Origin of the sequence: Pseudoxanthobacter soli DSM 19599, assembly GCF_900148505.1 — a bacterium.
In the GTDB taxonomy this organism is placed as follows: Bacteria; Pseudomonadota; Alphaproteobacteria; order Rhizobiales; family Segnochrobactraceae; genus Pseudoxanthobacter; species Pseudoxanthobacter soli.
This window is the reverse complement of the sequence record NZ_FRXO01000001.1, coordinates 745,784-803,454: the sequence shown is the minus strand read 5'-3', so window position 1 is coordinate 803,454 and position 57,671 is coordinate 745,784. Positions and strand designations below refer to the sequence as shown.

General features: G+C 65.1%; 39 protein-coding genes and 2 pseudogenes (2 of these 41 running past the window's edge). 29 read left to right on the top strand and 12 right to left on the bottom strand.

Going from position 1 to position 57,671, the window contains the following annotated elements; translation table 11 throughout:
* From trbG to BUF17_RS03275, 12 genes and pseudogenes are all read left to right on the top strand, one after another.
* Window positions 1–38, top strand: the final stretch of a protein-coding gene (gene trbG / locus BUF17_RS03330) for a P-type conjugative transfer protein TrbG (RefSeq protein WP_073625725.1). 922 nt of this gene lie to the left of the window's left edge; the window shows 38 of its 960 coding nt (coding positions 923–960); the start codon falls outside the window, past its left edge; the stop codon is at window positions 36–38.
* Window positions 35–1,258 carry a TraB/TrbI/VirB10 family type IV secretion system protein gene (locus tag BUF17_RS03325; protein WP_073625724.1) on the top strand — a complete coding sequence of 408 codons (1,224 nt, stop codon included), beginning with the start codon at window positions 35–37 and terminating at the stop codon, window positions 1,256–1,258. Before trbG ends, BUF17_RS03325 begins: the two co-directional genes overlap by 4 nt.
* A 1-nt stretch (window position 1,259) precedes the next feature.
* The gene (locus BUF17_RS03320; RefSeq protein WP_073625723.1) at window positions 1,260–1,508 is read left to right on the top strand and encodes a DUF2274 domain-containing protein; all 249 of its coding nucleotides are present in this window, start codon (window positions 1,260–1,262) and stop codon (window positions 1,506–1,508) included.
* A gap of 235 nt (window positions 1,509–1,743) precedes the next feature.
* On the top strand, window positions 1,744–1,956 hold the full coding sequence (locus BUF17_RS23480) for a ribbon-helix-helix domain-containing protein (protein ID WP_073625722.1): 213 nt from the start codon (window positions 1,744–1,746) through the stop codon (window positions 1,954–1,956).
* A complete protein-coding gene (locus tag BUF17_RS03310) occupies window positions 1,953–5,162 on the top strand; it encodes a helicase-related protein (RefSeq protein ID WP_073625721.1) in 3,210 nt (1,069 codons plus the stop codon). The genes BUF17_RS23480 and BUF17_RS03310 overlap by 4 nt, the downstream gene beginning before the upstream one ends.
* Window positions 5,159–5,944 carry a DUF4391 domain-containing protein gene (locus BUF17_RS03305; protein ID WP_073625720.1) on the top strand — a complete coding sequence of 262 codons (786 nt, stop codon included), beginning with the start codon at window positions 5,159–5,161 and terminating at the stop codon, window positions 5,942–5,944. Before BUF17_RS03310 ends, BUF17_RS03305 begins: the two co-directional genes overlap by 4 nt.
* On the top strand, window positions 5,941–7,890 hold the full coding sequence (locus BUF17_RS03300) for a GmrSD restriction endonuclease domain-containing protein (protein ID WP_073625719.1): 1,950 nt from the start codon (window positions 5,941–5,943) through the stop codon (window positions 7,888–7,890). The genes BUF17_RS03305 and BUF17_RS03300 overlap by 4 nt, the downstream gene beginning before the upstream one ends.
* A gap of 41 nt (window positions 7,891–7,931) precedes the next feature.
* Entirely contained in the window at window positions 7,932–9,803 is a 1,872-nt protein-coding gene (locus BUF17_RS03295; protein ID WP_073626032.1) for a site-specific DNA-methyltransferase, read from the top strand.
* On the top strand, window positions 9,803–10,318 hold the full coding sequence (locus BUF17_RS03290; protein WP_073625718.1) for a gamma-glutamylcyclotransferase family protein: 516 nt from the start codon (window positions 9,803–9,805) through the stop codon (window positions 10,316–10,318). The genes BUF17_RS03295 and BUF17_RS03290 overlap by 1 nt, the downstream gene beginning before the upstream one ends.
* Window positions 10,315–13,302, top strand: a complete 2,988-nt coding sequence (locus tag BUF17_RS03285; protein ID WP_073625717.1) for a type III restriction-modification system endonuclease — start codon at window positions 10,315–10,317, stop codon at window positions 13,300–13,302. Before BUF17_RS03290 ends, BUF17_RS03285 begins: the two co-directional genes overlap by 4 nt.
* 281 nt (window positions 13,303–13,583) lie before the next feature.
* Window positions 13,584–14,147, top strand: coding sequence for a type IV toxin-antitoxin system AbiEi family antitoxin domain-containing protein (locus tag BUF17_RS03280; RefSeq protein WP_139282386.1), 564 nt, complete (start codon window positions 13,584–13,586; stop codon window positions 14,145–14,147).
* A pseudogene (locus BUF17_RS03275) lies at window positions 14,137–15,047 on the top strand (nucleotidyl transferase AbiEii/AbiGii toxin family protein). Before BUF17_RS03280 ends, BUF17_RS03275 begins: the two are co-directional and overlap by 11 nt.
* A gap of 492 nt (window positions 15,048–15,539) precedes the next feature.
* Here BUF17_RS03275 and BUF17_RS22010 read toward each other — a convergent pair.
* Window positions 15,540–16,300, bottom strand: a pseudogene (locus tag BUF17_RS22010) (IS5 family transposase).
* A 330-nt stretch (window positions 16,301–16,630) separates the two neighbouring features.
* Here BUF17_RS22010 and BUF17_RS03260 point away from each other — a divergent pair.
* From BUF17_RS03260 to BUF17_RS03240, 5 genes are all read left to right on the top strand, one after another.
* Window positions 16,631–17,161, top strand: coding sequence for a YqhA family protein (locus BUF17_RS03260; RefSeq protein ID WP_073625715.1), 531 nt, complete (start codon window positions 16,631–16,633; stop codon window positions 17,159–17,161).
* A 413-nt stretch (window positions 17,162–17,574) separates the two neighbouring features.
* Entirely contained in the window at window positions 17,575–18,648 is a 1,074-nt protein-coding gene (locus BUF17_RS03255; protein WP_073625714.1) for an efflux RND transporter periplasmic adaptor subunit, read from the top strand.
* The gene (locus BUF17_RS03250) at window positions 18,645–21,749 is read left to right on the top strand and encodes an efflux RND transporter permease subunit (RefSeq protein WP_073625713.1); all 3,105 of its coding nucleotides are present in this window, start codon (window positions 18,645–18,647) and stop codon (window positions 21,747–21,749) included. Before BUF17_RS03255 ends, BUF17_RS03250 begins: the two co-directional genes overlap by 4 nt.
* Window positions 21,750–21,834: 85 nt before the next feature.
* Window positions 21,835–22,872 (top strand): patatin-like phospholipase family protein, encoded by a 1,038-nt coding sequence (locus BUF17_RS03245; RefSeq protein WP_073625712.1) that lies wholly within the window; start codon window positions 21,835–21,837, stop codon window positions 22,870–22,872.
* A 3-nt stretch (window positions 22,873–22,875) separates the two neighbouring features.
* Window positions 22,876–24,333 (top strand): GntP family permease, encoded by a 1,458-nt coding sequence (locus BUF17_RS03240; RefSeq protein ID WP_073625711.1) that lies wholly within the window; start codon window positions 22,876–22,878, stop codon window positions 24,331–24,333.
* Between the two features lie 273 nt (window positions 24,334–24,606).
* Here BUF17_RS03240 and BUF17_RS03235 read toward each other — a convergent pair whose 3' ends face one another.
* From BUF17_RS03235 to BUF17_RS03215, 5 genes are all read right to left on the bottom strand, one after another.
* Window positions 24,607–25,326: a hypothetical protein gene (locus BUF17_RS03235; protein ID WP_073625710.1), complete on the bottom strand. Its 720-nt coding sequence runs from the start codon at window positions 25,324–25,326 to the stop codon at window positions 24,607–24,609.
* A gap of 31 nt (window positions 25,327–25,357) precedes the next feature.
* Entirely contained in the window at window positions 25,358–26,188 is an 831-nt protein-coding gene (locus tag BUF17_RS03230; protein ID WP_073625709.1) for an alpha/beta fold hydrolase, read from the bottom strand.
* Between the two features lie 119 nt (window positions 26,189–26,307).
* Window positions 26,308–27,036 (bottom strand): cysteine hydrolase family protein, encoded by a 729-nt coding sequence (locus tag BUF17_RS03225; RefSeq protein WP_073625708.1) that lies wholly within the window; start codon window positions 27,034–27,036, stop codon window positions 26,308–26,310.
* A 78-nt stretch (window positions 27,037–27,114) separates the two neighbouring features.
* Window positions 27,115–27,957: an alpha/beta fold hydrolase gene (locus BUF17_RS03220; protein ID WP_139282414.1), complete on the bottom strand. Its 843-nt coding sequence runs from the start codon at window positions 27,955–27,957 to the stop codon at window positions 27,115–27,117.
* 533 nt (window positions 27,958–28,490) lie between these two features.
* Entirely contained in the window at window positions 28,491–29,405 is a 915-nt protein-coding gene (locus tag BUF17_RS03215; RefSeq protein ID WP_073625707.1) for an AraC family transcriptional regulator, read from the bottom strand.
* A gap of 92 nt (window positions 29,406–29,497) precedes the next feature.
* Between BUF17_RS03215 and BUF17_RS03210 the strand changes: the two genes are divergently transcribed.
* Window positions 29,498–30,325 (top strand): oxidoreductase, encoded by an 828-nt coding sequence (locus BUF17_RS03210; protein ID WP_073625706.1) that lies wholly within the window; start codon window positions 29,498–29,500, stop codon window positions 30,323–30,325.
* Window positions 30,326–30,470: 145 nt separating this feature from the next.
* Here the strand turns inward: BUF17_RS03210 and bioB are convergent, their stop codons facing one another.
* Both bioB and BUF17_RS03200 read right to left on the bottom strand, forming a co-directional pair.
* Complete coding sequence (gene bioB, locus BUF17_RS03205) at window positions 30,471–31,475, bottom strand: biotin synthase BioB (protein ID WP_073625705.1); 1,005 nt, start codon at window positions 31,473–31,475, stop codon at window positions 30,471–30,473.
* Entirely contained in the window at window positions 31,472–32,122 is a 651-nt protein-coding gene (locus BUF17_RS03200; protein ID WP_084563854.1) for a biotin transporter BioY, read from the bottom strand. Before BUF17_RS03200 ends, bioB begins: the two co-directional genes overlap by 4 nt.
* A gap of 114 nt (window positions 32,123–32,236) precedes the next feature.
* On the opposite strand from BUF17_RS03200, the gene BUF17_RS03195 reads away from it, so the two are divergent.
* Entirely contained in the window at window positions 32,237–32,899 is a 663-nt protein-coding gene (locus BUF17_RS03195) for a GntR family transcriptional regulator (RefSeq protein ID WP_073625704.1), read from the top strand.
* Here the strand turns inward: BUF17_RS03195 and BUF17_RS03190 are convergent.
* The 4 genes from BUF17_RS03190 to BUF17_RS03175 all read right to left on the bottom strand — a co-directional run bounded on the left by BUF17_RS03190 (window position 32,889) and on the right by BUF17_RS03175 (window position 42,513).
* A complete protein-coding gene (locus BUF17_RS03190; RefSeq protein ID WP_073625703.1) occupies window positions 32,889–34,961 on the bottom strand; it encodes a UvrD-helicase domain-containing protein in 2,073 nt (690 codons plus the stop codon). The genes BUF17_RS03195 and BUF17_RS03190 overlap by 11 nt on opposite strands.
* A gap of 136 nt (window positions 34,962–35,097) precedes the next feature.
* Window positions 35,098–38,052, bottom strand: coding sequence for a site-specific DNA-methyltransferase (locus BUF17_RS03185; RefSeq protein ID WP_073625702.1), 2,955 nt, complete (start codon window positions 38,050–38,052; stop codon window positions 35,098–35,100).
* Window positions 38,052–41,057 carry a BPTD_3080 family restriction endonuclease gene (locus BUF17_RS03180; protein WP_073625701.1) on the bottom strand — a complete coding sequence of 1,002 codons (3,006 nt, stop codon included), beginning with the start codon at window positions 41,055–41,057 and terminating at the stop codon, window positions 38,052–38,054. The genes BUF17_RS03185 and BUF17_RS03180 overlap by 1 nt, the downstream gene beginning before the upstream one ends.
* Window positions 41,058–41,433: 376 nt before the next feature.
* Window positions 41,434–42,513, bottom strand: coding sequence for a GlxA family transcriptional regulator (locus BUF17_RS03175; protein ID WP_073625700.1), 1,080 nt, complete (start codon window positions 42,511–42,513; stop codon window positions 41,434–41,436).
* 269 nt (window positions 42,514–42,782) lie between these two features.
* On the opposite strand from BUF17_RS03175, the gene BUF17_RS03170 reads away from it, so the two are divergent.
* The 10 genes from BUF17_RS03170 to BUF17_RS03125 all read left to right on the top strand — a co-directional run.
* Window positions 42,783–43,745, top strand: a complete 963-nt coding sequence (locus tag BUF17_RS03170; protein WP_073626029.1) for a dihydrodipicolinate synthase family protein — start codon at window positions 42,783–42,785, stop codon at window positions 43,743–43,745.
* Window positions 43,746–43,758: 13 nt separating this feature from the next.
* Window positions 43,759–44,088 carry a UxaA family hydrolase gene (locus BUF17_RS03165; RefSeq protein ID WP_073625699.1) on the top strand — a complete coding sequence of 110 codons (330 nt, stop codon included), beginning with the start codon at window positions 43,759–43,761 and terminating at the stop codon, window positions 44,086–44,088.
* Window positions 44,081–45,304: a UxaA family hydrolase gene (locus BUF17_RS03160; RefSeq protein ID WP_244530739.1), complete on the top strand. Its 1,224-nt coding sequence runs from the start codon at window positions 44,081–44,083 to the stop codon at window positions 45,302–45,304. The genes BUF17_RS03165 and BUF17_RS03160 overlap by 8 nt, the downstream gene beginning before the upstream one ends.
* Before the next feature lie 40 nt (window positions 45,305–45,344).
* On the top strand, window positions 45,345–46,382 hold the full coding sequence (locus BUF17_RS03155) for an ABC transporter substrate-binding protein (RefSeq protein WP_073625698.1): 1,038 nt from the start codon (window positions 45,345–45,347) through the stop codon (window positions 46,380–46,382).
* A 216-nt stretch (window positions 46,383–46,598) separates the two neighbouring features.
* Window positions 46,599–47,366: an ABC transporter ATP-binding protein gene (locus tag BUF17_RS03150; RefSeq protein ID WP_073625697.1), complete on the top strand. Its 768-nt coding sequence runs from the start codon at window positions 46,599–46,601 to the stop codon at window positions 47,364–47,366.
* Window positions 47,353–48,195, top strand: a complete 843-nt coding sequence (locus tag BUF17_RS03145; RefSeq protein WP_084563852.1) for an ABC transporter permease — start codon at window positions 47,353–47,355, stop codon at window positions 48,193–48,195. The genes BUF17_RS03150 and BUF17_RS03145 overlap by 14 nt, the downstream gene beginning before the upstream one ends.
* Before the next feature lie 24 nt (window positions 48,196–48,219).
* Entirely contained in the window at window positions 48,220–49,272 is a 1,053-nt protein-coding gene (locus BUF17_RS03140; protein WP_073625696.1) for an Ldh family oxidoreductase, read from the top strand.
* A gap of 26 nt (window positions 49,273–49,298) precedes the next feature.
* Complete coding sequence (locus BUF17_RS03135) at window positions 49,299–50,798, top strand: aldehyde dehydrogenase (RefSeq protein WP_073625695.1); 1,500 nt, start codon at window positions 49,299–49,301, stop codon at window positions 50,796–50,798.
* 846 nt (window positions 50,799–51,644) lie between these two features.
* A complete protein-coding gene (locus BUF17_RS03130) occupies window positions 51,645–56,708 on the top strand; it encodes a DUF4347 domain-containing protein (protein WP_073625694.1) in 5,064 nt (1,687 codons plus the stop codon).
* A gap of 229 nt (window positions 56,709–56,937) precedes the next feature.
* Window positions 56,938–57,671: the 5' portion of an oxidoreductase gene (locus BUF17_RS03125; protein ID WP_073626026.1), read on the top strand. Its footprint extends 187 nt past the window's final position; 734 of the gene's 921 nt are visible here — the first part of the coding sequence; its start codon is at window positions 56,938–56,940; its stop codon lies off the right edge, out of view.

Genomic DNA, 57,671 nt, shown 5'->3' with positions numbered 1-57,671 from the left:
TTCGCATCTCCCGAACCGATGGGAGGCCGGCGTCGTGAGCGAGATTGCCCCCGATCGTCAGAAGCCGGACGCGGACGACGATGCCCGGCCGCTGACCGGAGAGCCGGTCGCGCCGATGCGGCTGCGCCCCGAACCACCGCGCGTGACGCGCCTGTCGAGAAAGGTGCTGATCGCCCTTGGCCTGCTCGCCGGCACCGGCATCGGCGGTACCCTGATCTACGCACTCCAAACCCGGCACGGCGGCAAAGCGAACGAGGAGCTCTATTCGACCGACAATAGGGCGACGCCGGATGGGCTCGCCGGCCTGCCGAAGGACTATGCCGGTATTCCGAAGCTCGGCCCGCCGCTACCCGGCGACCTCGGTCGCCCGATCCTCAGCGCCCAGAATGCCGGACAGCCGGTGCCGACGCCGGGGATTGCGACGCCCAATCCGGGGATCAGTCAGGAAGAGCAGCGCCGTATCCAGGAGTTGGAGGCCGCTCGAACGGCGCGCCTCTTTGCTTCGACCGAGACGCGGCCAGCCAACGCCGCTGTCCCACAGCCGCAAGCGACGGTCTCGCCGCAGACGGACCTCGCCAGCCTCGGGCTCGCACCACAGCCGGCGACGCCTTCCGCGCAGGATCGCCAGCTCGCGTTCCTCAATCAGGCACCCGACAAGCGCACCGTCTCTCCCGATCGCGTCACCGCGCCTGCGTCGGCCAATGTGCTTCAGGCGGGGGCGGTCATCGCGGCGGCACTCATCACCGGCATCCGCTCCGATCTTCCGGGCCAGATCACTGCTCAGGTCACGGATAACGTCTATGATGGCCCCACCGGGCGCATCCTGCTCGTGCCGCAGGGCACGCGGATCATCGGTCAGTACGACAACGGCGTTGGCTTCGGTCAGCGCCGCGTGCTGCTCGTGTGGAACCGGTTGATCTTCCCCAATGGCCGCTCGATCGTGTTGGAGCGCCAGCCAGGTGCAGACGCCGAGGGCTATGCCGGGCTCGAAGATGGCGTCGATTACCACTGGGGCGAGCTGTTCAAGGCCGCGGCGCTGTCGACGCTGCTCAGCGTTGGCGCTCAATCTGGATCATCGAACAATGACAGCGACATTATCCGCGCCCTGCGCAACGGCGCGTCCGATAGCATCAACCAGACCGGCCAGCAGATCGTGCAACGCCAGCTCAACATCGCGCCGACGCTCACCATCCGGCCGGGTTTCCCGGTCCGCGTGATCGTCACCCGCGATCTCGTGCTTGAGCCCTACGGAGGCTGACATGGCAAAGCTGAAACTCGGTCCGATCGCCGACGACAAGCCGGTGAAGGTCACGCTTGAGCTGCCCGCCAGCCTGCATCGAGACCTGATCTCCTATGCCGAAATCCTCGGACGGGAAGGAGGACAAGTCGCCGCCGATCCCGTTCGCCTGATCGTGCCCATGCTGGAACGGTTTATCGCCACAGACCGGGGATTTGCAAAGGCGCGGCGGGGAAACCATATCTCCGTTAACAAAAAAGTGGATCCCTGAGCCATCGCAGCTATTGGTTTCGGAAAAGAACCTAACATAAGGCCCTTTGCCACAAGCGCGCGCCCGGCCGCTATATTCCTGACGACGACGATACGCACACTTTCATCCTTAGTGTTTCTTCACGACACCTTGGTCAGCCCGTGCCGAATGGTCCCGGGTGCGTACTGGTGAAAAGTGCATCACTTCGTTGAAGTCTGATGCGCAAGCCGGTAAGCTGGTCCGAGAAACCGTGGGGATGGAAATGAACGAGCGTCCACGCAAGGCAACGCGACTGACAGTTAGTCTGGAAGAGCAGGATTATCAGACGCTGTGTCAGATTGCGTTATTGAGGGACGCTTCGGTCTCGTGGGTCATCCGTCAGGCGATTCGCCAATTCATCGAGAGCTCGTCCGAAGCCCGTCATCCCTCCGCTATGTCTCGACCGCCTCGAAAGGGTGGTGAGGCATGAGGCTTGTCAGAAACAGTGGGACGGATCGAGGCGTCGACAGGCTGCGCGAATGGCTCGATCAGGGCGCTCTCATAGACATCGTTTCCCCGTCCTTTTCGCTGCTTGCATTCGCAGAGCTTCGAGGCGTTCTCGATCGGATCGAGCGATGCCGATTGCTGCTCGGAGATGCGAGTTCCGTTCTGCCCGGCCTTCTTGGCGGCGAGGCCGACATCGTCTTTCGTGGACAACTCCAGGGGCGCTGGCTGGCCCGTCTCGTTGCTGATTGGGCGCGGAAGCGGGTCGAAATTCGGCACGCACGCCGGTCGCCGCCTCAGTCGCTGATACTCGTCAATGGCAAGCCTGACTTCCGTCGAGCCATGGTCGGCACATGCTCATTCACGTCCGATGGGCTCGGAGTCACTCCAAGCGGTCGCTTGGGATTGGTTCAGGCAACCGAGTCCGATGCCGAGACTGCTGATTTTTCCGAATGGTTCCGCTCGAACTGGGAGGACATTGAGGCGAGCCCATCGGCAAAGGCCCACTTTCTGAATGCGTTGGAGGAAATTGCCTCGCAGCGCGCGCCATCGCTCGTCTATTTCCAGATCCTCTATCAGGTCTTCAAGGACTTGGGTGATGAGCTTGACGAAGAGCGGATCATCAAGTCGGCGACCGGCATTCGAAACACCGTCGTGTGGAAGAAGCTGTTTCGCTTCCAGCGCGATGGAGTCGTGGGGGCGATCGACAAATTGGAGAGGATCGGCGGCTGCATTATTGCTGACAGTGTTGGCCTCGGAAAGACATTCGAAGCGCTTGCAGTCATAAAGTACTATGAGCTTCGCAATGATCGCGTTCTCGTGCTTTGCCCAAAGCGCCTCCGTGATAACTGGACCCTCTATAAGGCAAATGATCGCCGCAACATTCTGGCCTCAGACCGGTTCAATTATGACGTTTTGAACCACACGGATCTGTCGCGCGACGGTGGTGTATCCGGCGACATCGATCTTACGCACGTCAACTGGGGCAACTACGACCTCGTGGTCATCGACGAGTCGCACAACTTCAGGAACAAGCCAACTCACAAGGACCGCGACAGCCGCTACGACCACCTCATGAAGCGGATCATTCTGTCGGGGGTGAAGACCAAGGTGCTGATGTTGTCCGCAACGCCGGTCAACAACCGTCTTGCAGACCTCAAGAACCAGATCGCCTTTGTAACGGAAGGGAATGACGCGGCTCTTACGGCCAATGGCATTCCAAGCATCGAGGCGACAATTCGTAAGGCGCAAGGCCAGTTCAATCGTTGGCTCGACCTGCCAGAAAGTGAGCGTCGGCCCGCAAAGCTCATGGACATGCTCGGCTTTGACTACTTCAAGCTGCTCGACATGTTGACGATCGCCAGATCGCGCAAGCATGTGCAACGCTATTATGGGGTCGAGGAAACGGGGCAGTTTCCTGACAGGCTGCCGCCGGTAAACATCAAGGCGGACGTTGACCTTACGGGTGAGTTTCGGCCTATTCGCGAGGTCAACAACGAGATCCGGCGCCTTACTCTCGGCGCCTACGCGCCACTGCGATACGTGCTGCCACACAAACAGGCGGCGTATGACGAGAAGTACAGTACGAAGATTAGAGGAGGCGATCAGTTTTTCCGGCAGCTTGATCGCGAGGAAAGCCTCATCCATCTCCTACGCGTGAATATCCTGAAGCGCATGGAGAGTTCAGTCGCGTCGTTCTCCCTGACCATCGAACGCCAACTCGCGGACGTTGATGCTCTGCTCGCCAAAATCGACTCCCATGACGACTCGATCGAGGAAATCCCGATTGACGACGTGGATGTGGACGATCCCGCATTCGAGCCGCTGCTGGTCGGCCGAAAGGTCAAGGTGCTTCTCCAGGACGTTGACCGCATTCGCTGGCGACAGGATCTCGTCGAGGACCATGAACGCTTGGCGGCGCTTCTATCGGCCGCGCGTCTTGTTATCCCCAAGCGCGATGCCAAGTTGGCTGCGCTCAAGCGGTTGATCGTTGAAAAAGTCCGCAATCCGATAAACTCGGATAACCGGAAGATTTTGCTGTTCACGGCATTCGCCGATACGGCGGACTATCTCTACCGCGAGTTGGCCGATTGGGCGCGCTCGGCGCTCGATCTACATAGCGCGGTCGTTACCGGCGCTGGGGCGAATAAGACCACATTGCCGGGCGTTCGCGGGGACATGAGCAGCATTCTGAGCGCCTTCTCTCCGAGGTCCAAAGAACGGCCAGCAGAGCTTGTCGCTGAGGGAGAAATCGATCTTCTGATTGCCACGGACTGTATTTCGGAAGGTCAGAATCTTCAGGACTGCGACTACCTCGTCAACTATGATATCCATTGGAATCCCGTGCGGATCATCCAACGATTTGGCCGCATCGACCGGATTGGTTCCCGAAACTCCAGAATTCAGTTGGTCAATTTCTGGCCGAATATGGAGCTGGACGAGTATCTTGACCTCGAATCCCGCGTCAGCGGGCGCATGATTCTTCTGGATGTGTCGGCTACCGGCGAGGAGAACGTCATCGAGTTCCAAGCGGGCAACGAGATGAACGATCTGGAATACCGTCGCGCGCAGCTTCAAAAGCTGCAGGACGCTGTGATCGATCTCGAAGACTTGTCCAGTGGCGTTTCCATTGCGGATCTCACGCTCAACGATTTTCGGATCGATCTAGCGGGCTATCTGGGGGCCAATCGGGATCGACTCGACGCATTGCCGCTCGGCACCTACGCGGTCACCGAGGCTCCCGACGAGGGAGAGAGCCCGGTACCGCCGGGTGTCATCTTCTGCCTGCGCGCCGTCGGCGACGCGGCTTCCGTCGCCGAGCCGGGTTATCCGCTGGCGCCGCATTACGTCGTTCACGTCGGAGAGGACGGAGAAGTCCTGCTTCCCTACACGCAGGCCAAGCAGGTGCTCGATCGTCTGAAGAAGCTCAGTCTTGGCCGCGACCAGCCGGACCAAGCGGCTTATGGTCGGTTCGACAAGGCGACGCGCGCTGGTCGCGACATGGAACCCTATCGCAAGCTGCTCGCCCGCGCAGTCGGCACCATTGTCGGCAAGCGCGAAGAGCGGGCGGTCGCCAGCCTGTTTCAAATGGGCGGCACGCACGCGGTGAAGGGGGAGTTCGCCGGGATCAACGACTTCGAGGTCGTTGCGTTCCTGGTTGCCCTGGCTCCGACGGCGGACGTAACGCCATGACGGAAGTGGCGGCGACCGACCCGATCATTTCGGCTTTGGACTTGCCGCCGGGAGCGCGCCTTGACATGCGCGTGCCGAAAAAGGCGCTGCTTGAGCAAGGTGCGCCAACGACGACCGACAAGCGCGCCATCCAAGACGGTATCGAAGAGATGCAGTGGATCGCAGCGCTCAAGCCCAATACCGTCGCCATACCCGCCTTCGTGGACGAAGGCCGAAACTATTCGGAGATTGCGGTCCTATCCGCGACGCTTCGCCCCGAGGCCCGTTCGGCCCGTCTCACCGAGCTCATTCATCGCGCCATTCCGTATCCGGTCCTGCTGATCACACTGTCCGGCGCGCGTGCGGCCGTGTCGGTCGCGCCCAAGCGTGCGGCGCAGAACGAAGGAAACAAGGTGGTGGTGGAGCGCGTCGTGATAGCGGGCGAGATTGATCCGGACGCACCTACCGCGATGGAACAGTCATTCCTGGAAAGCATGGCACTTGCCCAGCAACCCGCACGCGATCTATCGACGGTTTACGACGGGTGGCTGGTTCGGATCGAGGCGCTGAACGCGGCGCGCGTCTCGGGCCAATTCATCCTCGCCAATGAAGCCGATCGGATCGATCGTCGTCGCGCGGCGCTGGAAGAGCACGCTCGGCTTTTGCGCGAGATCGCACAGTTGCGCGCGCAGGCGGGGCGCGCCAAACAGATTAGTCAACGGGTTGATTTGAATCAGAAAATCAAGGCGGTCGAAGCCGCCATCGATCGTGCCAAGCGGTCGATGTTGGGGGATGGCGAATGAAGATTTCCACGATCCTGGACCATATTGACAGCGGGCACATGGCGCTGCCTGAATTCCAGCGTGGCTATGTCTGGAACCGCGATCAGGTTCGCGGCCTGTTCGACTCGCTGTACCGTCGGCATCCGGTCGGTGGCCTGCTTGTGTGGGCAACGGAGGCTAAAACGGCCGCGCATCGCGGCGACGGCCCGATCGCGGCAGGCATCGTCAAGCTCTTGCTGGACGGCCAGCAGCGTATGACCTCGCTCTATGGCGTCGTGCGTGGACAGCCTCCAAAGTTTTTCGACGGCAACGCCCAGGCCTTCAGTGGCCTGCGTTTCCATCTGCAGACCGAGACCTTCGCCTTCTACCAGCCGGTCAAGATGCAGGACGATCCGCTTTGGATTGATGTCACCGCCTTGATGAAGGCGGGGAACGCCGGACTTGGGGCGTTGATCGCTCAGCTTTCCGCCGATCCTGCCCATGTGGCGAATGTCGGCGCTTATGTCGGCCGACTTGGCGCTCTGCTTGGCGTCACCGAGATCGACCTGCATGTCGAGGAGGTCACCGGCCAGGACAAGACCCTGGATGTCGTCGTCGATATTTTCAATCGGGTGAACAGCGGCGGCACCAAGCTGTCGAAGGGTGATTTGGCGCTCGCGAAGATCTGTGCCGAATGGCCGGAAGCGCGCGACTCCATGAAGGCCAAGCTGAAGGAATGGACGGCCGCCGGCTACCAGTTCAACCTCGATTGGCTGCTACGCTCCGTCAACACGGTTCTGACCGGAGAGGCCAAGTTCAGCTATCTCCACGACAAGGGCGCGCTCGACATTCAGGATGGCTTGAAGCGCGCCAGCAAACACATCGACGCGAGCTTGAATTTCATCGCCGGGCGCCTCGGGCTCGATCATGACCAGGTGTTCTTCGGGCGCTTCGGCGTGCCCGTCATGGTGCGCTACATGGACAAGACGAAGGGAGCGCTGGACGCCAAGGAGCGTGACAAACTCCTGTTCTGGTTCGCGCAAGCCGGCATGTGGGGGCGCTTCTCGGGATCGACGGAGACCTTCATCGATCAGGATCTGGCCGCCCTCGAAGGGCCGAACGGCGGCCTGGACACGCTGCTGGAACAGCTTCGGCTCTGGCATGGGGGGCTTCGGGTTGAAGCCGGCCACTTCACCGGCTGGAGCCTCGGCGCGCGCTTCTATCCGGTGCTCTACATGCTGACCCGTATGGGCGAGGCGCGGGATTGGGGGACGGGCTTGCCTCTGCGCGCCAGCCTGCTCGGGAAAATGAGCCGCCTGGAGGTTCATCACATCTTCCCCAAGGCGCAGCTCTACAAGCTGAAACACCGCCGGGCCGACGTGAACGCGCTTGGCAATTTCTGCTTCCTGACCAAGGACACGAATCTCAATATCAGCGATCGCTTGCCGCAGGAGTATTTCCCGGAGGTCGAGGCGCGGCATCCCGGCGCGCTGGCGTCGCAGTGGATACCGACCGATCCCGCGCTGTGGAAGATCGAGCGCTACCTCGATTTTCTCGAAGCCCGCAAGGCGTTGCTGGCTGAAGAGGCGAACCGGCGCTTCGAGGATTTGCTCCATGGCGATGCGCGCTGGCTTGGCACGGCGGCGCCGGTGGCGGAAGCCGAGGCGCAGGCGGTGGGCGGCATCACGAGCGAGGTCGAGGAAGCCGAACTCGAAGCACTCAATGATTGGGTCGACGGCCAAGGCTTGCCGCGTGGCCTGCTCGGCTTCGACTACGCCGATCCGGTCACGGGCGCGCAGAAGGCGTTGTTCGATCTGGCGTGGCCGGACGGTCTGCAGCCTGGTTTAAGCGCTCCGATCGCCGTGTTGCTCAATGAAGGCCCGGAAATTCTCGCCCTGGCGAGCAAGGCGGGTTTCCGCTGCTTCACGTCCTCGGCTGATTTCCGCACCTATGTCGAAACCGAAATTCTGCACCTGGAAGCGGCCTGACCGCTGCCGTGCCCCGTTTGCACCTGATTGAGTTGGATAAAATGAAGAAACTTGATGCCGAGAGCCCCGAGACCAAGAGCGCCGATATCATCTCCGGCAACGTCGAGGTGCTGAAGTCCCTATTCCCCGACGCATTCACGGAAGGGAAGATCGACTTCGAGGTGCTGAAGCAACTGCTCGGCGGCTCTGTGGACGAGCGCGAGGAGAAGTACGGGCTCAACTGGCATGGCAAGCGCCGTGCCCGGCAGATCGCGTTGACCCCGTCGGCTGGCACGCTGCTGCCCTGCCCGGAAGAGAGCGTCGACTGGGATACGACACAGAACCTGATGATCGAGGGCGATAACCTCGAAGTGCTCAAGCTCTTGCAGAAGAGCTATGCCGGCAGGGTAAAGATGATCTACATCGATCCGCCCTACAACACGGGTAAAGATTTTGTATATCCCGATGATTTTCGCGATAGCATCAAAAACTATATGGAAATGACTGGTCAAATTGAGGGTGGAAAGAAGATAAGCTCAAATATGGAGGTGTCTGGTCGGTTCCATACCGACTGGCTAAACATGGTTTATCCGCGCTTGAAACTGGCGCGATCGCTCATGCGTGAAGATGGTTTGATTTTTATCAGTATCGATGATGGGGAGTTTGAGCGACTGCGGCAAATCTGTAGCGAAATATTCGGTGAAGAAAACTACATCGCGACGTTCGTCTGGAAACGGAAAGCTGGAGGCGGTGACGATAGCGGCCATGTGGCTGCTGAGCATGAGTATATTGTTTGTTTCAGTCGAGATGCCGGTAAGGCGGGAGTTGCTAGTGTGCTTCATGAAAGCCCCGCCATGACCGCAAAGTACAACCGGTCAGAGAACGGACGGAGGTACTACTTGGAGCGATTGGACAAGACGAGCCTGACCTATAATTCGTCAATGGACTTTCCTATCGAATGCCCCGATGGGACTTTCGTTAAACCTCCACAGCCCGATCCGAAAAACCCTACGACCAGCTGGCGATGGGGTGAAACAACTGTCAAAGAGCGACGCGCTGAACTGGAATTTTTCAGAGAGAAGGGTAGCGGCGAGTGGCGCGTGTATTCACGCACTTGGGAGTCATTGGACGGCGTCACGCCGCGGAGCCTGATGGTCGAAAAGGAGCACGGCCGAAATCGGGATGGAACGCAAGAGATCGACAATCTGATCGGGCCGAAAATATTCAATAATCCTAAGCCGACAAAGATGTTGCTACATCTGATGAGGATCGGCGCGAAGGACAAAGATGCGCTGGTGCTCGACTTTTTCGCGGGATCTGGATCGACCGCGCATGCAGTGATGAAACTGAACTCTGAAGACGGCGGCAATAGGCGATACATTATGGTTCAGCTGCCTGAAGTGACGGATCGCGCCGATTTTTCAACAATAGCGGCTATCACACGGCGGCGGTTGCGCGCGGCGGCTGATGCACTAAGGACAGGACCGATTGGCCAAAGCGATCTTGGTTTTCGAACCTTCAAGTTAACGTCGTCCAACATCCGCGCGTGGGAGCCTAACGCCTCTGATCTCGAAGACAGTCTTTTGAAGAATGCCGAACACCTCGTTCAAGGCCGCAAGGAGCAAGACGTGCTCTATGAGCTATTGCTCAAACTCGGGCTTGATCTCTGTGTGTCGATCGAGACGAAGACGATTGCTGGCAAGACGGTTCATTCCATTGGCGGTGGCACGCTGATCGTCTGTCTCGCTGACGGCCTGACCAAGGACGTGGTGGAGGAACTCGCGAACGGCATCGTCGAATGGCGGAAGGCACAGGCGCCGGCCGTCGATACGCGTGTCGTGTTCAAGGATACCGGCTTCGCCGATGACATCGCCAAGACCAACATGGCCGCGATCCTGAATCAGGCTGGCATCGCCGATGTGCGGAGTCTGTGATGAGCGCCGATACGATTCTAAGCTTCGCCTATGGCTCTAACATGCTTAGCGCGCGTTTGCAGGAACGCTGCCCTTCCGCGAAACCGAAAGGTATCGCCGAACTGCACGGCTACGAGCTTCGCTGGCACAAGAAGAGCCGCGATAGATCTGGTAAGTGCGACATCGTGAAAACAGATAAGCACGGCGCGTCGGTGTTCGGTATTCTATTCGAGATAGCGCGCAGCGAGAAGGCGGCCCTTGACAAGGCTGAAGGCTTTGGGGCGGGCTATGACGAAACGCAAGTGCAGGTCCATCTTGAAGCCGACCGATGCACTGCGATCGCCTACGTAGCCACCATCACCGATCCGAAGCTCAATCCTTACACTTGGTACCGCGCTCTCGTTGTTGCAGGCGCTAAGGAGCACGGTCTGCCAGCGGACTATATTGCCCGGCTGGAAGCCGCTCCCGCTGAAAGAGACGTTGACGAAGCGCGCCACGACAAGAACATGGCTCTGATCGGTGAGGTGTGCGCATGAAGCTGCATTTCGAACCCGATCTCGATTACCAGAAACGCGCGATCGAGGCCGTCGCGGATCTGTTCCGTGGCCAGGAGATCAACCGCACCGAGTTCACCGTCACCCGGCAGGAGGCGGGGGGGCTTCAGGGTGAACTCGGGCTGGTCGAAAGCGAGCTTGGCATCGGTAACCGGCTCACGCTGCTGGATGACGAGATCATCGCCAACCTGAAAGATATCCAGCTCCGCAACGGCTTGGCCCCATCCTCCGCGCTGACCTCTGGAGATTTCACGGTGGAAATGGAGACGGGCACGGGCAAGACCTATGTCTATCTTCGCACCATTTTCGAGCTGAACAAGCTCTACGGTTTCACCAAGTTTGTCATCGTCGTGCCGTCGGTGGCGATCAAGGAGGGCGTCTACAAGACGCTTCAGATCACCGAGGAGCATTTCAAGGGGCTCTATTCTGGGCAACCCTTCGACTATTTCCTCTATGATTCCGCCAAGCTCGGGCAGGTGCGCAATTTCGCGACCAGCCCCAACATCCAGATCATGGTGGTGACGGTCGGCGCCATCAACAAGAAGGATGTGAACAACCTCTACAAAGACAGCGAGAAGACGGGCGGCGAACGGCCGATCGACCTCATCCGCGCGACCCGGCCAATCCTGATCGTGGATGAGCCGCAGAGCGTCGACGGTGGCCTTTCCGGCGCTGGCAAGAATGCCCTCGGCGAGATGAATCCGCTTTGCACGCTGCGCTATTCGGCGACCCACGTCGACAAGCATCACATGGTGTTCCGCCTCGACGCGGTAGACGCCTACGAGCGCAAGCTGGTCAAGCAGATCGAGGTCGCTTCGCTCGAAGTGGAGGGCGGCCACAACAAGGCCTACGTCCGCTTCGTCTCCGCCAGCAACGCCAAGGGAACCATCACAGCGCGCGTTGAAATCGACGTGCTCGACGGCAAGCAAGTGCGTCGCCAGGAGGTGACAGTTCAGGATGGCGACGATCTGGAGGAGCTGACAAAGCGCGCCATCTATGCCGATTGCCGCATCGGGGAAATCCGCGCCGGACGCGACAATCAGCTCCTGGAGGTGAGGCTGCCGGGCAGCGAGGAGTTTCTCCAGCCCGGCCAAGCCGTCGGCGATGTCGATGCCGACGCGCTGAAGCGCCTGATGATCCGACGTACCATCCACGAGCATCTGGAGAAGGAAAAGCGCTTGGCGCCGCTCGGCATCAAGGTGCTGAGCCTGTTCTTCATCGATGCGGTGGAGCACTATCGGTCTTACGATACCGACGGAAATCCCGTGAAGGGCAAATATGCCCGCATCTTTGAAGAGGAGTATCGCCGCGCGGCGAAGCTTCCCGACTTCGTCAGCCTGTTCAAGGAAGTCGACGTTACGTCGGAAGCCGAAGAGGTGCATGACGGCTATTTCTCGATCGACAAGTCACGGCGCTGGACCGACACGGCCGACAACAATCAGGCGGGTCGCGACAATGCCGAGCGCGCCTATAACCTGATCATGAAGGATAAGGAGAAGCTGCTCAGCTTCGATACGAAGCTGAAGTTCATCTTCTCGCACTCCGCCCTTAAGGAGGGCTGGGACAATCCCAACGTCTTCCAGATCTGCGCGCTCCGCGAGATCGGCACCGAGCGCGAGCGGCGGCAGACCATCGGCCGTGGTCTTAGGCTGTGCGTGAACCAGAACGGTGAACGCCTGCGCGGCTTCGACATCAACACGCTGACGGTCATCGCCACCGAGAGCTATGAGGACTTCGCCGAGAACCTTCAGAAGGAAATCGAGAAGGACTCCGGCATCAAGTTCGGCATCGTCGAGAAGCACCAGTTCGCGACCATCCCCGTGGTCAACCCGGACGGCTCGACCGGAATGCTGGGTTTTGAGGAATCGGCCGCCATCTTCGATCACTTGAAGGCCGAGGGCTTCGTCGACACCAAGGGCAAGGTGCAGGACACGCTACGCACCGCCCTGAAGGACGGAACCTTTGCGCTACCGGCGGCTATGGCCGGCCATCTCGGCGCGGTTCGAGACGTGCTGAAGAAGGTCGCCGGGAAGCTCGACATCAAGAACGCCGACGAGCGTGTCACCGTCAAGACACGGCAGGCCATTCTGGAAAGCGCCGAATTCCAGGCGCTCTGGGATCGCATCAAGCACAAGACGACGTATCGCGTTCACTTCGACAACGAGAAGCTGATCACCGATTGCGCCAAGGCGATCGCCAATGGTCCACCTGTCTCCAAGGCCCGCGTGCGGGTCAGGAAGGCCGATCTTTCCATCGGACAGGGCGGCGTTGAGGCCAGGGAGCACGACAAGAACAGCGGAACCATCATCACGATCGAGGAAGGCGATATCGTCCTGCCCGACGTGCTGACCGATCTTCAGGACCGGACCCAACTCACCCGCAAGAGCCTCGTCCGCATTCTGACCGAGTGCGGCCGCTTGATCGACTTCAAGCGCAATCCGCAGGCGTTCATCGAGATCGCTGGTGAAGTGATCAACCGGACGAAGCGTTTGGCGATCGTGGACGGCATTAAATATCAGCGGATCGGCGACGAGCACTATTACGCGCAGGAGCTTTTTGCGCAGGAGGAGCTGACCGGCTATTTGCGCAACATGCTCAAGGACGCGCAGAAGTCGGTCTTCGAGCACGTCGTCTATGATTCCGGAGGTGTCGAGCGGACATTCGCCGAGCAGCTCGAAAAGAACGAAGCTGTGAAGATCTACGCCAAGCTGCCCGGGTGGTTCAAAGTGCCGACTCCGCTCGGTACCTACAACCCCGACTGGGCGGTTCTGGTCGAAGTCAGCGGCGAGGAGCGCCTGTATTTCGTCGTGGAGACCAAAGGCAGTCTCTTCGTCGATGACTTGCGCGACATCGAAGCCGGCAAGATCGCGTGCGGGGAGGCGCACTTCAGCGCGCTCGCCTCCGGGCCGAACCCGGCTCGCTACATAAAGGCGAGAACCGTCGACGACCTGATGGATCACACATAAGGCGGCATCGTTCGTGATGTCGGCTGTCCGTCAATTGCCTTGCACCAATGGGGGTGAATATGCGCCGTCATCGAGGTAAGGGGCGCCACTAGGGCTTGAAGCCAGTGCTTTGGTGTCGCCGATGCGGTGGCCCCTTGAAAGGGCGATCGCATCGGATTTGCCCTTTCCTGTAAATGTGATAAAACCTCTGCTATATTTTGAATCTGCCTAGGAAACATCACATCGCTAAGGCCATGGACTCTCAACGTGCCCAAGCGCTCAAGCTGCTGAAGACGTGCCCCATGATGCGGCTGAAGGACTTCGCCGCTCATGGTATCGCGCCCGAAACCCTGGCGCGTCTTGTCCGGGACGGCGAGGTCATTCGTCCCGCGCGTGGTCTCTATCAGCTCGCGGATAGCTCGGGCGATGCGGCGCGCGTCCTGGCCGAAGCATCGCTGCTCGTTCCCAAAGGCGTCATCTGTCTGACCTCGGCGCTGCAGTTCCACGAGCTGACCCTGCAAATGCCGTCGGCCGTTTGGATGGCCATCGATCGCACCGCCTGGCGTCCCAAGATCGACTATCCACCCATTCGCTTCGTGCGCTTCACCGGTCCCTCGCTGACAGAAGGTGTGGAGCGGCGCTCCATCGAAGGCGTCAAGGTGGCGATCACCAATCCGGCGCGGACGATCGTCGATTGCTTTCGCTATCGGGCGAAGATCGGAATAGATATCGCCCTGGAAGGCCTGCGTGAGGGACTTCGACAGCGGAAAGTCACAAGCGACCAGCTCTGGACCTATGGGACCAAAGGCAAGGTCTGGTCGACCATGAAGCTCTATGTGGAGGCGATGGTGGCCGATGGCGCGTGAACCGAGAAAAAATGTCGGCGCTTCGGTCCGGGCTCGCCTGCTCGACCGGTCTCGCGCCGAACGCACGGACTTTCAGATTCTGCTGACGCGCTATGCGCTGGAGCGACTTCTCTATCGGCTGAGCCAATCACCCATCGCGACCGCTTCGTTCTGAAAGGGGCGATGCTGTTCGTAACTTGGGTTGAAAACCCGTTCCGGCCGACACGCGATCTCGATTTCCTCGGCTATGGCGAAAACAGCCCGGACTCGATCGGCGGGGCCTTTCGCGAGATCTGTGGGCAGCCGGTCGATGATGATGGCGTGGAGTTCGATATCGGAGCGATCATGGCTGTTCCGATCCGGGAAGACGTAGAATACGGCGGCATTCGTGTGCGCACCTCCGCGACGATCGCCGGTGCCCGCGTTCCGATTCAGGTCGACATCGGTTTTGGTGACGCCGTCACGCCGGGTCCCGTCGAGATCGTCTATCCGCCACTGCTCGACGCGCCGGCGCCCCGCCTGCGCGCCTATCCGGTGACGACCGTGGTTGCCGAGAAATTCCAGGCGCTCGTTCTGCTCGGCATCGCGAACAGCCGGCTGAAGGATTTCTACGACCTCTGGCTGATCGCGCAGACGTTCGAATTTGACCGGGCATCGCTTGCAGAGGCCGTCCGTCAGACCTTTGTACGGCGCGAGACCATGCTTCCAACCGAGAAGCCGATCGGTCTGAGCGAGGCTTACGTGGAGGCTTGGGGGCGACAGTGGAGGGCCTTTCTGGGGCGAGAGCGAATGGCCTCGGCGCCGGCGGAGCTGGCTGTCGTCGTCTCCGACCTCGCCGGATTTCTGCTTCCCCTGACCGAGCCTGCTGAAAAGGATGAGCGTTGGAAGCCGGGCGAAGGCTGGAGGGCATCGAATGCGTAGCCTGCAGAGCAACGCCGAACGCGCGCACGGTTTCGCCGTCTATCACAGTCAATCGCGAACTTTCGCGATTGGATCTAGCTATTTCTCCCGCGCTTCGTATATAATGCAAACGTACAGATCGACGCCGCGCACCGCGCCACATTTATTGTGGAAAAACAATTGCGTATGAATCTGACGGTATATCTGACGGTAATCGTCGACTTCTCATTTTTACATTCACAGAAAATTCAAATACTTACCGCTCCGGTTAATCATCGAGTGGGAATGATCTGACGAGGTTCCCGGCGTTTCGCGAATGATCGCGGCGGCGTCGTAGCGAATTGAATTTGAAGAGAAGAGAGACCGGTCGCATTCGGAGCCCGGCGCCTTGAAGCGAGGGGCTTTGACGACGCGCGACGGTGGGCGTTTTTCGCCGTCTGCCGGATTTTTACCCTCTCGTCATGCCGAGGATGGAAGCGGCCTGTGGGAAATCAAGTTAGGAGGTGTGGAAACCTACCTAAGGCAGATGACGGTGGCGGCGAGGGTAATGATGGCGAGATAGTGTTTCGTGGTTTTCTCGAAGCGCGTTGCGACGCGCCTGAACTGTTTCAGCCCTGAAAAGCAGCCTTCGATCAGGTGGCGTTGAGCATAGAGGTGCTTGTCGACCGGGTATTTGAGAGCGCGCGAGGGGTTGTTCGGGATCACCGCCTGCGCCCGCTTGCGCGTGATGACCTGACGCAGTTTCTCACTGTCGTAGGCGGTGTCGGCCATGACGATATCGGCCGGCAGGCTTCGATCAGGACCTCGGCCTGTGGTGCATCGCCCTTCTGGCCGGCCGTGAGGATGAAGCGGACCGGGTAGCCCAGGCCGCGCACGGCCATGTGGATCTTGGTGTTCATGCCTCCGCGTGAACGGTCAAGGGCTTGATCTTCAGACCCCCTTTTTTGCCCCGGCAGCGTGCTGATGGGCGCGGATAATAGTGGAATCGACAATCAGGTATTCAAAGTCGGGGTCGTTCGACATGGCTTCGAAAATGCGCCACCAGACACCTTTGTGGCTCCAGCGGCTGAACCGGCGGAAGACGCTGTTCCGCTCGCCGAACATTTCGGTCAGGTGCGCCAGGGCGAGCCAGTGCGCACGATCCACAACACGGCCTCGATAAACATGCGGTTGTCGCGGCCCGAAGAGCCGCGCGGGCGCTCGTCGCCAATGATGTGGACCGACATCCGTTCCCACTGATCGTCCCGAAAAATCAGGCGGTCCAGGACACCCATCGCTGCCTCCAAAAGACAGCCTTGAATCACCCCCGATCACTCTTGGGAATACCAAGAGTCCACACCTCCTAGACGCGTCCAGCCCCGCAGCCTCCATTGCGAAATGCGTTGCGGATCGCGAGATGCGGCCGCCGAACTTTTCCTTCAACACATGTTGTTGCCGCGCCGTCGCGGCGCGGTTGCGGTATCGTCGACGAAGGTCTTTGTTGCGCCCGCCCGCGATTGAGGCATGAATCGGGCGTGGTTCAGACGAGCCCGGATGAAGAAGGATTTCCCATGGGCCGTTTCCCCTGCCTCTCCTGCATCCTGCCGACCGGAAGGGGTTGATCCATGGCCGCACCGCACCGGACGGGTGTCACCCGGCTGATCGTGGGTCTCGTTCTCGCCAGCCGCTGGGCCATGATGCCGCTCTTTCTGGGCCTGATCGTCGGCCTGGGGCTTCTCGTCGTCGCCTTCTTCATCCAGCTCTGGCAGTTTGCCGCGGGCCTCTTCGGCATGAACGGCACGGAGGTGATCATGGGCATCCTCACTCTCATGGACCTCGCCCTGGTCGGCGGCCTTCTGGTGATCGTGATCCAGTCCGGCTACGAGAACTTCGTCGAGAAGATCGACCGCACGGGGGCGCCGGATTCACCGGCCTGGATGACGCGCATCAGCTTCTCCGGACTGAAGCTGAAATTGTTCGCCTCGCTCATGGCCATCACGGCGATCACCCTGCTGAAGGCGCTGATGCGGCTGGAAATCGCGGTCAGCGAGACGCAGGTGAAGTGGCTGGTGGTGGCGAGCGTGATCTTCATCATCGCCTATGCCGTGCTCGCCGTTACGGACCGGCTTGCGAGGAATCCCGGCGAAGACGAGTGACGAGCGCGCCCGGTCGGATCGCGACGCGGCGCGCACCCCGTGAAGAGGTCCTAGACGATAGTCGCGTCGCGCCGCGCCGAAAGGCGCTATAGAGCATATCCCGGCCGGATGGGGCGATCTGGGCGGGCGTTGGTAAGCGATGGAAACCGCTTCGATTTCTCGCCGGCCGGATGATTCCATCCGACCGTGCCGCGCTCCGGGTACTCTGCCGTATTGCGGTGCCTGCGAGGTCGGTACAATCATGCGTTGCCACTCCTCGTCGCCTCTGCAGGCCGTTGCCGCAAGGCGGTCGGACGAAGGAGGGCCAGACCGCCGTTGACCGGGACACGTCTCGGCCTTGCTCGAAAGGAACGTCCGTGTCGGCTTTTTGGGGTGGGATTTGGATGGCGGCGGCGCGACGGTGCGATCGCCGCATGGGCGTCGCGACGGTCCTGGCGTTTGCGGCGTCCGTCGCCCTCGCGGGGTGCAGCCGCGAGGAGCAATCCGCCGCCCCGCAGGTCCGCCCCGTGCGCACCATCGTCGCCGAAAGTCGCGCGGGCGGGCAGGGCGTCTCGCTGACCGGACATATCGAGGCGAAGAACGAGGCGAGCTATGCCTTCCGCATCGGCGGGCGCATCGTCGACCGGCCCGTCAATGTCGGCGACAGCGTGGCCCCGGGCCAGGTGCTCGCGCGGCTCGATCCGCAGAACGAGCAGAACGCGCTGCGTTCGGCACAGGCTGCCGTCAATGCCGCCCAGTCCCAGGTGAGCCTCACCCGCAACGCCTACGACCGCCAGCGCCAGCTTCTGGAACGCGGCTTCACGCCCCGGTCTCAGTACGAGCAGGCCGAGCAGGCCTACAAGGCCGCGCAGTCCGCCCTCGACGACGCCTCCGCCCAGCTCAAGATCGCCCAGGACCGGCTCGACTTCACCGAACTCAAGGCGGATGCGGCCGGCACCGTCACCGCCCGCCGCGCCGAGCCCGGTGAGGTGGTGCAGGCCGGCCAGCCGATCGTGCAGGTCGCCCGGCAGGACGGCCGCGATGCTGTGTTCGACGTGCCGGCGCAACTGCTGCGCACGCTGCCCGCCGATCCCGAGGTGACGGTGACGCTGACAGACGCGCCGGCCGTCCGGGCGGTGGGCCATGTGCGCGAGGTCGCCCCGCAGGCGGATCCGGTGACGCGGACCTTCGCCGTGCGGGTCGGCATCGTCGACCCGTCGCCGGCGATGCGGCTCGGCTCAACGGTGACCGGCACGGTGGCCACCGACAGCGGCCCGGTCATCGAGATCCCGGCGACCGCGCTCACCCGTGTCAACAATGCTCCGGCCGTCTGGCTGGTCGATCCGGCCTCCGAAACGGTCGCATTGCACACTATCGAGGTGCTGAGGTTCACGCCGTCCTCCGTCGTCGTCTACGAGGGGTTGAAACCCGGCGACATCGTGGTGACGGCCGGCGTGCAGGCCCTCCATCCCGGTCAGAAGGTCCGCCTGCTCGGGGGCGGCCAGTGAGCGGCTTCAATCTCTCGCAGTGGGCGCTGCGCAACCGGCAGCTCGTCGTCTATTTCATGATCGTGGCGGTCGGCGCCGGCCTGTTCGCGTACCAGAAGCTCGGCCGCGCGGAAGACCCGAGCTTCGTCATCAAGACGATGGTGGTGCAGGCTCGCTGGCCGGGAGCCACCGTCGAGCAGACGCTCAACCAGGTGACCGAGCGGCTCGAACGCACGCTTCAGGAAACCCCGAAGCTCGATTTCCTGCGATCCTACACCAGTGCGGGACAGGCCACCGTCTTCGTCAACCTGCTCGGTTCGGCGACCGCCGACGAGGTGCCGGACATCTGGTACCACGTGCGCAAGAGCGTCGGCGACATCAGCCACACTCTGCCGCAGGGCGTGATCGGGCCGGGCTTCAACGACGAATTCGGCGACACGTTCGGCATCATCTACGGCTTCACGGCCGACGGTTTCACCCACCGCGAGCTCCGGGACTATGTGGAGGACATCCGCTCGAAGCTCCTGAACCTGCCGGACGTCAGCAAGATCGAGATGCTCGGCGCCCAGGACGAGCGCATCTATATCGAGTTCTCGATGCGGGAACTGGCGAGCCTCGGCATCAGCCGGCAGGCGATCGTCGCGGCGCTGCAGGCGCAGAACCTCGTCAGCCCCGCCGGCACCATCGAGACCGGGCAGGAGGTGCTGTCGCTGCGCGTCTCCGGCGCATTCAACTCCGAGCAGGACATCGCCAACGTCAACCTCGTCTTCAACGAGCGGATGCTGCGGCTGGCCGACATCGCGAGCGTCCATCGCGGCTATGCCGATCCGCCGCAGCCGATGTTCCAGGTGAACGGCGTGCCGGCGATCGGCCTCGCCATCGCCATGCGCGACGGCGGCGACATCCTGGCGCTCGGCAGGAACCTCAAGAATGAGGTCGCCCGCATCACCGCAGACCTGCCGGTCGGGATCGAGCCGCACCTCGTCGCCGATCAGGCGGTGACCGTTCATGACGCGATCGACGAGTTCATGACGTCGCTGGTGCAGGCGGTGCTCATCATTCTCGTCGTCAGCTTCATCAGCCTCGGTGTCCGGGCCGGCGCGGTGGTCGCGCTGTCGATCCCGCTGACGCTCGCGGTGGTGTTCGCGGTCATGCAGGTCGTCCACATCGACATGCAACGGATCTCGCTCGGAGCGCTGATCATTGCACTGGCGCTGATGGTCGACGACGCCATGACGACGACCGACGCCATGCTGACGCGGCTCGCCGCCGGCGACAGCAAGACGGCGGCGGCGGGCTTCGCCTTCCGCACCTACGCCTTCGCGATGCTGGCCGGCACGCTCGTCACCATCGCCGGCTTCGTGCCCGTCGGGTTCGCGGCGAGCTCGGCCGGCGAATATACCTTCTCCCTGTTCGCGGTCGTCGCCATCGCGCTCCTCGTCTCCTGGCTGGTGGCGGTGCTGTTCGCTCCGCTCCTGGGCGTCACCGTGCTGAAATCGCCGGATCGGAAGGCCGCAGGAAAAACGCCCACCCGGCAAGCGCCTGCCGGCGGCGTGATCGGGCTCTACCGCCGGTTCCTGGTGGCGTGCCTCAAGGCCCGCTACCTCACCATCGGCCTGGCCGTCGCGGCGTTCGTCGCCTCGGTGCTGGCGCTGCCGCTGATCCCGCGGCAGTTCTTTCCCTCGTCCGACCGGCCGGAACTGCTGGTCGATCTGCAATTGCCGCAGAACGCCTCGACCTATGCCAGCGAGGCCGTGGTCGACCGGTTCGAGGGCTTCCTCAAGGACGACCCGGACATCGCCCGCTACTCGACCTATATCGGCCGCGGCGCGATCCGGTTCTATCTGCCGCTCGACGTCAAGCTGCCCAATCCGTTCTTCAGTCAGCTCGTGATCGTGGCCAAGGACGTGGAGGGCCGGGAACGCCTCCGCGCCAAACTCGAGAAGGTGCTCGCCGAGGACTTCCCAAGCCTCGTCGCCCGCATCTCGCCGCTCGAACTCGGTCCTCCGGTCGGCTGGCCGATCCAGTACCGCGTCAGCGGACCCGACATCGAGAAGGTGCGCGAGATCGCCCTCAAGCTCGGGTCTGTCATCGCCTCCGATCCGAAGGCCGAGAAGATCAATTATGACTGGTTCGAGCCGACGCGCGAGGTGCGCATCAAGGTCGACCAGGATCAGGCGCGGTTGCTCGGCCTGTCGACCTCGGCGCTCGCCGGCGTCCTCAACACCGTCATGACGGGTGCGCCTGTCACCCAGGTCCGCGACGGCATCTATCTGGTCGACGTCGTCGCGCGGGCGACCGACGAGGAACGCGTCTCGCTCGCCACCCTCGCCACCCTACAGGTGCCGCTGCCGTCAGGCCGCACCGTGCCGCTCAGCCAGCTCGCGACGTTCGAATACGAGCAGGACTATCCGGTGGTCTGGCGGCGCGACCGCGTCCCGACGCTGACGGTCCAGGCGGACGTCGTGCGCGGCGAACTGCCGGAGACGGTGGTGACGGCGCTCGCGCCTGAAGTGGAGAAGCTGAACGCGACGCTGCCCGCGCCCTATCGCATCGTCGTGGGCGGCACCGTCGAGGAAAGCGCCAAATCGCAGGCGTCCGTTATCGCCGTCGTGCCGGCGATGCTTCTCATCATGTTCACGGTGCTGATGTTCCAGCTGCGCACCTTCAACCGCCTCGTGCTGGTGCTGTCGGTCGCCCCGCTCGGCCTCATCGGGGTGGTGGGGGCGCTACTTCTCTCCGGGCGGCCGCTCGGCTTCGTGGCGATCCTCGGCGTGCTCGCGCTGATCGGCATGATCACCAAGAACGCCGTCATCCTGATTGGCCAGATCGAGGCCGAGCGTGCCGGCGGCGCCAAGGTCTGGGACGCCGTCGTCTCGGCATCGAGCTCGCGGTTCCGTCCGATCATGCTCACCGCGGTTTCCACCGTGCTCGGCATGATCCCGATCGCGCCGACGGTGTTCTGGGGGCCGATGGCATTCGCCATCATGGGCGGCCTGCTGGTCGGAACGGTGTTGACCCTGATCTTCCTGCCGGCGGTCTACGTCGCCTGGTTCGGGCCGGATGCGGGACCGGAAGCGGTTCCGGATCGCGAGCCGGCCGGCGCCGGCGCGACCACCTGACGGGCCTGCGGCCGGGACCGTCGTTCCGGCCGTTCCTTCCTGAGGCCCGCCCGCGGGTGCAAGCGGGCCAAGCCGGAGACGACACATGCCCAACACGACCGCATCCGACCGCCAGACCGTGCTCGTCGACCTCGCCCTGCAGGGCGGGGGCAGCCACGGCGCCTTCACCTGGGGGGTGCTCGACCGGCTGCTGGAGGAGCGCTGGCTCTGGTTCGACGGCATCTCCGGGACTTCGGCCGGGGCGATGAACGCGGCGGTGATGCTGCACGGGCTTGCCGATGGTGGCCGGGAGGGCGCGAAGGCCGCGCTCGAGGATTTCTGGCGGGCGGTTTCACGGGCCGCCGCATTCAGCCCGTTCCAGCGGGGGCCGCTCGACGTGCTGACCGGCCGCTGGACGCTGGACAATTCCCCGGCCTTCCTCGCCATGGACATGATGGCGCGGATGTTCTCGCCCTACGATCTCAATCCGGGCGGCCTCAATCCGCTGAGGAAGATCCTCGACCGCTATGTCGACGTCGAGCACCTCAAGCAAAGTGACGTGAAGCTGTTCGTGACGGCCACCAACGTCGCGACCGGCCAGCCGCGCATTTTCCGCAACCACGAGATCACGCCCGAAGCGCTGCTCGCCTCCGCCTGCCTGCCGACCATGTATCAGGCGATCGAGATCGACGGCGAGGCTTATTGGGACGGCGGCTATTCCGGCAATCCGACCATCACGCCGCTGGTGCAGCACTGCCAGTCGCAGGACACCATCCTCGTGCAGATCAATCCCGTGCGGCGGCCGGAACCGCCGCGGCGCGCGCGCGACATCCTGACCCGCCTCAACGAGATCTCGTTCAACGCGGTGCTGCTGGAAGAACTGCACATGATCGCGGTGCTTCAGCAGGTGGCTGACCCCGGCAACACCGAGGGGGCGATGTGGGCGAACATGCGCATTCATCGGATCGCCAGCGAGAAGGCCATCAAGCTCGGCTATTCCTCCAAGCTCAACGCCGAGTGGACCTTCCTGAAGATGCTGCGCGACGAGGGCCGCCGCACCGCGGAGCAGTTCCTGGCCGATCACAGCGGCGACATCGGGGTGCGCTCCACCATGGACGTCCAGGCCTTCTTGAAGGGGAATTGAGCCATGGGCCTTCTCGGCATTCTCGTCGCCCTCGGCCTGCTGCTCTATTTCGCCTACCGGGGCTGGACCATCCTTCTGCTCGCGCCGCTCGCCGCCATGGTCGCGGCGGCATTCGCGGGGGAGCCGCTGCTCGCCCACTGGACGCAGACGTTCATGTCGAATGCGGCCGGCTTCATCGCGCAGTTCTTTCCGCTGTTCCTGCTCGGGGCGCTGTTCGGCAAGCTGATGGACGACAGCGGCTCGGTGACGGTGATCGCCGACCGGCTGACCCACCGGCTCGGCAAGGAGCGGGCGATCCTCGCCGTGGTGCTCGCCGGTGCCATCGTCACCTATGGCGGCGTCAGCCTGTTCGTGGCGTTCTTCGTGCTCGCGCCGATGGCGACCGCTCTGTTCCGCTCCGCCGCCATCCCGCGCCGGCTGATGCCCGCGGCCATCGCGCTGGGCACCTCGACCTTCACGATGTCGGCGATGCCCGGCACGCCCTCGATCCAGAACGCGATCCCGATGCCGTTCTTCGGCACCACGCCGTTCGCCGCGCCGGGGCTCGGCATCCTCGCCTCGGCGATCATGTTCGGCTTCGGCATGTGGTGGCTGAGGCGCGCCGAACGCGCCGCGCGCGCGAAGGGCGAAGGCTTCGGCACCGACGACAGCGTGGTCGATCTCGAGGTCGTCGCCGATGACGACTTCGTGCGCTCGCGCGCCACCGGCTCGCAGTCGTTCGACACGGCCGAGATTCCGCGCGGCGACCATACCCGCGATCTGCCGCCGGTGTGGGCCGCCGTGCTGCCGCTGGCGGTGGTGATCGCGGTCAATCTCGTGATGTCGATGGTCGTGCTGCCGCGGATGGACGTCAGCTTCCTGGCGGAGGAGCGCTTCGGGCAGGTCACGCTGTCGGCGGTCGGCGGCGTCTGGTCGGTCGCGGTCGCGCTGCTCGCGGCAATCCTGACCGCGCTCGTGGTCAATTTCCGGCGCCTGAAGAGCCTGCGCGCCTCGATCGATGCCGGTGCCAATGCGTCGGTGCTGCCGGTGTTCGCCGTCGCCAGCCTCGTCGGCTTCGGCGCGGTGGTCGCCGCCTTGCCGGCCTTCGGCCTGGTGCGCGAGTGGGTGCTCGGCATCGAGGGCGGACCGCTGGTGTCGCTTGCCGTCGCCACCAACATCCTCGCCGCGCTGACCGGCTCGGCATCGGGCGGCCTGACGATCGCGCTCGATGCCCTCGGCGCATCCTACATGGAGGTCGCGCGGCAGACGGGCCTCGACCCGGCCTTGCTTCACCGCGTCGCCGTGATCGGATCGGGAACGCTCGACAGCCTGCCCCACAACGGTGCCGTGGTCACGCTTCTCGCCGTGTGCGGCTCGACCCACGCCAAGAGCTATTTCGACATCGTCATGGTATCGGTCGTCAGCGCCCTCCTCGCGCTCGCGGCGGTCATCGGCGTCGGCACACTGTTCGGGTCCTTCTGAGGACGCGGCGCGCTGCGTCGGTCCGCTCCGGCCTCCACTGCATCGTTGCCGCTCTGGCCGCCGGAGCATTTCCCGAGGCGGCGACAGCGGCCAGACCGCGCGGTCAGACGACGAGCTGGCCTCCAGCGTGACCTCTCGGCGATGAGGACGTGCACACCGCTTCAATCCAGCGGTCGCCGTCCGGCCGATCGGGGCAATGGCGCTGCTGGCCAGGGCGCGCCGATTGCGTTCGACCGGCGCCGTGCGGCTGGCGCCGCCGGCCGGGGTCCCCACTCAGTCGAGCCGGATGCCGGACAGGTCGATCGACACCACCAGTGGCTCGGGCAGGGAGGCGCCGTCGGGCTGGCGCGGATAGATGCGTCGCTCGGTCGGGAACAGGAGCCCCTGCACCTCGACATAGCCGTCGATATAGTGCGCACCGGGCGTGTTGCCGGCGATCTCGACATCATAGTCGTGGCGCTTGAGCAGCCCGGCCTCGTCGACATAGAGCGTCTGCACGGTGCTGTGCGTGGCGATTTCCGGCGGGAACGTCACTTCCAGCCGCTGCCAGGTCTCGCCCTTCTCCCGCCATTCCCCGGCAGCGCGGCTGACGACGCCGGGCGAGGCGAGCAGGAATGGCATGTTGAGATAGGTCCACATCGCGATCCCGGCGAAATAGGCCAGTTGCGGTTCGCTCCATGGCGTCGTCAGATCATGACCGGCGAAGGAGGCGCGGGGATCGGCAAGTTCCTCGATCACCGCTCCGGCGGCATTCTTAAGCTGAACCCGTCCCGGCTCGAACAGCGTCACCTTGCGGTCCGGTCCGAACGGCGCGTGCGAGGCCCATTCCCGTCCGAGCCCGACGGTGACGTGGGTGTCGTCGAGCTTGCCCTCCTGTCCCTTGAGCGACCATAGCGCTCCGCCCTGGTGCAGATGCGCGGTCAGGGTCGAGAACGTCTTCCAGGTGTTCAGCCCGCCATGGGCGTCGATGATCTTTTGCGCAAGCGCATCCATGATGTCATCCTCGAAGATAGTGTCTTGTTCGTCAGGCGTCGAGAAATGTCCTCACGTGAGCAACGAACGTTTCCGCATACTGGAAAAGTGCGCCATGTCCGGAGTCCGGATACATGATAAGCGTTGCGTTATTCATGCTCTTGAACATCTCGTAGGCGTTGATCGACGGAAACATGGTGTCGTCGCTGCCATGAACGATGAGCGCCGGCTGGCGGATCGCGTCGAGCGCGGCGCGATCGATCTCCTTCGGCGCGCACCAGCGAATGATGGCCTGTGCCTGCGGGGTGGAGACCGCCTCGCCGCGATCCGGGTCCCGGTCGATCTGTCTGACGGCGGCGCGGTCGACGAAGGCCGCGCCTGCGGCCTGGCTGGCGGCCGAAGACGTGAAGAACAGCGGCAGCCGCACATCGCGCGCGCCGCGTCCGAAGGCCTCCTCGACGACCTGCAGGAGATGCTCCTCGCCCCCGCGCGGTGCGGTGCCGGCGAGGACTAGCCGGCGCACGTCGACCGTGTCCCGCGCCGCCATCACCTGCGCCAGGAAGCCGCCGAGCGAAAAGCCGAGGAGATCGATCTGCTTCAGGCCGAGCGCCGCGATGAAGGCTTCGGCGTCGGCCGCCTGCCGCTCGACACTGTCCGGCGTCTCGCCGGAGGAGGCACCGACGCCGGCATTGTCGAACGCGATCACCGGCCGATCTGCCGCCAGCGCGTTGACCATCGCCGGGTCCCAGGCATCCATCGTACCGGTGAAGTGCTGGAGGAGGACGAGCGGAATGCCGCTGTCCGGTCCGAGGCGGCGATAGGCGAAGCGCACGCCGCTCGCCTCGACGAAGAGCGTCGGGGCCTGTTCGAGTGTAGCGGGCATCTGCCGCCCTTCCTGTTGAATAGGCGCGCGTTGACGGGGCGCGCTTTCCCGGGCCGGCCGCGTTTCGGCGGCCGCGCAGGATGTTGGAAAAAGGGAATTACCGTGGCGGCGATCCGCGTTCAGACGGCGCCCGCAAGCCGCAGCACGGTCTCGTCGGTGCTCCACACGCCGTTCGCCATGAAGCGGTAATTGATCAGCGCGGCGAGGTAACCGTCACCGTCGGGCAGCTTCGGCGCGGCCACGGCGTCACGCACCACGGCGACCTCGTAGCCAGCCTCCAGCAGGTCGCGCATGTGCGACTCCACGCACATATTGGCCAGCATGCCGGCGAGGATCACCTGGTTGACGCCTCGCTTGCCGAGCTGGAATTTCAGATCGTTGGCCTGCGGGCCGTAGAGCTTGTGCGGCGAACAGATGATCGTCTCGCCGTCTTCGATATAGGGCTTGAACTCTTCCATGAAGTCCGCACCCGAGGCGCGGAAACCGTCCAGCGTGTAGGGTCCCTTGCGATCGAAGACTCCGCCGTCGTGCTGGAATTTCTCCAGCGGCGCCTGCCAGCGCCAGTGATGGTCCCAGCAATAATAATAGTGGGGAGATACCGCCACGACGATGCCGGCCTTCTTGGCGGCGGCGAAGAGTTCGACGAGGTTCGGCACCAGATTGTTCTCGGTGACGCTTTCGCCGACCGCCGGCCACGCCTTTCCCTGCGGGCTCATGACATCGACCTGCGGGTCGATCACCACCAGCGCCGCGCGCTTGAGATCGAGAACCATGTCTGTCTTCGGCAGCACCGGTTGCTCGGTGTCGGCATAGAGCGCGGCTGAACGGTCGCTGTATTGCGGCTTCATCGGGGGGTCTCCACTCTCGCGCGTATCTTGTCGCGCAGGCCAAAGGCGCCCCGGCAGCCCCGCCGGCGCGCCGCTCGATCAGCCCCTGACGAAGGCGAGCAGATCCGGGTTGAGAACATCTGCATGGGTGGTGAGCATGCCGTGCGGATAGCCTTTGTAGAGCTTCAGCGTCCCATGCTTCAGCAGCGTGACCGACTTCTCGGCCGCATCCTGATAGGGCACCACCTGATCGTCGTCGCCGTGCATCACCAGCGTCGGTACCGTGATGGCCCTCAGGTCTTCGGTCTGGTCGGTCTCGGAAAAGGCTTTGATCCCATCATAATGCGCCTTGGCCGAACCGATCATCCCTTGCCGCCACCAGTTCTGGATGGTCCCGGCAATCGGCGTCACGCCCGGGCGGTTGAAGCCGTAGAACGGCCCGGAGGGTACATCGAGGAAGAACTGTGCGCGATTGGCGGCCAGCGCGGCGCGGAACCCGTCGAACACCTCGATCGGCGTACCCTCGGGATTCGCCTCGGACTTGACCATGATCGGGGGGATCGCCGATACCAGAACCGCCTTCGCGACGCGCCCCTGCGGCTGGCCATATCTCGCCACATAGCGGGCGACCTCGCCACCGCCGGTGGAATGGCCGATATGGACGGCATTCTTCAGATCGAGATGTTCGACCACCGCCCAGGCGTCGGCGGCATAATGGTCCATGTCGTGCCCGTCGCTCACCTGCGAGGAACGCCCATGGCCGCGCCGGTCATGCGCGACGACGCGATAGCCGTGCTGGAGGAAGAACAGCATCTGCGCGTCCCAGTCGTCCGACGACAGCGGCCATCCGTGATGGAACACGATCGGTTGTGCTGTCTTCGGGCCCCAATCCTTGAAGAAGATGTCGACACCGTCTTGTGTCGTGACGTACGCGGAGGTCATATCGCGAGGTCCTTTCGGAATATCGTTTTGCGATGACTGCGCAGCGCGCGTTTCGTTCGCAAGAATAGTGGCGGCCGAATCGCCGATCTCTCCCGCGAGAACGGTGCGTCGGCTCTGTCCGCCGCCTGAAATGTCATGGGAATGCGCATCAGTGTTCTTTCTGGGGGCAGATATAGCGGGATTCCGGCATCGCTGACGGACATAGACACGCAAGATCAGGACATTCTGGCGGCCCGCTTCTCGAACCCGGGAGCCGGCAGCGCCGATGTCGGCAGTAGACCTGAACAAACGGCTCACGCCGCCCGGCGTGGCGTCGCAGCTCCGCTCACTCGATGTCGGCGGGCAGCACCGGCCTCAGCGCCGGTCGATGACGGGCCATGTCGGCGAAGCAGGATCGCCTCGTCGGCAAGGTCGTGTCCCGCTGCAGTCTATCCCGCTCAGATCAACGATCTGAAAGACAATGATATTCGCAAGCTTTTGAATCTGGCGCGATTTCTTGTCGATCTGAAAATTCCATCGGATCGCAAAGCGCTCTAGACGAACTCACCCAGGTGGTGGCGCATCCATTGGGCTTCCTGTGATGCCGTTCGCTTGAAATGGCGTTTGAAGTCACGGCTGAACTGGGCCGGGCTCGCATAACCGACACGGGCGGCGATCTCGGCGATCGAGCAATCCTGGCGCGCGATCATGAGTCTCGCCTCGTGGAGCCGCATCGACTTCACATATTGGATGGGGCTGCTTCCCGTCAGTGCCTTGAAGTGCACATGGTAGGATGGAACGCTCATGCCCGCCTCCCTCGCGAGCGCGGCAACGGTGGTGCTGGAGCCATAAGTCTCGCGCAGCCGGACAAGGCTTTGAACGATTCTGCCGGATGGGCCCTGCTGCCGCAAAGCCGCAATCATCGCCGCGCCTTGCGGGCCGACGAGCACGCGGTAATGCAACTCGCGCATCAGGCCTGCCCCGAGAACATCGGCTTCGAGCGGATCGCCGAGCGCGCGCAGGAGGCGCCGCACGACGTCCGCGATTTCGGGCGTCATTCTGCTGGATGTCAGGCTTCGCGCCGGCACCATATCGGCCTCGCATTGCCGCCCCGCCACGGTCGCGGCGAGTTCGGCCGCCAACGCCATGTCGAAATCGACATAGACCGCGATCAGGGGATGCTCGGGGCTGGCGTCGGACTCCATGCGGAACGGTACCGGTACCGACACGGCCAGATAGTGCTGTGCATCATACCGGTAGATCTCTCCATCCAGCAGCCCCTGCTTGCGGCCCTGCAAGACGAACACCACACCCGGCTTGTAGAGCACCGGCACGTCGCGAAGCACCGTCTCGCTTCTCAGGATCCTGATGTTCGGCACCCGGGTCGGATTGTATCCGTGGGTCGGCGCGAGGGGCTCGGCAATGGCCGCCAGGCTGCGACTGTCGATCCCGGCTTTGATGGAAGACATAGGAATGAGCAAGAACCCGAGAGAATTGCGGATGGTGTGATGAGTTTGAGATATTATTGGTCATGGACGCGAGGCGAACAAGAGAGGCGTCCATGCCGCGGAAGACAATTTTCATCACCGGCGCCAATTCCGGCTTCGGTCTGGCGATCGCGACGGCGGCGCGCCGTCAGGGTCACCGCATCGTCGGCGCCGTCCGATCGGATGATGCCAGGGCCGTCCTGGCCGAGCGCCTGCCGGAGGCGCGGTCCGTGCTGCTCGACGTCACGGACTTCGACCGGATCGAAGACGTCGTCGGCGAGGTCGAAGACGAGCACGGGCCCGTCGATGTTCTGATCAACAATGCGGGATACGGCCATGAAGGCGTTCTTGAAGAATCGCCGCTGACCGAAATGCGGCGGCAGTTCGACGTCAACGTCTTCGGCGCCGTCGCTGTCGCCAAGGCCTTTCTGCCGCGGTTTCGCGAAAGGCGCCGCGGCTTCATCGTCAACGTCACCTCCATGGGCGGCATGATCACCATGCCGGGTATCGCCTATTATTGCGGAAGCAAGTTCGCCCTTCAGGGCATTTCGCAGGTGATGCGCGCGGAGATGGCGCCGTTCGGCGTGCATGTGACGGCGCTTTGTCCTGGCTCTTTCCGAACCGACTGGGCCGGCCGTTCGATGGTGCGAACGGAGCGCTCGATTGCCGAATATGACGCTCTGTTCGACCCGATCCGGGCGGCGCGGCAGGCGAAGAGCGGCCATCAGCCGGGCGATCCCGAGAAGCTGGCGGCCGCGGTGCTGACGTTGATCGAGTCCGAGAACCCGCCGCCGCAGCTGTTGCTCGGCAGCGATGCCGTCGACCTCGTGTCGCAAAGGATCGAAGCGTTGAAGGCGGAAATCGAAGCCTGGAAAGCGGTCAGCCTTTCAACAGACGGCTGAACGTCCCGGCTCCGGCCCGGCGATCGAGCGCGGCCTCTCGCCGTGCTCGATCGGTTCTCGGGATGTGCCGCGCCTCAGGTCCGGGCGGGAAGTGCCCGCGCATCGGCGCGCTTCCTCCCGTCCGAGCCCGCCCGCGTGTTCGGCTTCAGGCTGCGGCGGGAACGACCGAGGCGACGAGTTCCAGCCCCATCCTGCGCAGCATCGCGAAGTCGCGGTCCTGGTCGGGGTTTTCGGTGGTGAGCAGAACGCTGCCGATGAAGATCGAGTTGGCGCCGGCGGTGAAGCACAGCGCCTGAAGTTCCTCGCTCATCGCGCTGCGGCCTGCCGAAATGCGGACGACGCTGCGCGGCATCACGATGCGCGCGACCGCGACGAGACGGACGAACGCCAGCGGATAGAGGGGTTCGGCCGTCTCCGCGACGGGCACGCCGCGCACCGCGTTCCAGTGGTTGATCGGCACGCTTTCGGGGTGCGGATCGAGGTTCGCCAGCAGATGCAGCAGGCCCAGCCGGTCCGCCGGCCGCTCGCCCATGCCGACGATGCCGCCGCAGCACAGGGCGATGCCGGCGGCGCGAACGTGGCCGATCGTCTCCAGCCTGTCCTCGATCGTGCGGGTGGTGATGATCCGGCCATAATGCTCCGGCGAGGTATCGACATTGTGGCTGTAATAGTCGAGCCCGGCCTCGCGCAGGCTCACGGCCTGATCGGGCGTGAGCATGCCGAGGGTGGCGCAGGTCTGCATGCCCAGCGCGCGCACGCCCGCGATCATCGTGCAGAGCCGGCCCATGTCGCGGTCCTTCGGGCTCCGCCAGGCCGCGCCCATGCAGAACCGCGAGGCGCCGGCGTCGCGGGCCACGCGCGCCGCCTCGACCACGGCCTCCACCTCCATCAGCCGGGAAGCCTTGATGCCGGTGTCGTAGTGCGCGCTCTGCGAGCAGTAGCCGCAATCTTCGGCGCAGCCGCCCGTCTTGATGCTCAGGAGGCTCGCCGCCTCGATCTCGGCGGGATTGAAGAACCGCCGATGAACCGTCTGTGAGCGGTGGAGGAGGTCCGGCAGGGGCAGATCGTGGATGTCGCGGATCTCCTGCCGGCTCCAGTCGCTGCGGATCGCCCCGTCCGCTGCCGCGGGCGGTTGCCGGTCGCCGGTCATCGCACCCTCCGGGCGATGTCGCGGACGGCGAGGCACGCGGCGGCGGCAAGCGCGACCTTGACGAGGTCGCCCGGAAGGAACGGCAGAATGCCGACCGTTGCGACCTTCGAGAGGCCGACGAACGGCGCGAGCCAGAGCCCCCCGAGCAGATAGACGAGGACGAGCCCCGCCAGCATCGGCACGAGCATCCGCCAGGAGCCGCCCAATCCCCGCCGCTCGATCCAGGTGCCGGCGACGAACGCCGCGACGGCGAAGCCGACGAGATATCCGCCGGTCGGGCCGGCGAGATAGGCAAGGCCGGCGCCGGCGGTCGGGCTGTAGGAAAACACGGGCAGGCCGGCCGCACCCTCCGCGAGATAGGCGAGCACCATCAGTCCGGCGGTTCGCCCGCCGAACAGGCCGGCGAGCAGCATCGTGCCGAACACATGCAGGGTCATCGGCACCGGCCAGAACGGAACATTCGCCCGGGCGCAGAGCACCATGACGAGGCTGCCGACGAGGACGAGGACCGGCAGGCGAAGCGCTGGGTGGAGGGCTTGCAGCCGGGCGGCCGGAAGGGAACGCGTGGACGAAAGGGAGGTAGCTGGAGAAGGCGAGGTGGCGGACGAGACGGCTTCGGCCGGTGTGCGGTCTGGCGCACGGAGCATGGTGCTCTCCTGCAAATGAGGGGGTGACGAGAGAAATTATCTATGATTTTGTCGACAAGGATGAGGTTAGCAGGCGAATCTTCGTCTCGCATTGCCGAATGTGATAGATAATCTATGATCAGATCTGATCCGCCACGCTCGCCCGCCGTCGCCGAGCGCATCGCCGAAGCCCTGATCGAACGGATCGTGGCGGGCGAACTCGCCCCCGGCGCGCCGCTGCGGCAGGACCATGTCGCCGCCGAATTCGGGGCGAGCCATGTGCCGGCGCGCGAGGCGCTCCACTTCGTCCGCGCGCAGGGCCTCGCGGTCAGCGAACCTCGCCGCGGCATCCGCGTCGCGCCCATGGATGCGATCCACCAGCAGGAGGTGATCGAAATGCGCGCGGCGCTGGAGCTGCTCGCCTTCCGCCATGTCGGAAAGTCCTACGGCGCGCGCCATCTCGCGGCGATCGAACAGGCGGTGGAAGCCGGCGAGCGGGCAGGCTCGATCGTGGAATGGGAGCGCGCCAACCGCGCGTTCCATGCCGCGCTGGTGGCGCCATGTCCCATGAAATGGCTGCTGTCGCTGCTGGGGCAGCTTCGCCTGGCCCACTCGCGCATCGTGATCGCGATGGAGCGCTCCGCCGGCTGGCAGCCGCGCTCCAATCTCGAGCACCGGCAGATCCATGCGGCCCTCAAGTCGCGCGATCACCCGCGCGCGGCGCACCTTTTGACGCGGCATCTGCACGGCATCGAACGGCCCGGCCCGGAGATCGGTCCGGACCCGCTCAGGCCGTGAAATCCGCCAGATATTCCGATGCCGGCACCACGCCCGTGAGAACGAGGTGCTCGCGCGCCCGCGTGCAGGCGACATAGAGCAGCCGGCGCTCGGTCTCGTAGATGTCGTCGAGTTCGGCCTCGTCGGCCGCGTCCGCAACGCGCTCGTCGAGCGGCAGGATGCCCTCGTCGAGGGCCATCACCGCCACGGCGCGGAACTCCAGCCCCTTGGCGAGGCTCATGGGTGCGGTCACCATGTCGCTCTCGCCGGCGAGCCCGGCGATGGCGGCGCGGGCGCGGGCGACGAGTTGCGGCGTGCGCACGAACACGCCGATTTCGCCGGGCGCGATTCCATCGGCGAGCCAGCCCGCCACGGCCTCGCGAACCGCGTCCGCCTCCTCTGCTGCGGAGGACAGGGTCTTCACCTGCGGCGCTGGCCCGTCGAACACGGAGATGATGCCGCGCCGCTCGTCTTCCAGTCCGTCGGTGTCGCGCAACACGGTCGGCAACAGCCGGTCGGCGGCGCGGCGGATCTGCTGCGAGGTGCGGTAGCACACCTTCAGCGTGTGCGAACGGCCGCGCACGTCGACACCGAGGCTCGCCCACGAGAACGGATGCTGGAAAATCCGCTGCCCGACATCGCCCGAAAGGAAAAGCCCGTCCGGCTTCGCCGGGGCGAGGGCGGCGAAGAACCGCAGCGCCGCAGGCGCGAGGTCCTGCGCCTCGTCGATCACGACGTGGTCGAACGGCTTGCGGTCACGCGCGGTCAGCGCATCGGCGAGGCCGGTGAACACGTCCGCCCACGTCGTGTAGCGGCCGGCGGCGAGCGCGGCGCGCACCGCCTCGAACACCGGCCACAGCCGCGCGCGCTGGTTCGGGCCGAGCCGGCTCTTGCGCCCCATCCGCTGCACCGCGGCATAGGCCTCGAACGACCGCAATCCCCACGCATCGACGACGTTGGTCCACTCCGACAGGAGGAAGCGCTCCGGGAAGCCCTTGAGGCCCTGGTCGGCCGCTGCCGCGCGCAGGTGCTGTCGCAGCAGCGCGTCGCCGGCGATGCGGGGGCGGGCGCCGTGTTCGAGCTGGAACATCTGGCCGGCGATGTCGGTGAAGGATGCCGTGGTGATCCGGGGCACGAGGCCGCCCGTCTCGGGCGCGAGCACCAGCACCTTCCGCGCCAGCTCGGCCGCCAGCGGGTCTGAGAAGCTCGTCAGCAGCACGCGGGCGTCCGGGTTCTCGCGGGCGAGCCGCACCGCGCGATGGATCGCGACGACCGTCTTGCCGGTCCCGGCGGAACCCGCCACGCGCGCCGGCCCGGCGAACGTGCGCTCCACCAGCGCGCGCTGGGAGGGGTGAAGGAAAACGCCCCATTTCTCCCAGGGGAAGGCAAGCGCCTGCTCCAGTTCCTCCTCGCCCACGATGGGCCGGATGCGCCGCAGCGCGTCGGGGTGGGCGAACGGATCGCCGTACTCCAGCGGCGGCAGGGCGGCCGCAAGCACGCCGGTGGCCGCATAGTCGAGCAGCGCCTCGGCCGCTTCGGCGGGCAGGTGGCCGGCAAGGGCGAAGAAGCCGTCCTCGGTGGCCGCGCGCACGTCGGCCAGCCAGTCGGCGGGCACGCCCATCGAAAGCAGCGCGTCGTCGTCGAGCGCGGCGAACGGTGTCGGCGCGTGGCTGCCCTGTCCTGCGGGGCCTCGTTCCCCGGCGGCGTCCGCCGGCACGAGATCGAGCGTCGGCGGCCGCGCGACGTCTTCCACCCGTTCGCGCACCTCCACGATCTGGATGGCGCCCGTGCGCGGATGGGCCTCGATGCGCCGGCGCTCCGCCCAGGCATAGGCATCGTCGTGGTGGCCGACATAGGCGACGAGCAGGCTGTCGCCGGTCTTGTGCAGGATCAGGCGCACGTCGCGGTTGACGCGCGCGGACCAGAAGTTCGGGTCCTTGCTGCGCTCGATGCGGTGCATCTGCAGGCCGTTGCCGGCGGGGTCGATCTGGAGATCGAACACGCTCGCCTTCACCGCCTTCTGGTCGGGGGTGGAAAGGCGGCTGAAGGCGGCGGTGAAGCTGTCGGCGATCAGGAAGGTCATCGGCGCGCCGTCCCCCCGGAGCTGGCAGGGCAAGGCGCCCACGGGGCATGGCAAGGCGCCCACCGGGCAGGGCAGGGCGCCTGCCGGCGAAGGCCGGCCGTCCGCCGGGCCGATGCCGTGCGTGGGGCCCGCGCGGTCATACCCGGAACACCTTCATCACCTCGTCGCCGAAGTGGTTGATCACCTTCACGGCGATGCGCCCGCTCTCCGGCCGCGGAAACGGGCGGGAGGTGTCGGAATAGAGCGTCGCCCAGGCTTCCTCGTCGATCTCGGCCTGAAGCGCGGTCTTCAGGCTCTTGTAGGGGTCGTTGGCGCCGAGGAAATAGGCGTGGCGCACGAAGAAGCTTTCCTCGTTGTAGTCGGTGTCGATGAACCAGGCGGCGATGCCGTCGGTGTCGTTGGAGCGGATGTCGCCGGTGTTGGGGTCGAACACGTCGATGCCGTGAACCTTGACGCGGATGTCCTCGCCGCCGTCGTCGAGGATCTCGACGTCCGGCTCCCCGAACACCACGAACATGTTGCCGCGCCCGGTGTTCTTCAGTTCCTCCGACATGTGCATGTCGGGGTTGATGCGCGCCTTCAGGATCCTGAGGCTGCCGAGGCTTCCGAGCTCCGAGGAATGGGCGTCGAAATTGAAGGCGCAGGCGATCAGCACGTCGAAGCGGGCGTCCACCGCCTCGCGGGCGGCGGCGACCAGATCCTGCCGCCCGACGGTGCCGTATTCCGGGCCGATCAGGATGGCGGCGCGGCGCTCCGGGCCGCGCTCGCCCTCGACGAAGATGCCGCTGGCGCCGATGAAGTTGCCGGGCCAGGGCGTCAGGCTTTCGAAGGTGATGCGGTCGCCCTTGGCCTGCTGCTTGACGCCTTCGGCGCGGAGATAGTCGAGCACGACGGCGGCGAAATCCTGCCCCGCGAGATCGGCGTCGGCCGGCGCGCGCCGGCCTTCGGCGGCCTCGATGTCGTCGATCAGCTCTTCCTCGCTCGCCGGCAGCACCCGGTGCGGCGACAGGCTTTCCACCGTGAACGGCCCGGCGACGCGCACGCGGGCATTGTCGACGTAGGGCTTGTCGTAGAGATATTCGACATCGGCCCGCGCGGCGATGGAGGCATCGATCTCCGTCTGGCGGGCAATGCGCGCCTCCCACCAGCGGGCGAGAACGCCGGCGACTTCCGCGGGCGCGCCGGGCGGCAGCTCGCGCGGCATCTGCCATTCCTCGTAGGATTTCCCGAGGGCGGCGTTGAGTTCGGCGCGCAGCGGCTCCAGCACCGCCTGCCATTTTTCCCAGATGTCGTCGATCAGCGGATTGTTGGCGATCGATTTCAGCGTGATGTGCGGCACGCGCTCATAGACGAAACCCTGGCGCAGGTCGTTGCGCACCGGGGTGTCGGCCGGCAGGCGCTGCGTCAGTTCGGCTTCCTTCGCCCGGCCCTCGCGGCTGTCGGCGAGCAGATACCAGGGATAGCGCGCCGCCATCAGCCGCGTGCGGGCGAGCGCCAGCGCGACGCGGCTGGTATCCATGGTGATCCAGCGCCGGCCCCATTGCTCGGCGACATAGGCCGTGGTGCCCGAACCGCAGGTGGGATCGAGCACGAGGTCACCGGGGTCGGTGGACATCAGGATGCAGCGTTGTATGGCGGCAGATGAAGTTTGCACGACGTAGATTTTTGGGTCTGTTCTACTTTGGACTGATGCGCTTATATCAGTCCATCCATTACCAATGGCGCTTGCTGAGTAGTCATTGAGCATCCTGACGTACCTTATTCTCCCCTTTCCAGTTGCTTCTATGCGCCTCGCTTTTGCGAGGCGCTGCATGCCATTGACACTGGTCTTCCAATGATTCGATTTTCCCGGATAGAATATCTGGCCAAAAAGATCGATCTCGACAGTAGTGTCGGGGCGAAATTCTGAGCTAACAATGTTGTCTAGCTGATAGCGTATTGCCCTGTCCGGCAGAGCAGATCCTTCTCTTTCAGCTTTAGTCATAGGGCGTCGCAAGCCGTCAATCTCGACCTGGTCGTATCGAGAGCTCGCACTATCTTCGTCATTCTTGGATGCGAGCGGCCGTCTAAATTTTGTAAGCGTAGAATTCTTTGCAAACCAGAGAATATAATCGAAATTCTGGGCTAGATATGTCGCTTCAACGCCGGTAACTTTCTGAACAGCAATTTGTGCTAGGAATGCTTTCAGTCCGAAGACCTCTTCGAGAAGAGCGCGGATAAGGTGGACATTTTCGTCGCCAATCTGCACAAAGACTGATCCAGATTCTGTCAGTAAATCCCTTATCAATGTCAGGCGGTCGCGCAGATAGGTCAGGTAGGAGTGAATGCCGTCCTTCCAGGTGTCGCGGAAAGCCTTCACCTGCTCGGGCTCGCGCGAGATGTCGGTCTGCTTGCCGTCCTTGACGTCGCGGGACTGCGTCGAGACCTGCCAGTTCGAGTTGAACTTGATGCCGTAGGGCGGGTCGAAGAAGATGCACTGCACCTTGCCCTTCAGGCTCTCGCGTTCCGAAAGGCTCGCCATCACCTGAAGGCTGTCGCCCAGGATCATGCGGTTCGACCAGTGCTGGTCGTGCTGGTAGAACTCGGCGCGCGCTTCCGGGTCGAGGCCGTTGAAGGCGGCGAACAGGTCCGCGATCTCCGCCGCGGCCTCGCGCTTCGCCGCCGTGCGGCGCTTCAGGTCCTCGATGATCGCCTTCGGGTGGATCTTCTCCTGGATGTAGAGCGGCGGCACGTTGACGACGAGATCGCTCCAGTCCTGCCGGTCCTTGCCGCGCCACACGAGTTGCGCGTCGGAGAGCGTCAGCGTGCCGGTTTCGGCCAGCTCCGCCATCTGCTCGGGCGTGATGGTGATCTTCACGCCGTTCCAGATCAGCTCCGGCTGGCTCGGCTCCTCCGGCGTGCGCCTCTCGCCCTCGGCGAGCGGCCGCGCACGCGCGTAGTGCTTCGGCGGCATCGGATCGAAATCCTCCTCCCGCCGGAAGAAGCTCTCCATCTCCGCCGTCGGAATGTTCCGCCGCGTGGCCTCGTCGTGCTTCAGCACGTCGACCTGCTTGGAAGGCTTGCCTTTGGGGGATCGGGGTGCACGGGCCATCAGGCGGGAACTCTCTTCAGCAATGTGTCGACCAGCTTCGCGAAGTCCTCGTCCATCACGGTCCAGTCGCGGAATTCGGCGAACGCCCAGCGGCCGAAGCCGCCGAGCGCGTTGATGCCGGGCACCCACAGATCGCGTGTCGTCTCGGCCTTGGCCTTGTCGGTCTCGTCGCGGATGCCCTTGACCTCGATCACGAGATTGAGCGGATCGTCATGGCCGTCGTCGAGCCGGGCGAGGAAGTCCGGCAGGTAGCGCCGGCGGATGCCGCCGTCGAGATAGGGGATTTCGAAGCCGAGCGCCTGGTTCTTGGCATAGGCCAGCACGCGGGGGTGGTTCTCCAGCGTCAGGGCTAGCTGTTCCTCCCAGCTCGAGTCCAGCACGACATGGCTGATCTGGCATTTCGGCGGGCGCGCGCCCGTCGCCCAGCACGGCTTGGAGGTGATGAAGTTGACGTGGCGCGTCGAGCCCTTCGGATTGTACGGGTCGAGCACGGCCAGGGTACGCCCGTCGCTGGCGCGGCTGCAGGCGATGTCGATCTTCTCCGCCGCGCGGGCAAGCTGGTCCTTGTAGAGGATCGCGCCGATGGGAACGCCCTGCGGGACGAGATAGCCCTCGTCGATCCACCGGCGCGCGAGACGCTGGATCTGCGGAAACAGATGCTGCTTCGGCGCGCCGTCCTCGTCGCGGAAATTGCTGTAGAGCAGGTGCTTGGCGAGGTTGAACCTGATCTCCGAGGGGCGCAGGCGGTCCAGCACCTCGGGCGTGATCGTCACGCCTGCGCCGACGATGCCTTCCATCACCACCGATGTCGGGCCGATATCGAGCGGCGTGATCACCAGCCGGCTGTCCTCGGTGAACACGGCGTCGAGCTTTTCGGAGGGCAGCTCGCGGCGATAGCCGCTGACGCGCGGAAAGACGATCTCCTGCGCGGAGCGCTCCCGGATGGAGTGGACGCGCGTCACCGGTCTCGGTTTCGTCGGCGTCGCCACCTGCGGCGAGGCGGCGAAGTCGAACGGAATGCCCATGATGTCGGCATATTCGACGTCGAAATGGCCGGTGGCGGGATTGATGTCGTAGGACCGCCGCCGCAAGGCGCGCCCCACCACCTGCTCGCACAGAAGCTGGGTGCCGAAGGCGCGCACGCCCAGGATATGGGTCACCGTGTTGGTGTCCCATCCCTCCGTCAGCATCGAGACCGAGACCACGCAGCGGATCTGCTCGCCGAGCCGGCCGGGGCGGCCGACGGTGTTCATCACCTCGCGCAGGAGCGCGCTTTCGCTCACCTCGCCGAGCGCCGCGCCGCCGGCCCCGGCGCGCGTCGCGAACTCGCGCTTGAACTGCTCGATCTCCGGGGCCGCGGCCTCGCGGAAGCTCTTGTCCAGCGTGTCGGCGTCCTCGATCTGGCGGGAATCGATCAGAAGCGTCCGCGGGCGGGCGAGGCGGCCGCCGTGGTCGTCATAGTTGCGGAACAGCGGCAGGTGGCCGGCATGGAACGTGGCGCGCTCGCCCTCCGCGGCGTCGCCGCGCTCGAAACCGGCGATCCACTCGAACACGAGCCGCGAGATCGCGGTGTTCTGGCACACGACGATGAACACCGGCGGCACGCCGATGCCGGCCTGCCGCCAGCGCTCGTGCTCGCCCTCATAGTGGCTGTAGAGCGCGTTGAGCGCCGTCGTCAGCATGTTCGGCAGGTCGAACGGGCTGAGCCGCCCGGCGCCGGAGGCCGATTTCGGCATCTCCTTGCCGATGTGCTTCCAGAGGTCGCGGTAGACCACCGAGCCGGTCTGCACGAGGTTGTCGCTGACCGGCACGCGCGGCAGCTTGACGATGCCGCTCTCGATCGCGTCCATCAGGCTGAAATCCGACACCACCCAGGGAAACAGCGTGCCTTCCTGATAGCCCGAGCCGCGCAGGAAGAACGGGGTCGCCGACAGGTCGTAGACCGCCCGCACGCCCTTCGCGAGCACGCGGTCCAGGGCCTCGATGCCGCTGATCCACAGCCGCGCCGCCTCGGCATTCTCCGCCGCCTCGCGTCTGTCGTCGCCGGTGAGCGTTCCCTCCGCATCGCCGTCCGCCTTGTGACGGTAGCAATGATGGGCCTCGTCGTTGATGACGTTGACGCGGTCGAACTTCAGCAGGTCCTCGCAGGCCCGTTTCAGCATCTCCGTGTCGGTTTCCGTCGTCTTCAACGGCTTGGGGTCGTTGCCCTGCAGGAAGGCGCGGGCGACCTTCGACAGCACCAGCGTCTGCTGATGCTGGAAGGTGTGGTAGTTGGTGATCACGATCTCGGCGCGCCGGATATCCGGCAGCATTTCCGGCGGCACGATCTCGCGCGTCTCGTAATAATTGTCCGGATGGTTCGGCAGCAGCACCTGCAGCCGGTCCTTGATGGTGATGCCCGGGGCGACGATCAGGAAGGCGCGGGAGAAGTCCTTCGTTGGCTTGCGCGCCGCGTTCACCGCCTGCCACGCGATCAGCATCGCCATGACGGTCGTCTTGCCGCTGCCCGTCGCCATCTTCATGGCAAGGCGGAACAGCCCCGGATTGGCTTCGTCGTTGGCCTTGGCGATGCGCTCCAGCAGGCCCCTGGTCGCCCCGCGCCGCGGCGCGACCTCCGTCAGCCAGATGATCGTCTCGACCGCCTCGACCTGGCAGAAGAACGGCTGCTGGGCGTTCCATCCGTCCGGCCGGCGCCAGTGCTCCAGAAGCCGCTGCGACACCGCGGTCACGCCCCAGTCGGCGGGATTGCGCAGGTTGCGCCAGTGCTCGACGTGGGTGCGGATCTCGTTGACGAGCGCGTGTTCGGTATAGGCCTCGAGATCGAGCGAGGACTGGGCCGCGGATGCCCGTTTGCGCACGGCCGGAACCGGCACGATGAAGCGCGACGGGCGCCGCCCGCGCCTTGGCTCGCCTTCGAGCGGCTGGCCGTTCTTGTCGAGCGGATGATGCAGGTCCGGCGCGCGATAGGGCGAGTTCAGGATCGGCCGTTCGTAGAAACTGTTCACTGTCGTCGCCCGCCCGCCCGCAGATCAAACTCGTCCGGCAATCGGCGCGGGATGCCCCCGCCGGGATTGCCCGCCGGACCTCCGCGGAGCGTTCGTTCCGCCTCCGCCCCTGATGTGTCCGGCGCTCCCGCGCCCGCCGGAAGCCCGCTCACGCTACTGACGACAGCGCATCGATGCAACGCCTGAGCGAGCCTGTTCCGGCCACGCCGCGCCGCCCACCCCGGGAAACCGCGGGCTCGCCAAGGTTTTGCACCGCCTCGCGATTCGGCCGTGATATCGACCGGCCGCCGCGTGGCGTGGGCTTCGGCGGGGCCGACCGCCGCGTGCATCGGCTCCGGGCGATTCGGCCCGCGCGTCCGCGTCATGGCCGCCTCGCTCATCCGTCTGCGTCCGGGCCGCTCCTCTGGCCGGTGGGCGGGGTGATGGAGAGGCGGCGCACCTCGGGCCGGTAGGTCTGGCTCTGCTGGCGGCGCAGCGAGGCGCGGAAGTCGCGCGGCGTCATGCCGAACTGGGCGTGGAACGCGCGCGACAGCACGCTCGGATAGGAGAAGCCGCAGGCGGTGGCGACGTCCTTGATGCCGAATTCCTCGTAGAACAGCATGTTGCGTGCGGCCTGCAGGCGGATGCGCAGATAGAGCCGCATCGGCGTCTCGTCGAAGCTGCGCCGGCATTCGCGCAGGATCGTCTTCGGCGAGACCTCCAGCCGCTCCGCGATCTCGTCGAGCGGCAGGGGGAAGTCGAGATTGCGCTCCATCAGGGCGACGATGCGGTCCGACAGCACCGGCTTCCGCGCGCCGCCCGGCAGGTCGTCGAGCCGCTGCGGCGTCGCCGCCGGACGCGGGGCATAGACGAGGGCGTTCGCCACCTCGCTGGCGAGCGTCGGCGTCTTCAGCCGCCCGATCAGGTCGAGCATCATGTCGAGCGTGGCGATGCCGCCGGCGCATGTCAGGCGCTGGCCGTCGATCAGGTAGATCTGGCCGTTGACGCCGACCCCCGGAAAGCGCTCGCGGAACGCCGGCACCGCTTCCCAGTGCAGCACGACCTCGCGCCGGTCGATCAGCCCGGCCTGGGCGAGCGCGAAGGTGCCGGTATCGACAGCGCCGATGGTGGCGCCGAACCGGGCGGCGGTGCGCAACTGGTTGAGGAGCTTCGAGGAATTGCGCTGCATCGGCAGGTTGCCCTCGAACACGAGGTAGAAGTCGGCCGCCGGCATCGCATGCAGGCTGTCGTCGGCCGACATCCAAAGCCCATTGCTGGCGCGCACCGGCGCGCCGTCCTCGGAGACGAAGCGCCAGCGGAAGATCTCGCGTCCGCTGTTCTGGTTGGCGATCCTGAGCGCCTCGCTCGCCAGCACCAGCGCGTTCAGCGGGAATTCGGGCTGGAGGATGAAGTTGAACGCGGGAACACCGCCCTCGCGCAGGCCCGGTGTCTCGCTGGCAGCGTGCGTGCTGGGCATGGGCCGTCCCGTCGATGCGTGGCGTGGGTGCGGTGGTGTGGCCGAAAAGATCAACAATCAGTCCAAATCTGTCAATTCATTCGCGGTTTTGCCGTCACTATTGGGTCACGGAATGTTTCGGCGGGCCGCCGGCAAGGACCTGCGGCGCCGCGAAACTCCCTGACATGACAATCTGGTAGCCACGCGACGGGTTCGTCCGTGAACGTCTTCGGCCGCCTGGCCGTGGGCGCGGGATGGCGCGCGTGTGCGGCGAGTGGCGGAGTGCTTACGTGCAGACGGAAATCCTCAGGAAGAAGCTCGAAGGGTGCTATGTCACCGTGCCGACGCCGTTTCGCGACGAGGACGGCTTTCCCGTCGACGAGGCGGTGCTGCGCACCTATGTGCGCTTCCTCCTCGATGGCGGGCTGACGGCCGAGACCGCGGTGTTCCTCGCGGGTGGCGCCGCGGGCGACTTCTCCACCATGACCTTCGACGAGCGCGTGCGCGTCGCGCAGGTCGTCATCGACGAGGTCGGCGGCCGCGTGCCCGTGGCGATGGGCGCGCAGACGACGAGCACGCTCGAACTCGTGCGTCTTGCCCGCGCCGCGCAGGAGATCGGCGCCGACTTCATCCAGGTGTCGTGCCCGTTCTATTTCAGTCACACCGAGGCCGACTTCGAGGAGTTCGTCCGCGCCGCTGCCGCCGCGGCGCCCGAGATCGGCATCATCATCTACAACACCTTCTGGAACACAACGAACATCTCGTTCCGCATGGTGGAGCGGCTGGCGGAAATCCCCAATGTCGTCGGTCTCAAGTGGGCGACGCCGCGCACCGACGCCATGGAATTCGAGAGCGTGGCGGCGCATTTCTCTCGGCGCTTCACCATCATCGACAACAACCTGTTCTTCGCCTTCAGCGCCATGCCCGCGCTCGGCGCGCGCGCCTTCGAAGTCCACCTCTGCAATTTCTGGCCGGAATGGGGGCTGAAGCTCGTGCGCGAGATCGGCGCCGCGAACTATGCCGAAGTCGCACGCATGCTCGTCGACGAGGCCATGCCGTTCTACAAGCTGTGGGTCGAGATCGAGCGCGATTTCACCAGCGGCGACGGCTATCTCGACAAGCTGTGCATGGAACTCGTCGGCCTGCCGTCCAGCCGCTGCCGCCCGCCGACCCGCGATGTGCGCGAACGCTACCGCGCCGCGACCCTCGCCATGCTGCGCGGCATCGGCACGCCCAATCTCGTGGCGGAATGAGGCGGGCGGGGCGATGAGCGACGCGGGCCGGACGCCACGGACGAAGAAGCACCCACCCGCCTCCATGGTGGTGCTGGGCGCCGGCGACAATGTCGGCATCGCGCTGACGGACATCGCGGCGGGCGCGGACGCGACAAGCCTCGACGGGCGGTCGCTCAGCGCCGCCGAGGCGATCCCGCAGGGCCACAAGATCGCGCTCCGCCCGATCGCCGCCGGCAGCGACATCGTGCGCTACGGCATGGCGGTCGGTGTGGCACGCGCCGACATCGCCGCCGGCCATCTCGTCCACATCCACAACGTCGCCAGCCGGTATCTCGACAATGACGAGGACCATTATGAGTGAGGGCATCGCCGCATTCGACACCACCGGGATGCGCGGCTATCCGCGCGCCGACGGGCGGCACGGCATCCGCAATTACCTGCTCGTCGCCTATCTGGTCGAGTGCGCCCACCATGTCGCCCGCGCCGTCGCCGCGCCCTATCAGGAGGCCGGCGTCCAGCTCATCGGCTTCCCGGGCTGCTATCCGAGCGACTACGCCCAGCGGATGATGGAGGACCTCTCCACCCACCCGAATGTGGGGGCGGTGCTGCTGGTCTCGCTCGGCTGCGAGGAGTTCCAGCGCGCGCGGCTGAGGGATGCAATCGCCGCCAGCGGGCGGCCGGTGGAACTCATCACCATCCAGGCCTGCGGCGGCACCAGGGCCACGGTGGCGCGCGGCCGTGAATGGATCGAAGCGACGCTGCCCGGCCTTCGCGCCGCGCCGACCGAGCCGATCGGCCTCGGCAATCTCGTCGTCGGCACCAAGTGCGGCGGGTCCGACGGCCTGTCGGGCGTCACCATCAATCCGGCGGTCGGCAACGCCAGCGACCGCCTCGTCGATGCCGGCGCCACGGTGATGTTCGAGGAGACCTGCGAACTGCTCGGCTGCGAGGAGCACATGGCCGCGCGCGCGGTGACAGTCGACCTCGCGGATGCACTCCGCCAGGCGGTCCGCAAGGCGGATGTGTACTATCGGGCGCTCGGCCACGGCAGCTTCGGCGGTGGCAACATCAAGTACGGCCTCTCGACGCTGGAGGAGAAGTCGCTCGGCGCCTATGCGAAGAGCGGCTCCCGCCCGATCAGCGGCCTGCTGAAGCCGGGGGACCGCCCGACGGCACCGGGGCTCTACCTGATGGACACCGTCAATGACGGGCCGGTCCGCTACGGCATTCCCAACATCAACGACACCCAGACCATCACCGAGATGGTGGCGAGCGGCTGCCACCTGATCCTGTTCACGACCGGCGCCGGCTCGGTGGTCGGGCAGGCGGTGGCGCCGGTCATCAAGGGCGTCTCCAATTCGCGTGTCTTCCGCCGCATGGAAGACGACATGGACGTGAACGGCGGCACCATCGCCGACGGTGTCGAGAGCGTGGCCGACGTCGGCCGTCGCTTGGTCGAAGCGGTCATCGCCGCCGCCTCCGGCACGCCGACGCGCTCCGAGGCGCTGGGCCACCAGGAATTCGTCCTTTCCTACAAGACCTACGAACCGCTCGGTCCGGCCTGTCTCGCCGGCTGAACGCAACGCATCGCCACCCACAAAAACCAGAGGGATCGACATGAAGCTCAAGGGTTCGTTCGGAAAGACAAAGGGTTCGTTCGGAAAGACACTCGCGACCGCCGTGCTGATCGGCGCAAGCTTCCTCGCCGCCGGCCAGGCCAAGGCCCTCGACGACGTGCGCCTGCGCCTCAACTGGATGTGGTACGGCTCGCACGCCGCTTTCGCCCTCGGCAAGGACCGGGGTTATTTCAAGGACGAGGGCATCAATCTCGACATCCGCTCCGGCAACGGCTCGGGTTCGGCCCATCGTCTCGTCGCCAACGGCGATTCCACCTTCTCCTACGGTTCCTGCGCAGCCATGGTGAACCTCGTGGCCAAAGGCGCGCCGCTGATCTCGGTCGGCGTCATCGATGCCATGGGAACCGAGGCCGTGATCGTGCGTCCGGACGCGGGCGTGAAGACCATCGCCGATCTCAAGGGCAAGAAGCTGCTGACGACCGCCAATGCCGGCGTGAACACCTTCTTTCCCCTCGTCCTGAAGAACGCGGGTCTCGCCGAAGGCGATGTCGGCCTCATCACGGTGCCGGACGGCGCTCTGGTGTCGAGCTATCTGCAGGGTGCGGGCGGCACCGTCGGCCTGCTCGGCGGTCTCGACGACAAGCCGGCCGAGATCAAGGCCGCCGGCGGCGCCGCCCCGATCACGTTTCCCTATTCCGATTTCGGCGTGAACCAGGTCGGCTACTGCATCGTCGCCAACCGCGAGACTGTTGCCAAGGATCCCGATCTCGTGCGTCGCTTCATGGCCGCCACCGTCAAGTCCTACAAGGCGGCCGAGGCCGACCCGAAGGCCGCGATCGACGCGCTCGGCGACATCGTCGGCGGCACCATGAACGAGGACGCCGGCAAGCAGCAGGCGGCCGAGGTGCAGAAGGTCACGCTCGACGTGCTTTATTCCAAGGCGAACACGGCCAAGGTGATGTCGCTCAACGTGCCGCAGGACTGGGCCGAGATGATCGACCTGATGAAGAAGTATAACGGCCTCGAGACCACCGAACCGCCCACCTACTTCTACACCAACGAGTTCCTGCCCAAGTGAACCTGCCCAAGTGAACCTGCCCAAGTGAACCTGCCCAAGTGAACCTGCCCAAGTGAACCGCGCGCAAGTGAACCTGTGCAAGTGAACCGCGCATAGCCGGGCCGAACGAGGAACCCCGGCGCGCATGGGCGATGCCGTCCGCGCGCCGGGGGTGAGGCCAGACGGTCGTCCGGGCTTGCGCCGGCCGATCCTTCCCGAAGACGAGGTGCCGGCGCGATGGGCGCGACAATCGAAATCAGGTCCCTGACCAAGACCTTCGGCGCGGGCGACAAGGCGGTGCACGCCTTCGGGCCCGTCGATCTCACCGTGGAGGCGGGCAGCTTCGTCTCCCTGCTCGGCCCGTCGGGCTGCGGGAAGTCGACCCTGATGCTGATGATCGCGGGCCTGCTGGAGCCCACCGCCGGCGAGGTTTGCTTCGACGGCGAGCGTGTCAACCGGCCCCGCACCGATATCGGCATCATGTTCCAGGACAACACGCTGGTGCCGTGGCGCACGGTGGCCGGCAATGTCGCCCTGCAGCTGGAGATGCGCGGGCTCGATCCGAAAGCCCATGCCGGACGCATCGCCGAGCTGTTGCGGTCGGTGAAGCTCGAAGGCTTCGCGGGCCGCCATCCCTACGAACTCTCCGGCGGAATGCAGCAGCGCGCCGCCTTCTGCCAGGCGCTGGTGCATGAACCGGAAACGCTGCTGTTCGACGAGCCGCTCGGCAAGCTCGACGCCATGACCCGTGAAAGCATCCGTGGCGACCTGCAATCGCTCTGGATGAAGAGCCGGCCGACGGTGGTTTTCGTCACCCACTCCATCGAGGAGGCCGTGCAGCTTTCCTCGGTCGTGTGCGTCGTCACTCCGCGCCCGGGGCGGATCGAGCGCGTGATCGAGATCGACCTGCCGTGGCCGCGCGACATGGACGTGAAGGCGAGCCCGGCATTCACCGGCTATGTCCACGACATTCAGGGGATTTTCCGTGACTATGGCGTCCTCTGACCCCTCACGCGGGCCGTCCGGCCCTGGCCGTTTCGCCCGCCTGTCCGATGCGATCGGCGGCCGGCTGCTTGCGGCCGTGGCGCATTCGTGGCCGTTCCTCGCGTTCTTCGTCGCCTTCTTCCTCGCCTGGGAATACGGGGTGCGGCTGTTCGGCGTGCCGGGCTATATCCTGCCCACGCCTTCCGACATCGTCACCCGCGGCTGGGCCGACATTCCCCGCCTCATCCAATACACCTTCGTCACGGCGGGCGAGACGCTGGTCGGCTACATGCTGGCGCTCGCCATCGGCCTGCCGATGGGGCTCGCCATCGCGTTCTCGCCGATGCTGCGACGCACGGTCTATCCGTTCTTCGTCAGCCTGGAGATGGTGCCGAAGATCGCGTTCGCGCCCTTGTTCATCGCGTGGCTCGGCTTCGGGCTGCTGCCGAAGGTGATCATCGTCGTGCTGGTGTGCTTCTTCCCCGTGGCGCTGAACTCGATCCACGCCTTCGGTTCGCTGTCCGACGAACTCGAACGGTTCTGCCGCTCGACGGGCGCGGGCGCGCTGCGCACGTTCTGGAAGGTGCGGCTGCCGGCGGCGCTGCCGCAGTGCTTCGTCGGCTTCAAGTACGCCGCGCTGAACGCGACGGTGGGCGCGACCATCGCCGAGTTTATGGGCTCCGACCAGGGGCTCGGGTTCTACATCCAGATCGCCACCGGCAACATGCGGCCCGATCTCGCCTTCGCCGGCATCTTCTTCCTGACCCTGCTCGGGCTTGCGCTGTTCGGCGCGGTCTCGCTGGCCGAGAAGCTGCTCATTCCCTGGCACATCACCCTGCGCCGTCACTGAGTGCATTTTCCCGAAGGATGTCCGATGTCGCCACGCTTTGCGTATTCCGACCTCGTCGCGCTGTCCGAGGCGGTGCTGGTGAAGGCCGGCCTCCCGGCTGAACCGGCTGCCTCCGTCGCGGCCGGCCTCGTCGAGGCGGACCTGCTCGGCCACACCACCCACGGGCTCGCCCTGCTCGCCGACTATGTCGAAGAACTCGACAACGGAACCATGGAGCGCAAAGGCTGGCCCGATGTCGTTGCCGATCACGGCGCCGTCGCGACCTGGGATGCGCGGCGGCTGCCCGGCGTCTGGACGACGCGGCTTGCGGTGGAGGAGGCGACCCGCCGCGCCGCGATGTACGGCTTGGGCGCGATCGCGGTCCGGCGCAGCCACCACATCGCCTGCCTCGCCGCCTTCCTCGAAGCGCCCGCGCGGGCGGGGATGCTCGTCCTAATCTATTCGTCGGACCCGAGCGACGCCCACGTCGCCCCGTTCGGCGGGCTCACGCCGGTGATGACGCCGAACCCCATCGCCGCCGGCATTCCGGCCGAACCCGATCCGATCCTGATCGACGTCTCGACCTCGATCACGACCGCCGCCATGTGCGGCCGCGTAGGGGCTGCCGGCGGGCGCCTTGCCGGCGCGTGGATCAAGGACAGCCACGGCAACACCACCGACGATCCGGCCGCTTTCAAGGCTGGTGGCTCCATCCTCCCCATCGGGGGGCTCGATCACGGCCACAAGGGCTATGGCCTGTCGCTGATGGTGGAGGCGATGACGCAGGGCCTCGGCGGCTACGGTCGTGCCGATGCGCCGCGCGAATGGGGAGCCGGCGTGCTGGTGCTGGCGCTCTCGCCGGCGGCATTCGGCGGGCTCGACGGCTTCACGCGCCAGACCGGCTGGCTCGCGGAAGCCTGCCGTGCCTCGCGCGTGCCCGAGGGCGCGCCGCGCGTGCGCCTTCCCGGAGAGGCGGCGCTCGGCCGCAAGCGGCAGGCGCTGGCCCACGGCGTGGTGCTGCACGACGGCATCGCCGAACACCTCTCCTGGCTCGCCGCACGGTTCGCCCTGCCTGCGCTCGTTCCGCTCGCCGACTGACGGCACACACCCCGGAGGCCACGTTCATGAGCGCCTACAAATCCGCCGCTGAGTACCGTGCCGTCGCCGGCCGCCTTGCCATCCCGACTCGGGCGTTCATCGACGGGGCATGGACGGCCGCCGCCTCCGGTGAGGTATTCGAGAACATCAACCCGGCGACCGGCGCGGTGCTCGGCACCGTCGCGGCCTGCGACGGGGCCGATGTCGAGCGCGCCGTCAAGGCGGCACGCCGCTCGTTCGAGGCCGGTGACTGGTCGCGCGCCGCGCCGGAAGAACGCAAGGCGGTGCTGCTGAAGCTCGCCGATCTGGTGCGGGCGAACGCCGAGGAACTCGCGGTACTGGAAAGCCTCGACAGCGGCAAGACCGTCAAGGACTGCCTCAACGAGATCGGGCACGAGGTGCCGACCTTCTTCCAGTGGTATGGCGAACTCGCCGACAAGTCTTTCGGCAAGGTCGCGCCGACCGCCGAGAAGGTGGTGGCGATGGTGGTCAAGGAGCCGATCGGCGTCGTCGGCCTGGTGCTGCCGTGGAATTTCCCGCTTCTGATGGCGGCGTGGAAGCTGGCGCCGGCACTCGCCGTCGGCTGTTCGGCGGTGGTGAAGCCGGCGGAGCAGACGCCGCTGTCCGCCTTGCGCCTTGCGGAACTCGCCCTGGAAGCGGGCGTGCCGCCGGGTGTCTTGAACGTCGTGCCGGGCTTCGGCGAAACCGCCGGTCAGGCCATCGGTCGTCACACCGATATCGATGCGGTGTCGTTCACCGGCTCCACCGAGGTGGGCGCCTATTTCCTCAGATACGCGAGCGAGAGCAATCTCAAGCCGGTCGGGCTGGAGATGGGCGGCAAGAGCCCGATGATCGTGCTGGACGATGCCGACATCGACGACACGCTGGTGTCCTCGGCCGTCAGCGCCGCCTTCTGGAACGGGGGGCAGAACTGTTCGGCCAACATGCGCCAGATCGTCGACCGCAAGGTGAAGGACACCTTCCTCGACCGCGTGCTGGAAAAAACCCGTGCGCTGGTGGTCGGCGATCCGCTCGATCCGGCCACCGATCTCGGCGCGATGGTAAGCACCGAGCACAAGGAGAGGGTCCTGTCCTATATCGAGGTCGGCAAGGGCGAGGGTGCCCGCGTCCTTGCCGGCGGCGGCGCCAGCGCCGGCCTGCCGGGTTCCTTCGTCGATCCCACGGTCTTCGACGAGGTCGATCCTTCCATGCGCATCGCGCGGGAGGAAATCTTCGGGCCGGTGCTCGGCGTGATCCCGGCGGACGGCCTCGACGAGGCGCTGGCGATCGCCCGCGACACCGATTACGGGCTGCACGCGACGATCTTCACGCGCGATATCGACAAGGCATTCCACCTCGCGAAGCGGCTGCCGTGCGGCACGGTGGCGATCAACGGCTTCACCGAGGGCAACGTCACGACGCCGTTCGGCGGCTACAAACGCTCCGGCTCCATGGCGCGCGACAACGGCACCGAGGCGATGGATCAATATCTCCAGACCAAGACGATCTGGCTGTCGCTCAGGTGAGGCGAGGGCGGTTTCCGCCCTCCGCCTGAAAGGCGATGAATCGGCGATCGGATGGACCCATCCGATCGCGTGGGACCCAACGTCAGAGCCGGCAGGGAGCCGCGCCGGATGTGCCGCGAATCCGACAGCACTTCCGATCGAAGGGATCATCCGATCGACCGGGATCTGCTTTACGTGTGATGAGCGCATCCCGCGCGCACGCTTCGGCCGCTCGGTGTTCATCGCCACGCCCCTCCCGTAGTGCAGCGTAGAAGTCCGCAGCCGGATCTGCCCGATGGCGCGCTCGACACCGTCGGCGGGCGCGCTCCATGAATGCCGGCGGTGATGCCGGGCTATTCAGGTCCAGATCGGACGAGCGATCTTCTGTCGGCCGACAGATGATCTGATCGGCTTTAGCCATCTCTCCTCAGTATTTGCAGCCGATTTTCTCGCCGATCCGCCAGACGAAATCAGTATTCCATCTCGCCAAAAAGCACGAACTGACAGAATTACACGCGATCGGGTGCCGGTGGACATCATCCGCTGCGCGGAGCGCCTTCATGCGCATGTTGCAGCGCAATAAATCTTTATTCTGCACTGCATTCAACTGCTGGCATGACGGATACATTACAGCTTATAGCAGAAATTATAAAGTTTATTCGTGCATAAATGACGTATTGCGACGATGCGTCATATACCATTGGTTGTGTGAAATTCTAAATCATTGAATCCAGTAAGATTCATTTCGAATCCAATTCATTTGCGTACGGTAGTTAGTCTGTATTTCTTACTATCCTTTAGATTGTAAGACTCTCGCCTGGGAACCTAGAATGCGTTCGTTATTTTATTTATACAAAGGCGGGCGCTATGGGCGAGATGATGTCCATCGGTTCAAATCTATATGTCGTTGATGGCAATATATCCGACGTAGAAATCATCCTATCCGCGATAGGTGCGAGCGAAATTACGAGAAAAGTCGCTTGTTTCGATTTCGCGGACGACAGTTCTGATGTTGTCACGCGTATTTCGGACATCGTGGCGAAGCATCGGGAACTGGCATCGCTGCATATCGTCAGCCATGGCCGGCCCGGAGCGCTGGTGTCCGGCGCGACGGTGATCGACGCAAACGGACTTCTGGACCGTGCGGACGATCTGGCCCGCATCGGGGCGGCGCTGGCGCCCGGTGGCGATATCCTGCTCTATGGCTGCGACGTCGCCGCCGGTGAGGAAGGGCGGGATTTCATCGGCCGTCTCGCTGAATTGACGGGTGCGAACGTCGCCGCCTCGGAAACGCCGACCGGCGCGGCCGATCGCGGCGGTGACTGGCGCCTGGAAGCGCGGGTCGGTTCCGTCACCACGCCCGTACTAGAGGTTCCGGCCTATCCCGGCATCCTGGTCAGCGCCTCGGCGGCGCCGACCATCGGCGGACTGGTGCCCGTCTCCGTCACCGAGGGCGGTTCGGCTGGAAGCGTCGGGTCGGGCATCTCCATCTCCGGCGGGTCGAGCTATGGCGGCGGCTCCATCACCTTCAAGCTCACGTCGCCCGTCGCCGGCGACCAGTTCCTGCTGACCAGCGACAGTGATCCGAACGCGGCCGGCGCGATCTCCATCAGTGGCGCTTTGGTCTATTACGGCACCGGCTCCGCCCGCATTCAGATCGGCGTCGTCGACAGCGTCGAGAACGGGCAGAACGGCCAGCCGCTGACCATCGACTTCACCCGCGATTTCACCAATCCGAGTTTCGAGAACGGCACGACCGGCTGGACCATCGGCGAGAGCCGCGTGATCCTCGGCACGACGAGCATCAACGGCCATGTGACGCCCGCCGACACCACCATCCCGCCAAATGCGGGAGACGATGCCGGCGACATCCAGTCGATGACCTATAGCTCCCAGCTCTCGACGGGCGAGCATTCCGATGGCGCCCAGTCCCTGCGGCTCTACAACAGCGGGCAGACGAACGCCGGATACGACGTCGTTCACGGTCCCTATGCCTATTCGGACACGTTCGCGGCCGTGGCCGGTGACACCTTCTATTTCGACTGGCGCGCGGCCGCGGGCAGCGACGCCTACGATGCCTTCGGCTACCTGATGAATGCCGATACCGGCGCCTACCAGGTCGTGCTCAACGAAACGGGCGCCAATGCCTCGGGCAATACGCCGTGGGCGACCAACAGCGTGACGATTCCGACCTCCGGCAACTGGTTCTTCGTCTTCGTCGGCGGCACCTACGACTTCACCGGCGGAACCGCGGTCGGCGGCTCGCTTTATATCGACAATTTCCGCGTAGCGGTCGGCGGCGTCACCGACAGCATCGTCGCTGCCGTCGCGAACCACGTCAGTTACCAGTCGACCGGTGACGCGGCTCTGGACGACCGCACTCTCCAGGTCGTGGTGTCCGATAGCGCCGGCAATCAGACGACCGCCACCACGGCCGTCGAGGTGGTGAACGCGAACGACGCCCCGACAGGCGCCGTTTCTCTGTCCGGGCCTCCCGCGCAAGGCCGCACGCTGACGGCCACCAATTCGATCGCGGACCCCGACGGCTTCGATCCGGCCGGCGTATCCTATCAGTGGCAGCGTCTCGGTTCGGACGGCAACTGGCACAACATCGTCGGCGCCACCGGCGACAGCTACGTGCTCACCCAGGACGATGTCCGTTCGAAGGTCCGCGCAGTCGCGTCCTATACCGATCATGGCGGCACCGTGGAGACGGTTGCCGGCGCCGAGTCGCGCATGATCGAGGATGCCCACTTTGCGCCAACCGGCGGGATCGCAATCGGCGGCACGGCGGCCCAGGGCGAGGCGCTGACATTGACCGACACCGTCGCCGATGCCGACGGCATCGCCTCGTCGGCCTACCAGTGGCAGCGCTGGGACGGTTCGGCGTGGGTCGATATCACCGGCGCCACCGGGACCTCCTACGTCCTCACCCAGGCCGATGTCGGCCACGACGTTCGCGCGGAGCTGCGCTATGTCGACGGCGACGGCCTCGCCACGATTGTGTCGAGCGCAGCCGTGTCCTCTGTCGCCAACGTCAACGTCGCGCCGACGGGCGGGCTTGCCATTGGCGGCACGGCCGCCCAGGGTGAGACGCTAGCATTGACCGATACCGTCGCCGACGCCGACGGCATCGCGTCGTCGGCCTACCAGTGGCAGCGCTGGGACGGTTCGGCGTGGGTCGACATCTCCGGCGCGACCGGGACCTCCTATGTCCTCACCCAGGCCGACGTCGGCCACGACGTTCGTGCCGAGCTGCGCTATGTCGACGGCGACGGCCTCGCCACGACGGTGTCGAGCGCGGCCTTGTCCTCCGTCGCAGACGCCAGCTTCGCGCCGACGGGCGGGCTTGCCATTGGAGGCACGACCGCCCAGGGCGAGACCCTGACATTGACCGATACCGTCGCCGACGCCGACGGCATCACGTCGTCGGCCTACCAGTGGCAGCGCTGGGACGGTTCGGCGTGGGTCGACATCTCCGGCGCGACCGGCACCTCCTATGTCCTCACCCAGGCCGACGTCGGCCACGACGTTCGTGCCGAACTGCGCTATGTCGACGGCGACGGCCTCGCCACGACGGTGTCGAGCGCCGCCACCTCCGCCGTCACCAACGTCAACTTTGCCCCGACCGGAGGGCTCGCCATTGGCGGCACGACCGCACAGGGCGAGACGCTGACATTGACCGATACCGTCGCCGATGCCGACGGCGTCGCCTCGCCGGCGTACCAGTGGCAGCGCCTGGGCACGGATGGCGCCTGGCACGACATCTCCGGCGCGACTGGGACCTCCTACGTCCTCACCCAGGCCGATGTCGGTCACGACGTTCGCGCCGAACTGCGCTATGTCGACGGCGACGGCGTCGCCACGACGGTTTCGAGCGCCGCCACCTCCGCCGTCACCAACGTCAACTTCGCCCCGACGGGCGGGCTCGCCGTTGGCGGCACGGCCGCCCAGGGTGAGACGCTGACATTGACCGATACCGTCGCCGACGCCGACGGCATCGCCTCGCCGGCCTATCAGTGGCAGCGCTGGGACGGTTCGGCGTGGGTCGATATCTCCGGCGCGACCGGGACCTCCTACGTCCTCACCCAGGCCGACGTCGGCCACGACGTTCGCGCCGAGCTGCGCTATGTCGACGGCGACGGCCTCGCCACGATTGTGTCGAGCGCGACCGTGTCCTCTGTCGCCGACGTCAACGATGCTCCCGTCGGCGCTGTGGTTGCCAACGGCGCGGCGGTTCAGGGCCGTACCCTGACCGCGACGAACACCGTGACCGATGCCGATGGCATCTCGACGCCCGGCACCTATCAGTGGCAGCGCCAGGGCGCGGATGGCGCCTGGCACGACATCGTCGGCGCCACCGCCGCCACCTACGCGCTCACCCAGACCGATGTCGGCGCACGGATGCGCGCCGTTCTGCACTATGTCGACGATGCCGGGGCGCACGAAACCGTCGCCGGCGCGGCAACCGGGGTGGTCGCAAATATCAACGATCTGCCGGTCGCGCAGGACGATCGCTTCGCGGAAATGCGCAACGCCCGCACCGTCACGATCGACGTGCTTGCCAACGACACCGACCCGGATGGCGACGCACTCCACGTCACCAGGATCGACGGTCACGACATCGCGCCCGGCGGTTCCGTCACCCTCGACAGCGGCACCGTCACGCTCGATGAAAGCGGCCATCTGGTGTTCTCGCCGTTCCTCACCTTCGACGGCGCTGTCAGCTTCACCTACACCGCCGAAGACGGCGCGGGCGGTGCGAGCGTCGGCCACGTGGCCGGCTCCGTCGCGACTTCGGCGGAATGGTCGGCTCTCGGCCACGACCTTCAGGACGTCGTCGGTGGCGCCGGGCTGGCCTTGCCATCCGATCTGAACGACCTGATCTATGCCGCGTCCGTCGTGCTGCCGGGCGCGTTCATCACCTCGGACGATGCGCGCTCCATCGTCGGCTACCAGCCGGGTGCCGGGCTCGACCTCGTCACCGATGATGTCCTGCCCGACGCAAGCATGCTGTCCAGGATGCTGCTGGCCCTGGCGCAGACGCGGGATTCGTCCGCCGCGCCGGTGCTCTCCAGCGATGCGGACGGTGCGTGGACCAGCTCGGTCGACCAGAGCCTCCTGTTCCAGACGGCGCTCGGCTCCGACCAGCATGTGCGGATCGACTATGGCGGCGGCAGCACCTCGTTCTCCGGCACGGCCTCGTCGGGCTGGACCCGCTCGTTCGCGCTCCAGAGCCTCAGGCCGGATTTCTCGGCCGATCTCGTGACACAATCCGACGGCAATGCCCAGGGCCAGCTCCACGAGGCCTCTGTCGGCACCGGCTCTGCGCTGTCGATCGATATCGGCGGGCTGCAGGCCGGGACGCCCCAGGCGGGCCTTTCCAACAAATACGGCTTCGTGGATTTCGTCACGCCGGATGCCCACAGCGCCGTCGCGATCTCGCGCTCGGTCGCCGTCGCCGACACGCTGGGCGGCGCCGATGACCAGACCGCCGTCGTCCACATGCGCCAGAACGGCGTCAGCGACGTCTCGGTGATGTTCTACAAGGTCGACGATCTCTCCGGCAGCATCGACGGCATCGATCCCGGCGATGCGCGCTACGGTGCGGCCACCGAAAGCCGTGCCTACCATCTGTCCGACGGTGGAACCTGGCTCCAGGGCAGCGGATACGGTCAGTACGGCGAGGGGGAGATCGCGGGCATCGACAATGGCGACATCATCGCCATGCGCCTCCACACCGGGGCGGGCGACGACTTCTACGCCTTCGCCAACGCCAACAGCGACGGCCAGATCGCCCACCTCTGGGGTTACGGCTACAACACCTGGGGCTGGGAAGACACCGCCGGCGGCGGCGACCGCGATTTCAACGATCTCGTGGTGCAGCTCGATTTCGTCGGCAAGCAGCTCGATAGCCTGCTGCTGGCCTGATCCGCGGTGGAACACCTCGCGCGGCGCCGGAAGCCGTCTCCTGCCGCGCGAGGGCTTCGGAAGGGCCGATAGGGCATTCGTGAACGGACGCGGGCGCCGCGATGGTTGCGATCCGGCCGCGTCGGACTACATCACGCATGGTGCAGCCCCGGCATCGCGGCCGTTCTGCCGCGATGCCGTTCCGGTGCGATGTCGCTCCGGCAATCTGGCCGCCCTGTGGGAGAAGCCGATGCCGGACACGTCTTCCGGGTTCACGGAGGCCGACGTGCCCGACCAGTCGGGCAAGTGCTTCGTCGTGACCGGCGCCAACACCGGCCTCGGCTTCGAGGCCGCCCGCGTGCTCGCCATGCGCGGCGCCCGCGTCGTTGTCGCCTGCCGGTCTGAGGCGAGGGCCGACGAGGCGATGCGCCGGATCCGCGCCCTCGCGCCCGCCGCTGATCTTGGTTTCCTTCCGTTCGACCAGGCCGATCTCGACAGCATCCGTCGCGCCGCGGTCGAACTCGACGGGGAACCGCGCATCGACGCGCTCGTCAACAATGCCGGCGTGATGATGCCCCCGCTCAGCCGCACCCAACAGGGCTTCGAACTCCAGTTCGGCGTCAACCATCTCGGCAGTTTCGCCTTCACCGCCCTGCTGCTGCCGAAGCTCGCCGCGACGCCGGGTTCGCGCGTCGTCATCACCGGCAGCCTCGCCCATATCTCCGGCCGGATCGATTGGGACGATCCGAACGCCAAACGGTCCTATCGCCGCTGGCCGCGCTACCGCATGAGCAAGCTCGCCAATCTCCTGTTTCTGTTCGAACTCGACAGGCGGCTTCGCGCGGCCGGCTCGTCTGTCATGGCGCTCGGCTGCCATCCGGGCATCGCGGGAACGGACCTCGGCCGTCATCTGCCGGCGGTCGGCCTTGCCTGGGCCGCCTTCCGGCCGTTCCTGAACACGCCGGCGATGGGCGCATGGCCGAC

Excerpts from the sequence above, each read along its gene's own strand:
- BUF17_RS03320 (WP_073625723.1), top strand. The coding sequence starts at position 1,260 with ATGGCAAAGCTGAAACTCGGTCCGATCGCCGACGACAAGCCGGTGAAG.
- BUF17_RS23480 (WP_073625722.1), top strand. The coding sequence starts at position 1,744 with ATGGAAATGAACGAGCGTCCACGCAAGGCAACGCGACTGACAGTTAGT.
- BUF17_RS03310 (WP_073625721.1), top strand. The coding sequence starts at position 1,953 with ATGAGGCTTGTCAGAAACAGTGGGACGGATCGAGGCGTCGACAGGCTG.
- BUF17_RS03305 (WP_073625720.1), top strand. The coding sequence starts at position 5,159 with ATGACGGAAGTGGCGGCGACCGACCCGATCATTTCGGCTTTGGACTTG.
- BUF17_RS03300 (WP_073625719.1), top strand. The coding sequence starts at position 5,941 with ATGAAGATTTCCACGATCCTGGACCATATTGACAGCGGGCACATGGCG.
- BUF17_RS03295 (WP_073626032.1), top strand. The coding sequence starts at position 7,932 with ATGAAGAAACTTGATGCCGAGAGCCCCGAGACCAAGAGCGCCGATATC.
- BUF17_RS03290 (WP_073625718.1), top strand. The coding sequence starts at position 9,803 with ATGAGCGCCGATACGATTCTAAGCTTCGCCTATGGCTCTAACATGCTT.
- BUF17_RS03285 (WP_073625717.1), top strand. The coding sequence starts at position 10,315 with ATGAAGCTGCATTTCGAACCCGATCTCGATTACCAGAAACGCGCGATC.
- BUF17_RS03280 (WP_139282386.1), top strand. The coding sequence starts at position 13,584 with ATGATGCGGCTGAAGGACTTCGCCGCTCATGGTATCGCGCCCGAAACC.
- BUF17_RS03260 (WP_073625715.1), top strand. The coding sequence starts at position 16,631 with ATGGCCGCACCGCACCGGACGGGTGTCACCCGGCTGATCGTGGGTCTC.
- BUF17_RS03255 (WP_073625714.1), top strand. The coding sequence starts at position 17,575 with ATGGGCGTCGCGACGGTCCTGGCGTTTGCGGCGTCCGTCGCCCTCGCG.
- BUF17_RS03245 (WP_073625712.1), top strand. The coding sequence starts at position 21,835 with ATGCCCAACACGACCGCATCCGACCGCCAGACCGTGCTCGTCGACCTC.
- BUF17_RS03240 (WP_073625711.1), top strand. The coding sequence starts at position 22,876 with ATGGGCCTTCTCGGCATTCTCGTCGCCCTCGGCCTGCTGCTCTATTTC.
- BUF17_RS03235 (WP_073625710.1), bottom strand. The coding sequence starts at position 25,326 with ATGGATGCGCTTGCGCAAAAGATCATCGACGCCCATGGCGGGCTGAAC.
- BUF17_RS03230 (WP_073625709.1), bottom strand. The coding sequence starts at position 26,188 with ATGCCCGCTACACTCGAACAGGCCCCGACGCTCTTCGTCGAGGCGAGC.
- BUF17_RS03225 (WP_073625708.1), bottom strand. The coding sequence starts at position 27,036 with ATGAAGCCGCAATACAGCGACCGTTCAGCCGCGCTCTATGCCGACACC.
- BUF17_RS03220 (WP_139282414.1), bottom strand. The coding sequence starts at position 27,957 with ATGACCTCCGCGTACGTCACGACACAAGACGGTGTCGACATCTTCTTC.
- BUF17_RS03215 (WP_073625707.1), bottom strand. The coding sequence starts at position 29,405 with ATGTCTTCCATCAAAGCCGGGATCGACAGTCGCAGCCTGGCGGCCATT.
- BUF17_RS03210 (WP_073625706.1), top strand. The coding sequence starts at position 29,498 with ATGCCGCGGAAGACAATTTTCATCACCGGCGCCAATTCCGGCTTCGGT.
- bioB (WP_073625705.1), bottom strand. The coding sequence starts at position 31,475 with ATGACCGGCGACCGGCAACCGCCCGCGGCAGCGGACGGGGCGATCCGC.
- BUF17_RS03200 (WP_084563854.1), bottom strand. The coding sequence starts at position 32,122 with ATGCTCCGTGCGCCAGACCGCACACCGGCCGAAGCCGTCTCGTCCGCC.
- BUF17_RS03195 (WP_073625704.1), top strand. The coding sequence starts at position 32,237 with ATGATCAGATCTGATCCGCCACGCTCGCCCGCCGTCGCCGAGCGCATC.
- BUF17_RS03190 (WP_073625703.1), bottom strand. The coding sequence starts at position 34,961 with ATGACCTTCCTGATCGCCGACAGCTTCACCGCCGCCTTCAGCCGCCTT.
- BUF17_RS03185 (WP_073625702.1), bottom strand. The coding sequence starts at position 38,052 with ATGGCCCGTGCACCCCGATCCCCCAAAGGCAAGCCTTCCAAGCAGGTC.
- BUF17_RS03175 (WP_073625700.1), bottom strand. The coding sequence starts at position 42,513 with ATGCCCAGCACGCACGCTGCCAGCGAGACACCGGGCCTGCGCGAGGGC.
- BUF17_RS03165 (WP_073625699.1), top strand. The coding sequence starts at position 43,759 with ATGAGCGACGCGGGCCGGACGCCACGGACGAAGAAGCACCCACCCGCC.
- BUF17_RS03160 (WP_244530739.1), top strand. The coding sequence starts at position 44,081 with ATGAGTGAGGGCATCGCCGCATTCGACACCACCGGGATGCGCGGCTAT.
- BUF17_RS03155 (WP_073625698.1), top strand. The coding sequence starts at position 45,345 with ATGAAGCTCAAGGGTTCGTTCGGAAAGACAAAGGGTTCGTTCGGAAAG.
- BUF17_RS03150 (WP_073625697.1), top strand. The coding sequence starts at position 46,599 with ATGGGCGCGACAATCGAAATCAGGTCCCTGACCAAGACCTTCGGCGCG.
- BUF17_RS03145 (WP_084563852.1), top strand. The coding sequence starts at position 47,353 with ATGGCGTCCTCTGACCCCTCACGCGGGCCGTCCGGCCCTGGCCGTTTC.
- BUF17_RS03140 (WP_073625696.1), top strand. The coding sequence starts at position 48,220 with ATGTCGCCACGCTTTGCGTATTCCGACCTCGTCGCGCTGTCCGAGGCG.
- BUF17_RS03135 (WP_073625695.1), top strand. The coding sequence starts at position 49,299 with ATGAGCGCCTACAAATCCGCCGCTGAGTACCGTGCCGTCGCCGGCCGC.
- BUF17_RS03130 (WP_073625694.1), top strand. The coding sequence starts at position 51,645 with ATGGGCGAGATGATGTCCATCGGTTCAAATCTATATGTCGTTGATGGC.